Below are 46,063 nucleotides of genomic sequence, written 5' to 3' on the forward strand. Positions count from 1 at the left end.
TGTTTAGTTTTCAAAGAGCAAATTGTGTGCGCCGCTCAGAAGCGACTTTAATAATTTATCACATCACAGCGTTGAATGTCAACAGCTTTTTTGATTTATTTTTTCATATCAAAATGTTGTTAACCTGTTCGCGACTGTTTCTATATACTATCACCGGAAATGCCCAGAGTCAACAAGTTTAAACCTAGAAAAAGTTGGAAAAAATCCCTCTGTTCTTTTTCTTCTATATATTAAAACAGCCAGCCTCCATACAGGAGACCGGCTGTAATAAGTTCTTATTTAGAAATAGTAATGATATTCTCGTCTTTCACATCTACATTGCCCTTTTTATTAATAACAATGCTTTCCCCTTCAGAAAGGTTAGTGAAAACGATCGGAGTGATGATTGATGTCGCATTCTTTTTGATGTAATCAAGGTCAACCTTCAACAGTGGCTGCCCTTTTGTCACTGTATCATTTTCAGAAACAAGTGTTTCGAATCCTTGTCCCTTCAAGTTCACTGTATCGATACCAACATGGATGAGGATTTCCCGTCCGGAATCTGACAGAATACCGATTGCGTGCTTTGTCGGGAACAGGTTAACGATCTTACCATCTACCGGTGATACAATTGTACCTTCAGAAGGTACGATAGCAAAACCGTCTCCCATCATCTTGCCTGAGAACACTTGGTCAGGGACTTCAGTGATTGGAAGAATTTCACCTTTAATAGGAGAAACGAATACATCTGCATTAGCATCATGGTGCGTCTGCAATGCTTCAGGATTTACTTCTTCTATTTGTTGTTCAACTTCTGTAGCCTGGTTCGTTTCCACTGGACGTGGCCTTTTACCGTTCATGATATCTCTCATCTGACCTTTAATTGTCTCTGAACGAGGTCCAAAAATCGCCTGGATGTTGTTGCCGACTTCGAGCACTCCGGCTGCACCCAGCTTTTTCAAACGATCTTTATCAACGTTATTAATATCATTTACAGATACACGAAGTCGAGTGATACATGCATCAAGGTGGGAGATGTTTTCTTTTCCGCCCATTGCCTCAAGAACTTCATATGGCAGGTCGCCAGCTTGGCCTTTTGCTCCGCCTTCTTCCTGATCGTCTTCCGCTTCTTCACGGCCAGGAGTCATCAGGTTAAACTTGCGGATTGCAAAACGGAAACCAAAGTAGTAAATTACTGCGAAAACTAAACCTACAGGAATGACAATCCATGCATTTGTCTGTGGGTTGATCAGACCGAACAGGATGTAGTCAATTAGACCACCTGAGAAAGTCATACCGATTTTTACATTTAAAAGGTGCATAGTCATGAAAGATAGACCTGCAAAGATTGCGTGTACTCCGAATAGAACTGGAGCTACGAACAAGAATGAGAACTCTAGCGGTTCTGTAATCCCTGTTAAGAATGAAGTCAGTGCAGCAGATACCATCAAACCGCCGACTACTACCTTTCTTTCTGGACGTGCTTCGTGATAAATTGCCAAAGCTGCTGCAGGGAGACCAAACATCATGAATGGGAATTTACCAGTCATGAACGTACCCGCAGTCAGGTCTTGCACGTTGTCACCAATCTGAGCCATGAAGATACGCTGGTCACCGCGGACAACATCGCCAGCCAATGTAGTGTACTGACCGAACTCATACCAGAATGGTGAATAGAAGATGTGATGCAAGCCGAATGGAATCAATGAACGTTCAACTACACCAAAGATAAATGCTGATAGTGTCAAGTTAGCGTGAACCATGTTTTGAGAGAATGCATTCAGGCCGTTTTGGATCGGCGGCCAGATGACAAGCATTGCCAGACCAAGCAGGATGGCTGTTCCCGCTGTAATGATCGGAACGAAACGCTTTCCTGCGAAGAAGCCAAGATAAGATGGCAACTCAATTTCAAAGAACTTGTTGTAAAGCGCAGCGGCAATAATACCTACGATAATACCGCCGAACACACCCGTTTGCAGGGTTGGAATACCAAGAATGTTTTGGTAGTTAAGACCGTTAACATCCTCTGGCGTGATTTGCAAAACTGTACCCATCGTTACATTCATGATTAGGTACCCGATAATTGCTGCTAGACCGGCAACACCTTCACCGCCAGCCAAACCAACAGCTACACCGACCGCGAACAAGAGCGGCAGGTTTCCGAAGACAACGTCACCGGCTTTCTGCATGACTGCAGCCACCATATCGACGCCGCTGTTATCTAAAAATGGAGCAAGCTCCAGCAAAGCAGGGTTTCTAAGTGCTGCACCTAGAGCAAGCAAGATACCTGCAGCTGGCAAAAGCGCAACTGGAAGCATAAGCGCTTTACCTACTTTTTGAAGAACACCAAAAGCTTTCTTAAACATAGGAATACCTCCTGAAATTTTTTCTCCTAAAGCGGTTACAAACATCAAAAAAACAAATAAAAAAGGCATGAGAAAGATGTAGTGAAAGAAGCATACGGATATATTACCCATAAAACTCCATTTCAATTACATTCTTTACTCATGCCTGATCGAATCAGTAACACGTAAAAAATAATAACTTATTTAACTTTTTTCTGAAGCCTTTGCAAATGCATTGTCAGATAGACGGCTTCAGCATCGCATACTTGTTTTTTCAAGGTCTGCTGCATCACTTTAATGAGTTTCCACGAAAGATTGTAGCACACTGGGTATTCTTCTTTCAAGAGGTTTGCAAATTTTTCTGGTTCCTCTACTGTTTCGCCATTATTGACCCTTTCAATCGTGAAACGTATATGGCGTACAAGCCGGGTGTAGTCAATCCCCTCTTTGTCGATTTCGACTTCCAGGTTTTCTTCAATCATTTGTACCAATTTTGTCACAAGCTGCGAGTGTTTGTTCACTTCAGAAAGGTTGCGATTCATTACCGCACTGTGAATATGAAGGGCGATGAAGCCTATTTCACCTTCCGGAAATTCAATTCCTGATTTATCCTTAAGAAGCTGAACAACCTCTTGAGCGATCTGAAACTCAGTCGGGTACAGTGTTTTCGTTTCGACTAAAAATGGGTTCTTGAAATCCAGCCCATTTGCAATTCGGTTCGCAGCGAACATCAAGTGATCCGTCAATGCCACATGGATGTGCTCATTCAATTGGCTAGCTGCTCTCTTTTTAATCAACTCGATAGAAGAAATGATGGCCTCGTGAAGTTCGTTCTCCACGAAAGGCAATAACTTAATGTAATTCGCCCGTTCTTTTTCATCCTTGAGGACAAACATTTTTTCGGCCTGCCCCTCTTCTATCAAATCTCCCTTTTTCCGGTTGAAGCCTATGCCCTTGCCGATCAGGATGACTTCCCCGAAAGCAGGGTGGTCAGCTATCATGACATTATTGTTCAACCCTTTTTTCACTGCAATTTGGTCCATCATGCATCCCCGTTTCAGCTTGATCTATAGAAATATCGTATATAAGGGAGATTTATAAGTCAAACCGAACTGCTTTCCATCCCTTTCTCAATTTTTTGAAAAAAAAGAGCCAGCCGGGAGGGCTGACTCCATTTACTATTCTGTTAAAAATACGAAGTAAAGCACGAATATCACAAAGAAGAGATACATGATTGGATGAACTTCTTTTGATTTTCCTTTTACGATCATCGTGATTGGGTAAAAGATGAATCCTGCTGCAATCCCAGTTGCGATGCTGGATGATAGCGGCATTGCGATCATTGTAAGGAAGGATGGAACGGCGATTTCAAATCGGCCCCATTCAATTTTACCAAGAGAAGAAACCATCAGGACTCCAACGATAATCAATGCTGGCGCTGTTACAGCAGAGGTAACGACCGATAACAGCGGGAAAAAGAACAGTGATAACAGGAAGAATCCTGCTGTAACAAGTGAAGCGAATCCACTTCGGGCTCCTGAAGCAACACCAGCTGATGATTCGATATAGGATGTAGTTGTTGACGTACCAAATATTGAACCAACTAGTGATGCAATCGAATCAGCAAACAATGCACGGCCGGCGCGCGGAAGCTTGTTTTCCTTCATAAGTCCTGCCTGGTTGGCAACTGCCACAAGGGTACCTGCATTATCAAAGAAATCAACGAACAGGAATGTCAGGATGATCCCGAGCATGGTTGATGTATAGAAAGATGGATCGCCGAATGCTGTAAAAACTGCTCCAAATGTTGGCGCTACGCTTGGTACTGCACCAACTACTTTTTCAGGTGTATCAATGAGATTGAAAATCATTCCGACAATGACGGTAACGATAATTCCGAAGAATACTGCACCATGAATGCCTCTTGTCAGCATGATGACTGTAATCAATAAGCCAAAAAGCGCAAGCAAGGTATTGCCATTAGTCAAATCCCCCAGTCCAACAAGCGTTGCTGGATTATCGACAATGATCCCTGCATTTTTCAAACCGATGAATGTAATGAACAAACCGATACCCGCTCCGACTGCGTGTTTGAGTTCTACCGGGATGGCATTGATCAATTTTTCACGCCAGCCTGAAATCGTCAGCAGAAGGAAGAACACACTTGAGATGAAGACTGCTGCAAGTGCATGCTGCCACGGCGCTCCATGGCTTAGAACAACTGTGTAAGCGAAGAATGCGTTCAAGCCCATTCCCGGCGCAAGAGCGATCGGGTACTTACCGATAAGGCCCATGATGATGGAACCAACTGCTGCGGCGAGCGCTGTCGCAACGAAGACAGCACCAGTATCCATCCTCAACGACGCCGGCAGGTCCTGCACGTCTGCCAATGTAAGGATATTGGGATTCACGATAAGGATGTACGCCATTGCTAGGAATGTGGTCATCCCGCCAATGAATTCGCGGCGATAGTTCGTGCCAAGCTTCTCAAACTCAAAATACTTCTTCATTTTCATTTCCCCCTGAATAGTATTCAGGAAATAAGGCCAAAAAGAAAACGCCTCGGGTTACCGGGCGTTGACTAAAAAGGTTATATAAGAAAGTCTGGTGGCAATAGATTAATAGATTGCCAGCCATGGATTCTTCACCTCGTAGTCAAGCCATTTACGGTAGCTCGGTAGAAACTTTTGGGCCATATCCCCAAGATTATACGACGAATTATGACAAATTATTAAGTTCAGTATCATTCTAACAGGACTTTTGCCCCTAGTCAATAAAAAAACGAACATTTTTCATGTTCGTTTTTAAATCGTTCGTATTTTACTCCCATTCAATTGTTGCAGGCGGCTTGCTTGTGATGTCATAGACAACTCGGTTTACATGGTCTACTTCATTGACAATCCTTGTTGAGATGACCTCAAGAACGTCCCACGGAATCCTGGCCCAATCGGATGTCATTCCATCAATTGACGTTACCGCACGGATTCCGATTGTGTAATCATAAGTCCTTGCATCACCCATGACACCGACGCTGCGGATATCAGGAAGGACGGTGAAGTACTGCCAGATTTCACGATCAAGACCGGCTTTCTTTATTTCATCACGAAGGATTGCATCTGATTCCCGAACAATCTCTAGTTTCTCTTCCGATATCGCACCCAGGACACGGATGCCAAGTCCTGGGCCCGGGAATGGCTGGCGCCAGACGACTTCATCAGGCATGCCAAGCTCAGTGCCAAGTGCCCGGACTTCATCCTTGAATAATGTATTCAATGGCTCGATCAACTTAAACTGCATATCCTCAGGCAGCCCGCCGACATTATGGTGGGACTTGATTGTCTGTGCTGTTGCCGTGCCGCTTTCGATAATATCAGTATACAATGTTCCCTGTGCCAGGAACTCAATGCCCTCAAGCTTTTCCGCTTCATCATCAAAAACATAAATGAATTCATTTCCGATGATTTTCCGCTTCTGTTCAGGATCGGATACTCCCTCAAGTTTGCTGAGGAAACGATCCTTCGCGTCAACTTTAATCACATTCATATTGAAACCATCAGCTAGAGTTTTCATGACACCTTCCGCTTCATCTTTACGTAATAAACCATGATCAACGAAGATGCAAGTCAACTGGTCGCCAATCGCCTTGTGGATTAGCACTGCGACCACCGAGGAGTCTACTCCCCCGCTAAGCGCACAAAGGACTTTTTTGTCACCGACTTGCTGACGGATTTTCTCGATTTCGATTTCAATAAAGTTTTCCATCGACCAGTTGCCTTCGCATTCGCAAACTTTGAAGACGAAGTTTTTCAAAAGGTCATTTCCGTAAATAGAATGGCGTACTTCCGGATGGAATTGAACAGCATATAGTTTGCGGCTTTCATCACTCATTGCAGCGATTGGACAGGAAGGGTTGATGCCGTCCACGGTGAATCCCGGAGGTGACATCGTTACAAGGTCTCCATGGCTCATCCAGACAACCTGCTCACCCGGTGTTCCTTCAAATAAACTGTTCTGGTTATGCAGGGTCAGCAAAGCTTTTCCATATTCACGGTTCTTCGCCTTCTCGACCTTGCCGCCGAAATGCATTGTCATTAGCTGCATCCCGTAGCAAATCCCTAAAATCGGCAGTCCCAGCTCAAAAATCTCTTCATCGCAGTGGAAGGCTCCCTCATCATAGACAGAATTCGGGCCGCCAGAAAAGATGATGCCCTTTGGATTCATTTCCTTGATTTCAGCTGCTGTAATCGTGTGTGGATGTAATTCGCTGTACACGCCAAACTCCCTGATCCGTCTTGTAATCAGCTGGTTATACTGGCTGCCAAAGTCTAATACAATAATCTTTTCCTGGTCTTGCAGCTCGGTTTTCATAAATTCACCTCATTTTAAAATAGAACGCGGAACTGGAATCGTATGTATTTAATATGCCCATATCTGCGTTTTTGCCCATTAAAAAAGCCGGAATTCTGCCCCTCAAATAAAAGGAAAGCAGGATCCCGGCACGTTACGAACAAAAAAGAAGCCTGCCTTCATAGTCAAATCATTTCCGGTGATTTGGTAGATACTTTCGAACCATATTATCGAGGATATATGAAGGTTGATTCTATATATAGTTGCAAACATTGTATCAGTATAATATTTTAGCGGTCAAGCACTAACTTTCCGAATCATGAATTCCCAATACTTTTTCGCATTCTGCCACATTTCTTCATCCATATCGCCGCGGTATAAATACTCTTCATATTTTTCTGTGAGCCAGCGCATCTCGTTTGTCGAGAAGAATGAGTCCACATAATTGGCATAGTCGCGCAGGGTTTGGCCTTTTTCTCTTTTCAGCCCGTATCTTTCCAGCTGCATCAACAGGGCAAGATAGGCTTTCTCCATGTACTTATTTTGCTTTTTATACTTATAGAGAAGGATATACAGGACAGGAAGCCACCTTCCTCTCAATCTATACAAGATCGCGCCGAACACAGTCAATACGAGTAATGTCAGGAAAATCTTCTGCAGATTATCCTTCAGGAATGCTCCTGTGTTTTTCAGACCTTCAGAAAAAGAAACCTTTGGCTTGTCAACCTGTGCCTGCTCTTCTGGCAGTTCCGGCTTTTTAGGAGCAGCAGGTGTTGTATCTTCCTCTTCTTCCTGCCCCGTCTGGGTTTGTGAATCGTCTTTATTGTCATACTCAAATTGAACGTTGTTTGAAAAACCTTGCGTAGGTTCAAATGGAACCCAGCCGACTCCAGGGAAATATCCCTCTACCCAGGAGTGGGCATTGTTGTTTGTGACCTCATAAAGACGGCGTCCATTCCCAAGGGTATCGATATATTCACCTTCAGTGTAGCCCTTTACCCAGCGCGCCGGAATCCCAACCGAACGCATCATGACAACCATCGAAGTCGAGAAGTTATCACAATAGCCACGCTGAGTTTCGAACAGGAACTGGTCGACATAATCCTGGCCCTCTTCCGGGACAGCAACAAGTGTTTGATCATATACAAATTCATTTGAGCGGAAGTACTTCTCAATCGCCTGCGCTTTTTCAAGCCAGGTCACTTTGTCTTTCGTTATTTCCTCAGCAAGCTCTACTACCCGCTCCGGAAGCTCTTCTGGTACCTGTGTATATTTCGAGAGAAAGGAAGACTCTGCTTCCAGCTCGTCAGGTCCGGCCGCCTTAAGTTTTTCTACACTGTACACCGGGTGGGCAAAGGTAAGCGAGTATGGTCCAATTGAACCCTCTTGTCCATCAGCCATTGATGTGATTTTCTCTGTTGTTGGATCAAGACTGAATTGGAACGTGGAGTTCCCTGAAGATGCCTCCACTTGTGTCACCCCCAGCGGATAAACAAGGTGCGGATATCCGATCTTCGGAATGACCCTGCTCGAACGCTGTTCCGTTTTAACTTCCTCTTCAAAAGGCTGCATCGGAATGTTTTGCTCAGGTAAAAATTCTACCGGCATGGCTGTTCCTTTGTCTGCAATCCATCCTTTCCCCGTATAAACATCCTTCGTCTCAATCCGCCAATAATGACGGCCATCGGCTTCAGCGGTAAAAACGACCCTGTCGTCTCCGATGAACGGTCCTCCCAGAGCAGTATCATCCGTTCCGTAGCCGACTTTTTTTACGCCGCCTTTGCCCTCTCCGGAATCCGAATTGTACGAGGTAATGAACGGGACAGGATCCGGCCAGATCGGATCAGCCTTTGGAGCTGCATAGCCAATCCCCACACTCAAGATAATCATGGCGACAAGAGGTATCATCCATTTTTTCGCACTTTCGAGGCTCTTCTTCACTACTTCCTTATCGGCAATCCGGTAATAGGCCAGTATCCCCATCACAGCAAAACCAGCAATGACTGTCCTGACAATCGCCGCGTCCGCTTCATAAGGACTGAATGTATCGAGCACCGTTATATAAACCAGCGTCATGAAGAAAAACACGAAAATTTGTTTCCTGTTGATCAGCCAATATTGTATCAAGTATGCCATCAGCCAAAGCAGGGTAAAGAACAACAATGTCCGAAACACATTCGAAATTTCAGTCCATTCGGCATTTATGACAACCACTGAATTCACAATGATTTCATTGATGAGCTGTCCAAACCATTCCAGGCTGAAGAATGTTCCTTCATAATACATAAAGTGAATGGAATAAAGGATGATGATGACTTTTATAAGAGCAGACGGCAAAATTGGCATATTGAAGTAAGACATCATCAGTGAGACAAACACAAAACCAAGAAAAACACCTAAGTGGCCAGTATCTGTCAACTCTTCCAATGGCCGCAGCCACTCCCAAAGCAGTAAAAAGCTGAAAATATAAAGTAAAAAGAAAGTGAAGTCTTTTTTGGATTTATCGATCCTCAACCTCTATTCACCTCCGAGAAGGCTTCCGCGAACTGGCCGTCATGTACCATGACAAGCCGGATTCCCCTGGCATTTGCCGAGGCTCTTAAATTTTTCTCCGTTTTTGTCGGGGATTCCTGGCCATTTTTAATCAGGAAAATGCTCACCGATGCGTTTCTTTGATTATAGAAGGCAGCTTTTTCAATCAACTCTTTCGTCAATTGGGCGGTTATCAGCATAATTGAATTGTTCTGCTGCGCTAAAAAGCTCTCTGCCTCAAGAACCCGATCAAACGATACGGGGCTCCCATCCTGAATTTTAGCAAGGTGATGGAGAAGCTGTTGCTGGTGGGCTTCCCCGCCGCGTGCCGGAAACGCCTTGCGCTCAGCGCTTAATGTCAATAAGCCCACCTGTGCGCCTTTTCGTAAAATTGCCCTGATCACCGAAGCTGTGAAAGAAACGACGACTTCAAAACGAGATTCAGGGGCACAATCCATTAAAATGACCACATCATGTGACTGCCTTTGTTCGAATTCCTTCGTCATAATGTCATTCCGCCTTGCAGTCGCCTTCCAGTTGATCCACGAAAAGCGGTCTCCCGGCTGGTACTCCCTAACCCCAATCGCCATTGAGGTATCACGCTGGACACGCTCCTTCGAGGCGGTCATCCCCTGGTCAAAATGATGGGCAACCGGCCTATATACCATATCCTGATAAGCAGGATAAACCAGGATCTTATTTTCAACGGGCAATACCTTTTCTTTTTCAATTAATCCAAGCGGGTCTCCTGTTTTCAACTTGATGCCCATTAAGGTATGCTCACCTCGAGGAAGGTTTTCAATGGAATAGTCAAAACCGAATACCCTGTTGAATCCAGGAAACATCATCGTTTTCGCCTGTTGCAAATCCCTGTTTCCTGAAAGTGTATCACCGGCCTCTTCTTCCCCGATCGCATAAAACAGCGGGAATGCCACCTTCCTTTCAAGCACAATGCTAGCCTTGAACTTCTCGCCAGCGTTATATTCCTGTTTCGTAAACACCCTTTCCACCTTGATATCCTTGATGGAATAAAGAGCGAGACCTAGGGCGTAGAGAGCAAATGGCAAGAAGCTGTAAAACAGGAACCAGCTGACAAAACCTCCCTGGAACATCGCATAGGAAAAGGTGATCAAGATCAATAACAGTAAAACGATGAGCTTCCAAATTTCTTTGAACTTTTGGAAATATTTTTTCATATTACTTCACGAGCCTCTGGACCGGGACAGGCACTCTCGCCAACACTCTGTTGACGACATCCTCGGTTGTAATCCCCTCGAACCTGGCCTCTGATTTTAAAATGATCCTGTGGGCGAAAACAAATGGAGCAAGGTACTGAATATCATCCGGAATGACATAATCCCTTCCATAAATGAACGCATAAGCCTGGGCAGCCTTCATCAAAGCGATCGATCCACGAGGGCTGACACCGAGATATACACTCGAATGTCCGCGGGTCCGGTTAGCCAATTCCACAATATATCGCTTCAGTGTATCGTCTACTACCACTTCTTTGATACTCTGCTGCAGTTCGCGCAGATCTTCAAGTGATACAACAGGCTGTAAGTCTTCTATCGGAAGATTCCGCTGCGCACGGTTCAAAACTTCCATTTCTTCTTCCGGTGCAGGATATCCCATTTTCATTTTTAACAGGAAACGGTCTAGCTGTGCTTCCGGCAATGGATACGTACCTTCATAATCAATCGGATTCTGTGTCGCCATAACGAAAAACGGCTTACCGAGCAAGTGTGTCACACCATCTACCGTCACACTATGCTCTTCCATTCCTTCGAGCAGCGCAGACTGGGTCTTCGGAGAGGTTCTGTTGATTTCATCTGCAAGAATGATATTGCCCATGATGGGACCCGGCCTGAATTCAAACTCCATTTCCTTTGGATTGTAGATCGAAACCCCAGTCACATCAGATGGCAACAGATCTGGTGTAAACTGAATCCTCCTGAACTTGGCGCTTACAGACTTCGCCAGTGCCCGAACCATCATCGTCTTACCGACTCCTGGCACGTCCTCAAGCAGCACATGGCCGCCGGCAAGCAATGCAATCAAGCTTAGCTCCGCCACATTACGCTTACCCGTCATAACCTTATCAATATTTTCCAGAATTCTTTCAACTGTTGGATTCATCTGATTCCGCACCAAAATTTCCCCCTTAAAATCTATTTATCTACGTTAACCATTACTTTTTTTATTCCAATATGTCTATATTCGCTATTTTCTGTAAAAATCCTGTAATACTCAGCATGAAATATCACCACTTAGTGGTAGACGAAAGATTGCGGGGGAATGTTTCATGATAAGAATAAAAAACACAATCAACTCGAGCTGCTCAAAGCTAACGCTCCTCACAAGTATCAAGGAAGCAAACTCGAATATGAAAACCGGCTAGGCTCTGGAGCTGGAAATCATGAAATAAAAAAACGGCCTCATCCCAAGAAGCCACCATCAACTATTATATTAATTCTATTTAACTTGCAGCCTTCGGAATCGCACCCATGCCCTCAAGGATGATTTTCGCATCATTATTCAAATATGCTTCGATATCATTCCGTAAAAACAGCAGTGAGTGATCCCTGACGATAACCTTCAAGCCTCTCAAGTCAAATTTTGAGGCATAGCTATTGACTGTATTGATGACCGCCATATCTTTCCTTGTAAGCGGCAGATGCCCAGCTTCCATCCGTTTCGTCAAAAACTCAAGCAATTCCCTCGCATTTGATACTAAACGGCTGCGATTCTCGTTGATGACTTCGATGTTCTCTTCCATATACATTCTTGCGGCAGCAAAATCGAGCTCCTCGACACAATTGTTGATCCTGGCAATCAAGTCCAATACATGCATTACCTTCTCCTCCTGGTGTACAAACTCTGCTTATCTTCTATATCGGCTTGTAATCCTGCCACTCCATCATTTATGTATAAATTAGGGAATAAGGCATAGGGTTATAGATTGATTGTAGGTAGAACAGGCTATATTAGCAGTTGGCTGCATAAGGGCACATTCCATGGAGTAATGTACCCTCATACACCATATTCCAGTTACATAAGGGCTCATTTCTTGGTTAATTGAACCCTTATGCATGTTGTTCGGTACGGGTAGTTCCGTCAATCTTCCATTCATGAGCAGGAGCTGGTTTTCACCAGCTGCCGACTCCTTCTTTATCTATGAGTCTTACCATTCTCATCAACATAGACTGATTCAATGACGGTCCTTTCGAAAGGCTTACCTTTTGCGTCAACTCGAGTTATTTCTGTTGTTAGGTTGTATACACCTGGCTCGGTGAGGTCACCATCAAGCACCTTGCCTGTTTTCGAGCCTTTCCCTGCTTCTTTTAGCTTCTTTTGGCTATCTCGGTCATATTTAATCCACTTTGTTTTATAGGAAGCTTTCACATTTTGATTCTTATCCTTTTTCAGTTCAACATCAAGAGGACTGTCGATGCCGACCACTAGCAGGTAAGCCGCCGCTGGTCCTGTTACGTTCCACCTTCCAGCTGCTGGTTTTGCGATCTCAAACATATGGACCCAGGCTCCTTTAAAGAAGTCACCCTTATCCTGTTCGATTTTTGCCGCCTTATATTCCTGTCCATCTGGCCCCTTTAATTTTAGCGACGCCATTTTCTTTTCACTGAGGAATGCCATTTGGAAGCCTTCTGCTCCATCTTCAATCACGAAGCTTTCCTGGATTGCTTTTTTAGCTTTACCGCCTTTGACAATCTGATTTGTATCGGGTTCTGCCACGATGCTCTCCGCTGCTGAAAATGAACTTGCAGCTGCTGGCTGTTCTGACATTGTATATGGCTTGAATACTGAGAAAGTATGCGAGCCCTCGCGAATGGTCGTATGGTTCCAGGCACCTTCCCGGACGATTGTTCCGCCCGGCAAACGGGAGCTGTTGACTGTGACAACACCGTCATTGGAGCCATAGCTTCTTAGATACAGTCCGCCCCAATACAATGCACTGCCGAATGAGCCCCATTTATATCCGCCAAGTGTATAGTAGCGGTTCTTGGAAGAGTTCGAATGGCTATCTGTCATGCTGCGGAAATACCTCATATTTCCTGTTTGAAGCGAGCGTGTTGCATCATTATTGTTTCCAAGCAATGCTGCCAGCCACCAGGCTGAGCTGCTGTGCGCAAGATCCGAAAGTTGTGTGCCATGATGTGGCGATGAAAGAGTAATGACATTTGATACATACTGATGAGCGCCGTAATGGACAAGCGCTGTCTGGGTATCGACTCCGCCTTTGCTGTGCCCGACCACTACCAGTTTCTTGTTACCGAAATACTCATAAATTTGTTTTAGTTTTCCAGCCAGCATCGCACCGTTATCCCACATGTCCCTTTCTGGATACAGATCAATGAATGCTGTTTGATAACCATTAGCCAGCGCGGTTTGATACATATCATTGCCGTCCCACCAAACAGAAGCTGAACTGTTATACCCATGAATGAACACAATCGGTGCTTTGGCCGGATCAATTGTTGAAGGGTCAGTACCCAGGTACCATGTTCCCGGGACACCCGAAGTACCTCCACCCAAGTCGCCCGCTCTTACTCCAACAGGTACCATCAGCAATAAAACCATCAATAATGACATTATTCTCTTACTCCTTCTCAAACCCATACCCCTCCCTTTTTTTCGCACATCGTTAAAAAGTATTATGTTATTGTCCTAATTAGAAGGGTATTTCGGTTTATTTAGATTGGGAAAATAGTATTATCTGTTTTTCTGCATAAGAAGAGCCTGCCAAAAATCTGACAGGCCTCTCCCTATTACTCTCCTACAATCTTGGCGTCCTTGAGCAAGTCCTCAGTCAGCGTGATGCCTTCCTCTTTAGCTGCATTCTTATTAACGATTAGTTCCAGGTTTTCAGGAAATCCGACAGGTAATTCGCTCGGCTTTTTACCCTTAAGGATCTCTACCGCCATCTTACCAGTCGTGTAGCCCAAGTCGTGATAATCAAATCCATAGGAAGCAAACGTTCCGCGTTTTACCGAATCCCCATCACCGGAAAAGATTGGGATGTCGTTGTCATTTGCTACCGCGATGACAGATTCAAGAGCAGCGACAACAGTGTTATCCTTTGGTATATACAGTACGTCAACACGGCCAACCATCGATTCAGCCGCCTGCTTAACTTCTGAGCTTGTTGATATGGTTGTTTCCACCGCTTCTAGCCCTGCTTCCTTTATCGCTTCCTTTGCATTTTTAACATTTATGACAGAGTTTGGCTCACCATTGTTAAAAATGATTCCGACCTTTTTCGCATCAGGGACGAATTTTTTGATTGAAGCGATTGTATTCTTGATGGCATCTGGATGAGTATCAGATGTTCCAGTCGCATTTCCGCCGGGCTTTTCAAAACTTTGTACAAGTTCCGCAGAGACTGGATCGGTAATGGCAGAGAACAGAATTGGTATATCCTTCGTCGCCTGGACTGCCGCCTGCGCACTAGGTGTCGCAATCGCTAAAATAAGGTCATTCTTATCCGAAACCAGCTTTTGGGCAATCGAAGCATTGTTATTCATGTCCCCCTGGGCATTCTGGTAATCCAGCTTGAGATTCTTGCCTTCTTCATAGCCTGCATCCTTAAGGGCAGCAATAAAGCCCTCTCTTGTCGCATCCAGAGATGGGTGCTCAACAATCTGGGTGATTCCGATTTTAACCATCTTTTCTTTCTTGTCTCCGCTCGCCTGATTACTGCCGCCGCCGCACGCTGCAAGCATGAGCATCGCACCGCTTAATATAACTGCCAGACTCTTCTTCATCCTTTGACCTCCCAAAATTCACGAAAATTTCTATGCATCGTCTTGGTGAATGAAATAGTCGACTGTCTGTCCTCCTTATGTAATCGTTTTTATATTATTTTTAATATTCTGATATTAACACGTACTATTGTTTAGGACAATAGAAAATTTTTAATTTAAATATTATATATACAATAGTTTTATGTACCTTTGAAAAACTGAAAGGACCCTCATCAGTGAGAGTCCTTCCTATGCCAATTAATATGAAAGTTGCTTAAAATATAATTAAACTTTATACATATACAACGCGCCACTGTTTTTAAATAGGATTAGGATCTGGCTTATCCTCTTTTTTAAGGGTTTTCCCTTTTTCCTTTTTCGGCTTTTTTTCAAGAGCCTCTGTCCTAAAGTCTTTCAATATTGAGAAGGACATAGCAATCAATACAAAGGTCAATGGAAAGGCACTGACAATGATGGCTGTTTGCAAAGCACTAAGTCCACCAGAGAGCATAAGTACGACAGCAGAGGCTGATAGAAAAAGCCCCCAGATAATTTTCACGATATTTGGAGGATTCAAGTCTCCTTTCGCTGTTTGCATCCCTAAGACGAATGTAGCTGAGTCAGCCGAAGTAACAAAGAATGTTGTAATAAGAATTAATGTAATAATGACCAATGCACCGGAGAATGGTAAAAGGTCATATACGTAAAACAGGGCTGTTTCTAAGCTTTGACCGGATATGTTGGCACCTTCAAAGTATTCGAAGTAAATAGCCGTTCCTCCAAATACCGCAAACCAGAAGGCACAAACAAGTGTGGGAATGATGAGTACGGCAATCATGAACTCCCTCACCGTCCTTCCTTTGGAAACACGGGCAATGAATGTCCCTACAAAGGGTGCCCAGGCAATCCACCATGCCCAGTAAAAGATCGTCCAGTCTTTTATCCAGCCAGCTTGCTCTTCGTTAAATGGAGTCAATCTTAAACCCATGCTCGGAAGGTTTTGCACATAGCTCCCAAGCGTTGTCGTGAACAGGTCAAGGACAAAGCCTGTTGGACCTAAGATCAATAACCCAAAAAGCAAAAGGACAGCTAGAATCAAGTTCGCATTGCTTAAATACTTAATTCCCTTTTGCAGACCAGTGCTGGCAGATAGGAGAAAGAGAACAGTAACAATAGCTATGATAATAAGCTGAATCGTGAAGTTATTTGGTATTCCCGCAACATAGTTTAGACCTCCATTTATCTGTGCCGCTCCCAATCCTACAGATGCTGCTACACCAAAAATCGTTGCAAATACAGCGACTACATCTACGGTGGTTCCGATTATTCCTTTTGAGCGCTCCCCTATCAATGGCATGAGGGTAATACTCATCAGACCAGGTTTCTTTTTCCTGAATTTATAGTATGCCAGGACAAGTGCGATAACAGCGTAAATAGCCCAGGCATGAAAACCCCAATGCATGTAAGTGTATCTTAAAGCAATTTTCGCTGCCTCAGGTGTGCCCCCTTCACCAATCGGCGGATTTACAAAATGTGAAATAGGCTCCGAGACCCCAAAGAAAAGCAACCCGATACCCATGCCAGCACTGAACAACATTGCAAACCATGTTGCACGGCTGAAGTCAGGCTTGTCCTCATCTGCTCCTAACTTGATTTTTCCATACTTGCTAAAAATCAAAAATAACGCAAACAGGAGGAAGAAAGAAGCTGCTAGTTGATAAAACCATCCAAAAGTGTCTAAAAAGAATCCCTTGGCCTCATCCATTACTTCACCTAATTGAATTGGAGCTACCACACCCCAAATCACAAATCCACTCGCAATGACGAGAGAAATCCAGAATACCTTTGATACCTTGTTCACTTCAGCCACTCCCCATGATGAATTTCCATACAAGATACGGTTATCTTGCCCGAAATCAAGGCTTGCATTCGCGAATATCCCCATATCGGAGGGGCATTATTTTCCCAAAATTCTGTACAAGTGCCTATTATTATGTATTTATTAAGTTACCAATAAAGAGTATGATAGAAAGTAAAAAGGCTGTTTCGAAGTATACGAAAAGAGTCCTGAACAAAGAAAGAGGTAAGCAAATGAATGCAGCATACTCAACAACCAAAGAAACAACTAAAACAAAAGTTTTAGTCATCAATGCTCTTTTTATTGCATTGACCGTTGTAGCAACCATGTTCATCAATATCAGGCTCCCGATCATGGGGAATGGAGGCCTGATCCATATGGGCAATATCCCTTTATTTATTGCCGCTTTCGTCTACGGCAGGAAAACAGGTGCAATAGCAGGAGCGTTCGGAATGGGCTTGTTCGACATCATCTCTGGATGGGCATTGTGGGCGCCTTTCACTTTCGTGATCGTAGGCGCAATGGGCTATGTAGCTGGATTGATGGCTGAAAAAATGCCTGGCAAGAAAGTGTATGTGTACTCTCTTGCAGTGATCGTTGCCCTTGTCATTAAAATCGTAGGCTACTATTTTACCGAAGTGGTCCTATACGGAAACTGGATTCAGCCATTCGGTTCAATTCCAGGAAACGTCATGCAGGTCGTCATTGCCGGTCTGATTGTTATTCCACTTGTGGGACGAATCAAGAAGCTATTATAAATACACAACAAAAACCCCCTATGGAGTTTTACTTCAAAGGGGGTTTTATTATATCCATTGATACAGGCCTTTTCTTATTGATATTTTGTCGAACGCGTAATCATAAATTGTAGATATTTCTCGGGAAATTGTTGAATTTTGAAGGTGGGGTTCTATTTGAATTTTTTCTCCGGAGGCTATTTGAAAGGATTCTCGATTGCGTATCGTCAGGCGATATACAATTAATCCGCCTAAAACACGGCACATACACCCTTAGCAGTGCTCATATTCATATCGGCCAGCAAGGGTATATAAGCATACAAGATTTTGCATATACCTTATTTCCGGAATATCGCTGTTAGCCATCCCCATTTTCTATTCTTTATTTCCTCTTCAAGACGTTTGTTGAAATCACTCTGGGAGTTCCACTCATTCTTTTGCTCTTCCCGCATTTTCTGAATCTCTTTTTGCAGGAGCTCGCTTCTCTCTCTTTCCTGCTGCAGCAAGTCTTCGTAATGCTCATTTTGCTGTTCAAGCAATCTTTCAATTTTCGCATTGGTTCTTTGTGCTGAATTTCCGATACTGGAACTAATCACATGATGATCCTGCTGAAGCTGGGAAACACTTGTTTTCATATGGGCCATATCGTTTTTCAGCTGAATATTCATTTCACGCGCAGCTGCCAGTTCATTGACCACAAAAAGCAATACCTCTTTTAATTGGTCTGGGTCCTGCGGTAAATTGTTACCATATGTATCGTTGATTGCAATCTCTGTCCTGCCCGATTCATCCAGCCTCTCCTTTTGCTCAGCCACAAGATCTTTAGCTGTATCGTCCAATGGCTTGTCCGTATCGCGCAGCGCTATAAGCGCATTAATATCAGATTGGACAAAAATCCTCCGGTCTCCATCCTTCAAAAACTCATAGCCATTACGCTCCAGTATTTGGCCGTATTTTCGAACTGTAGGGGTTGCAATCCCAACAGCTTCCGCCACTTCTTTTGTTGAGAATGCCTGCTCGTTCGGTTGTATATCGTGTCGCATATCGCACCTCCAATAATTCAAATATGACGAATTTTATCTAAATTTGCAAGAGTCATACCGCCCAGATTAACATTCAGCCAGAAAAGTAAAACCATTCGTGACGTCTCACGAATGGTTTTAGCTTTTAAGGAGGGTCCATTCCAATTTCCGAATTCCCAAAAAACCCTTGCCCTATTCTTCGTTATCTTTATCCTTAACTCTTTTATAGTTGTATTTAGAACGATCAACCTCTTTAAAGTCTTTCGGTGCATAAAAGCGCAGCAAATCCCCGTTAACGACTTTATCTGAGTATGCCAGTTTTTGTTCCGCTGCTTCGTGTAATCTTTTTGCTTCTTCTAACTTGTCTTCTGCCAGTATCTCACCCGTATTTGAATCGTAATATTTGCCATCCGCAGAGGTGATGGTCGGACTGACAAAATCTCCGTTCCTAAATGGAACTAATTCATCATGCTTTTCGGACAAAATATCGGTACCAAAATGCACATATTCTTTCGTATTGATCCCCACTAAATGGAGAAGAGTCGGGAGAAGATCAATTTGACTGGCATATTCATGGTTCTCTCCGCCTTCCATTCCAGGCACACGAATGAATAATGGAGTGCGCTGCAATCCCGCACTTTCAAACGGTGTGATTTCTTTTCCAATTACATCCTTCATTGCCTCATTGTGATTATTGGAAATACCATAGTGGTCCCCATACATTATGATTATGGAATTATCGTATAACCCGGATTCCTTTAAATAGCCAAAGAATTGTTCAAGAGCTTCATCCGCATATCTCGCTGTCTGGAAGTAATTATCCACAATTTTGTTTCCAGTCGTGTGCTTTTCAAGGGTTGCTTCTTCTTCCTTTATATTAAACGGAAAATGGTGAGTAACCGTAATGAAATTTGCATAAAACGGCTGCGGCAATGACTCTAAATAAGGTTTGGATTGTTCAAAGAACGGTTTATCCATCAATCCATAATCCGCTAGATCGTCTGATTTCATATCATAATAACTGGAATCATAAAACCTATCATATCCCAGTGATTTATAGATTTCATCCCTGTTCCAAAAGCTGCCCGTATTCCCATGGAACACAGCAGATGTGTATCCCTGCTTCTGGCTTAGAATTGCAGGAGCAGCCTGATAGGTATTTAAACCTTTCGTTGTAAAAGCTGAACCTTGAGGCAATCCATACAGCGAATTCGCTACGAGGAATTCTGCATCAGCCGTTTTGCCTTGAGCGGTTTGATGAAAGAAATTATCAAAGTATAGTGTGTTTTTTTCATTCGTTAAGGAATTCAAGAACGGCGTGACTTCTTCACCGTGTAATTTATAATCAATCAGGAAATTTTGAATGGATTCCATGTGTACATAGATTATATTCTTCCCTTTACCGGCACCAAAGTATTTCGGGTTTGGCTCAGCATGATTGGACTTGGTGAAGTTGATGATCTCCGTGGAATCATTACTGTCTGCCAAAGCCCTTTGCGCATGGGCTTTAGTGCTTTGAACAGCATCATAAATCGTATAGTTATACATTCCTAAATATTTTACAATGTAATTGCGGTCAAATCCTCTTGTCAACAATTGAGGACGATCCATTTCTGCAATTGCCAGATTTATACCTGAAATGCTTAAAGCGGCCAGGAGCAGGACAGCTACTTTTCGTGGAGCGATCTTCTTAACTTCTACTCTCTTAATTTTGAATGTAAGCAATACCAGAATGACAATTACATCTGCAAAGAATAACACATCAGATGGTCTTAAAAGAGTTCCAACACTGCCGCTGACATCCCCAAAGTTTTGGGTCTGGGTTAAGGTGGGCAAAGTAATGAAATCATTGAAAAAGCGATAATATAAAGCATTCGCAAATAATAGAACTGACATGAATAAATCAATCACAATTAATGAGATATACTTTTTGCGCCCCTTGAATAAAAAAGCCAATCCTAAAAATAACAGCGATGAACCAAGTGGATTTAAGAAAAGCAAAATTTGCTGAATGTTACTTTCCACTCCCAAATTAAATTGAGTTAATTGAACAAAGTATGTTTTTAGCCAGAGGAAGACGACTGAAATTATGAAAAAGAAAACAAATTTATTAGTTATCTTATTATTTATTAGCCTATTCATTTCTACCCTTCTTTCTTCTTTAATGACAGCCACGTCATAAATTCAAGGTCTTATTAAAAGTGTAACTGATGGTCAATTAAAGATAAAAAGAGTGTAACACGGATTCAGCCAAAAAAGAACTGATTTGGTAACGGTGCTTGCCCACAAGATAAAACCGAAAAATTATAGAATTCCCTGTAAATCCTTTAAAAATTGAACTAATGCTTCTCCTGGTTCCTCATTTTGATAAACAATGGGGATGATTCCCCGCTCTTTCAACAGTCTTTCTTTTACAGGATTAGGATCAGCTAAAAAAATATATGAGTTGGGGCGCAGAGATTCATATCTCGATTTCTCCCATTGTTTTTGAAGTTTATATAGCATATACCTTATGTTAATATCCGACAAACTATATCCAATAAACAAAATGGATTTTCCTAATGAATCTGATCGAAGTTTGATATCTAAAGGTGATTCAAAATCCAGTCTATTAAAAAAGCTGGATTCGGTTAACACAATCGATGAATCGTGATCAAAATCCCCATGAAACTTGATGATTTGCGGTATATTTTCCTTAATCCTTGCAATGTCCACCATGTTGGTAATCTTTATATAATCCTTTTTATAATAATCGTATGCATATTCCAGCCATCTATCAAAGTTGGTCGTGTAGATAATAGGAAAGCCAATTTCTACAATGAGTTTATGAATTTCCGATTGCCCAATATCTATATTAGGATTATGCCACTTGCGATCCATCCAACTCCTAAGTTCACCTAAAGATCCCTTTTGATGAAAGTAATATTCAGCTAAGATCAAAAAATCATTATTTCCCCAGGCGTTAAGAACTTCAGGATCAAATCCGAGCTGGCTGGCCATTTCATCAATCAATTCTCCATATGTAGGCAACCCCAAGTTTTTAGAGATTCCGGAACCCACAAAGAGAATGACATTATTTTCTTTTAATAACTGACCTAATTCATTCAGCATCAACGCACCCCTTCATCAAACGCTGTTTTCGTAACGCTGTTTTCGTAAAGATTGTTGTTAAAATCCTAAAGCCGATTTTAACGTAATAAAAAGCCATTTTGCATGTCGGTACTAAGTTTGCATGCTCTTTTCTCATAAAAAGAGTCAACTTTACGAAAAAAATAGGTCTTGGAATCCTATTTTGTATTCAAAAGCAACAAAGTTTGAGAAAAGAGCCTTATCAAAAAAATTAAGCTAGTCTAAACTGGCGGCTGGAAATCCGACGAACCTTTATGACAGGATGTTGCTGGATAGTAAAGTAGTATAAGCAATAACCAGTTGGAAAAGGTACCAAAAAACACACCAATGCATTGTTTAGTGTGTTTTTTGCATTGTTCCTTTTACCTCTATGTGAATTGGATCTATCCGATCTAGCAGGAAAGAAGAAGGAGCGGTTCCGTATAATAGAAGTCTGTGCATCGGTCTTGTCATTCCGACATACAGCAGTTTAATATCAAGTTCTTTCTCAGAATAAGGTTCTTCAATAGATACCATTAACACTGCGTCAAACTCCAGTCCTTTTGACAGGTATGCAGGTACGATTGCAATTTGTCCTTTGATCATGTCTTCCTGTTCATTCAGCAGTTGAAATGGCAAATCGCTTTTTTCCATAATCTTTTTGATGTTCTTGCATTCACTTGCAGTTCGGCCAATAATCGCGATGGAATTTAGATTTTCTTCATATAAGGCTCGAATATCCTTTTCAATCACGCTTGCCAGCTCTTCCTGGCCCGTATGATCCACCTGATGGAAAACCGGCTTAGGTCCACTCCTTACCACCGGTTCTACCTGGGGAAGATCTTCATCCATGATGGCGAGAATATCGTTCGCCAGCTCCATAATTTCAACTGTCGTTCGATAGCTTTTTTGCAGCGTTAAGTAATTCGCTTCAGGGAAGATTTGCTCCGTCAACGGCTCCCAGCTCCTCGTGCCGCGATAGGCGTGGATTCCCTGGGCCAAATCGCCGACAATCGTAAAGAGATTCGTGTCAAACCCTTCTTTAAGAGCTGCAAATTGAAAGTAACTATAATCCTGAGCTTCATCAATAAAAACACTTTTCATCTTATGTTTCTCATCTATTCCAATCAACTTGGCTTTAAGGTAGAACAATGGAGCCAGGTCTTCAAGTTCATATGCTTTCTTATGAAAAATACTGCTCGAATAATTTGCGAGCTGTTTGACTTCCTCTGCAGACAGGTCTACTGAATAAGCAGCCAATAATTCCTCGGAAGTCATTAATTCCTTATACAAAGTATAAATATCTTTTTTCTCAAAGTAATTCATGTACGTTTTGACTGCGGTTTTGATCGAGGATTGGAGCTGTTCGTTCCTTTTCTCCTTTCCGTCCATCAAGGCAACTACTTTCTTTCTTCTCTTTTCATCATCCTTGATTCCGTATAACGCTTTTTCTAGAGCTTCCTCATATCTTTCTTCAAACCTTGTGAGAATCTCGGTTTTCTTTTTTTTCACATGATGGGTCAACAGCTGTTTAATTTTCTCCACCCGGCTATACACCGGCAGATAGCGATATTCCTTTATAAACAGCCTTCTTAGCTTCTGGGACTTCATCAATCGATATTTATCAACAAAGAAATCTTCAGTTGGCGCCAACTTCTTTTCTACATCATTTATATAAGCATCCAGGACAGCCTTGAATTCCAGGGATCCTTTATAGGTTGAAATTTTGCTAAGTCTTTCATCCTTTGTCTTTCCTTCCACCAAGGCAAGCAGCTTCTTCTCAGGCGGAATGACCTTAATCTTCTTGCCAAGAGCAGCTCGAATGTAATCAATATAGGTTGTCTGGTTGATCTTTCCAACACCCAGTTCAGGAAGTACATCAGATATATAGTCAATGAAAAGCCTGTTTGGCGCGAGAATCATCAGTTTTTCCGGCCTGAACCGCTCACCAAATGTATAAAGGAAGTACGAGATGCGATGAAGGGCGATGGTTGTTTTACCGCTTCCTGCTGCTCCCTGGACAATGATCGGGTGCTGAAGGGACGCACGGATGATTTCATTTTGTTCTTTTTGAATCGTCGTGACGATTTCCGTAAGTCTATTATCCGCTTTTCCTGCCAATGATTTCTGCAGCAAATCATCATGGGTCGTCAAGTCTATATCATGAAAAGCCTTCAGCTTTCCTTCCTCAATCTCATATTGCCGTTTTAAAGCTAGATAGCCCTCACGCTGCTCCCCATTCACCTCATAACTGACCTCACCCAAACGTCCATCGTAATAAACATTCGCGATCGGCGATCTCCAGTCCACAATGATGGGCATCTGGTTTTCCCGGTCATATAAAGAGGTTTTTCCAATATAAAGGATCTCCTCTGCTTTATCTTCCTGCTTTTTAAAATTGATTCTCGAGAAATAAGGTTTGTTCAAAATGCTTTCTAATCGCTCAAGCTCATTTCCAGCGAGCTCCAGGAACTTGGCATTCGTTAATATATTGATATAACTCAAACTGCTGTCGAGATAATCCAGGTCAACAAATGCCTGTTTTATATTTTCGGTAAAAGACTGCTTATTTTCTCTCGATGCCTCGAGTATTGTTTTTATATATAATTTCGTAAACTCCAGCCGTTCAACCTCTTTCTGATAATCAGCATGATCCAGAATTGAGGTTTTATTTTTTTCAGTCATCTGTGTTTATTACCTCCATTCAAAGTTATTTTATTGGTGATGTTTTTGATTTTATTCTGGGAGAAATAGAAGAAATTCGTGGGAAAAGGGGTAAAAACAACTCGACTATAACATAGACAGAATTGGCTGGCAAATTAAAAAAGAACGCTCAAAGCGTCCTTTCTCTTATTTTACGATCATAACCGGACAATTAGCCCTTTTAGCTACTTTATGGCTTACGCTGCCCAACATCAATTCTTGCAGTCCATTCAATCCTCTGCTGCCGATGACAACCAAATCAAACTTATTTTTGTTTGTGTAGTCCACCACCGCAGGACCAGGTTCACCATGAAGTATTTTTATTTCAAAATTCACTCCTGAAGTCCTTGCTTTCTGCTCAATCTCTTTTAATCGCTCTTTTCGTTTGTCATTGATATCAGCGGAGTTCCAATTGCTAAGGACATCCGACTTTGAACTGTCGCCATCTACTGAATAAACGATTTCGATTTTCGCATCATCTCCCTGGCACTTTGCGATCATGATGGCATGATCAGCCGCACGCTTTGAGTGTTCTGAACCGTCAGCAGCTAGAAGGATTTTTTGATACATTCCTATCACCTCTTTATTAATGTGAACCCAGTTTATTGGCCAGCTTCTCAGCCAATTCTGAGCTTTCCTGATTCATTCCGGTTACAAGGATCCTCTTGCCATTTTCCTCAAACTTGTAAACGATTTTATCGATTGCTGCTACTGCAGAATCGTCCCATAGATGCGATTTGCTTAAGTTCACTTCTACAAATTCTACATCCTCTTTATAGTCAAATTTCTTAATTAGTTCCGTTACTGAGGCAAAGAAAAGTTCTCCGCGCACTTTATAAATACGCGTGTTTTTATCAAGTGAGCTTTTCACTTCAACTTGAGAAATCTTTGATACAAAGAAAATTGCGCTTAATAGGATTCCGGTGAAAACACCAATAGCTAAATTATGGGTGAAAACAACAGTCAATACAGTTACAACCATAACAATTGCATCGGTTTTTGGCAATAGATGGAGAGTTTTTACCGAATTCCAGTCAAATGTGCTGATGGAAACCATAATCATGACTCCTGCCAGTGCAGCCATTGGAATTTGGGCCACAATATCGCCTAGCAGAACAATCAAGAGCATCAATACAACTCCTGATACCAAAGACGATAGTCGTTTACGCCCGCCTGATTTTATATTTATGACAGATTGGCCAATCATAGCACACCCAGCCATCCCGCCAAAAAACCCAGTTACGATGTTTGCGATCCCTTGTCCCCTGCTTTCAGTATCTTTATCGCTTTCCGAATCAGTCATATCGTCAACAATTGTCGCGGTCAATAGTGATTCTAAAAGGCCTACTAAAGCTAATGCCAATGAATAAGGCAGGATGATAAATATAGTTTCTAGTGATAAAGGGATTTCAGGGATCAAAAAGATGGGAAGTGTCCTGCTAAGTGTTCCCATATCTCCAACCGATCGAACATCGATTCCAATAATGATGACAATAGCTGTTACAATCACAATAGCGACCAGCGTAGAGGGAATCGCTTTCGTTATGTAAGGCAATAGATAGATAATCAATAACGTCAATCCCGCTAACATGTACACCATTACTGGTGCATCTACAAAGTTATCCAGCTGGGACATGAAAATTAAAATTGCTAGTGCATTAACGAAGCCCACCATGACAGAGCGAGGAATGAATTTCATATACCTTGAAAGTTTAAATACTCCAAACAAAATTTGCAGAACACCCGTTAAAATCGTCGCGGCCAAAAGATATTGAAGACCGTGCTCGGCTACAAGATCTATGAATAACAAGGCCATTGCTCCAGTTGCACCTGAAATCATCCCCGGCCTGCCACCTACAAACGCAATCAATACAGCGATGGTAAAGGAAGCATACAGTCCAACCATCGGATCAACACCCGCAATGATGGAGAAAGCAATTGCTTCAGGTATCAAGGCAATCGCGACAACGATTCCTGAAAGGATATCTCCTTTAACATTTCCAAACCAAGACTGCATGTAGCTTTGATTTTCCATATCGGCTCCTCCTTCTGTTTTATTATTTTGTCTATTAAACCAAAAACCATGAGGGTAAGGTAAAACATATTTTATTGCATTAACCCATTCACTCAAAATGGACAAATTAAACCCAAAATAAGAAAAGCGTAAGCGCCTTGGTCAGCCCGGACAAGCACTGGAGCTGGACACTTATCTAATTGTAAAAAATTTTATACTTTTTCTTATAAAATAAAAAACCCAAGTTTGTCATTTAGACAATCTTGGGTTTTGCTTTATTTTAGTGGCCGGAAAGTTTTGCTCCCGGTTTTCTGTGAACTGCCATTTTTTCAACTAGGTTCATACTTGCTTCATTTAAGCCAACCAGGCGAACGACCACGCCTGTAGCCCGTAACTTTAAGACAATCTTATCAATGGCCGCTACTGCTGAATCATCCCAAACATGAGCTTGGGTGAAATCAATTTCAACTTCTTTTACATCTTCAGTGAAATCGATGGCATCGATCAGCTCATCGACAGAAGCGAAGAAAACCTGCCCTTTGACTGTATAGATTTTCTTGTCGCCTTTCACCAAAGACTCCACATGGACTCTTGATATCTTTGCTACAAAGAAAATCGCACTAAGGATAATCCCTGCAAATACCCCTTTTGAAAGGTCATGAGTTGCAACAACAGTAACAACCGTTACAACCATTACAATTGAATCAGTAACCGGAGCTTTTGTGACACCTTTGATCGAACCCCAATCAAATGTACCGATCGCGACCATGAACATGACACCCACTAAAGCTGCCATTGGGATTTGAACAACGATTTTGCCTAGAACAATGATTAAGAACAATAAGACAACACCAGCAACTAAAGACGATAATCTTCCTTTACCGCCGGACTTGACATTGATAACCGATTGACCAATCATCGCACAACCAGCCATGCCTCCAAAGAATCCAGTGATGATGTTGGCAATACCCTGGCCGCGGCTTTCCTTGTTCTTATCACTTGCTGTATCAGTCATATCATCAACAATTGATGCTGTAAGCAGAGACTCTAGCAATCCAACAATTGAAAGGCCTAAAGCATACGGAAAAATAATGCTCAATGTTTCCATATTAAAAGGAACACTCGGCATGAAGAAGCTTGGCAATGCAGCAGTTAACTCGCCCATGTCTCCAACCGTTTTAACATCGCTCTTCGTAAAAATAGCAATTACCGTTATAACAATAATAGCAATCAGCGGAGATGGAACAGCCTTGGTCAATCTGGGTAAAAGATAAATAATTGCCAATGTACCTGCTACCAGGGCATACATTTGCCATCCCGCACCCGTAAACTGCTCTAATTGAGCCATAAAAATAAGGATCGCCAATGCGTTTACGAAGCCAATCATAACCGACCGCGGGATAAACTTCATAAACCTCGCCAATTTAAAAACACCAAAGAGAATTTGGATGATTCCTGTCAAAATGGTGGCAGCAAACAAATACTGTAACCCATGGTCAGCTACTAAAGTGACCATCAATAACGCCATTGCTCCCGTCGCACCAGATATCATACCAGGTCTGCCACCAATGAAGGCAATCACTACTGCAATGCTGAAAGAAGCATACAATCCCACCATCGGGTCAACTCCAGCTATTATGGAAAATGCAATCGCTTCGGGAATCAAGGCGAGAGCAACTACTATGCCCGCAAGGACCTCTCCCTTTATATTTCCCAACCATTGCTCTTTAATTGTATTAATACCCAAATAAACACTCCTTTTCATTTTGTTTTTTTAGTGACTTTGATCTCTCATCAAAGTCTGGGCCGTTGAAAACAAGGCAATAATAACACATCTGCAAAAAGTGGCAACCCCACATGTAAGCGGTTGACTAATTCGTTTTCTCTTAAATCCTTCTATTTACTACGTTTTTACTATGAAGACAGTGAAATATTTCTTTTTTTATTCACCTGTTTTAACAAGCAGGGCTCTGACTACAAATCAATTGAATACTTTGTTATACTTGGAGTGTCCGTCGGAATTTCAAAATGAGCAAGGGAGGAAAGAAGGAGAGATTAGATTTGTTAGAATATACTGGGGAGAGAGTCATCCCCGACCTAATGAAACCAGCCAATGCTTTATTACTTGAACACTTGGCACGTTATCAATTCAGTTCTTACCATATACGCGGGAGGGTCCTGGATATAGCTTGCGGTTCCGGCTATGGTTCGCAGATGCTCGCCAAGCTTTGCAAAAAACGAATCAATGAATTTATCGCAGTTGATTTTGATCCCGAAACAATTGAATATGCTCACAAACGGTATAACCATCCTCTGGTTGAATATCGCTGTGAAGATGCAACAGATCCCCTGCTTCCCCAAAAATTAGGCATGTTTGATGCCATCATTTCCTTTGAAACACTAGAACATCTAGAAGATGAAGAGCAATTTCTTGCCAATCTTTATAATATGTTAAAACCTGGTGGGACATTGGTCCTGTCAACACCATTCGGAAAAGGAAGAGGAAAACCATGCGGTTCGCCATTCCACGTTCATCAGTTGACCATTGACGAGTTTAATGGGCTATTTCCGGAGTACAAAGAAGTAAAGATGTACTACCAAAAAGGAGTATTAATCGAGCCTCCATATCCAGGTGTAAAACATCCGCTAGGAATAACAGTTTGTACTAAGTAGAAATTATCGAAAAAGAAGTACTCATTTTATCTACACCTTGCAGTAATACAAAATGAAGTCCCGTTGGAGCATAAGATCTATCCGCTTCATTTCGCCAAACATACACAGCAAACCTGGCTGGTGAAGATCAGTAATATGGACGAAGCAAACCAAAACAACATTATCTCTTGCTTATTTGATAAATTATTTGCCGACGAACAAATACGCAAAATGTTTATTCAGTAATCAATTCTAAGGAATTGGACTTCCGAATAGAAAATTAGTTTTAAGGAAGGAGGAGTTTATGGCTATCAAACTCATTTGTGAAGAATGTAATGGCGATGGAAAGATTCCTTTGATCAAGTTTCTTGGACTAAAGAAGAGATGCAAGATATGCTGTGGAGAGGGTAAGAAAATCCAACGTATTATTAGATACTGACTCTGTACCTGCATATCATTATCTACTTAAAGGGGTTGTGCTTTTGATTAAAGCTGACGAAACAATTTTTTACAATAATGCACCTTATAAGGTTTTATATGTCTATCCCACAGGTTACTGCGAGATCAAAAGAACGGACTCCGCCATCGTAGAATTTATTCATAGAAAAGATCTTAAAGCATGTCCTTTAATTCTCGAGTCACAGGATTAACAAGGAGGTGATTCCTAATGAATAAAGAATGCCCAAGTTGTTCCGGAAAAGGGTATCTTTTGGTTAAATTCCCAAATATCAAAGAAGCTTGCTTCCATTGCCAGGGAAACGGATTCATAAAGTCCGCTACTAGTAGTAAATAACATCTTTTTATATTCTAAACTTAGCACCACAGATAAACTTTTAGCATTTTCTGTTAGGAGTGACATTTTGAAAGAACAGTTAATTAGAGGAGTCAGTATGCATACCGCCGGGGATTCCTTACTTTTTTACATTCACTTTGACCACAAGACTATAGAGGTTACTGAAAAGGAATTCGAAAAGGCAATGGCTGATTTGAAATCGGGCAAAGAGCCTCTTACACTCATTAACCATGACTGATGCGCCGCTGATGTATTACTTGAGTAAATTACCTTTCTCTAAAACAAAAGAAATCGTATTTCAACTAACACTAGCTTTATCTTCAAAGTACTTAAAAGAAGTAATATTTTCATTTGATAAAGTGAAGATATTACTTTCAACTAGTACTTTAACTCCCTTGGTTATAAAAATGTACGGGATCCAGTCAACCAGCAGGTTAATTTACATTTGTCCTAGGACAAATATTATTAAGAAATGGTAGCACTGCCCCAGAACCTCAGATTCGAATCCTTATGTCCCTCCCTGTCCAAATATCTTACACGTTGCATGTAAAAAGTTCGGTATATCAAGGTTTTACAAAATTTGGGCTGTAACATTTATACCTTTTTTTACTTGATTGCGTTAGCAAAATGTTAGCATTTCAAACTGATAGTCTGTAATAGCTTATAACATACTCCATCATTCTTTTTCATGCCTTGGTCCATTAAATAAATTGGATATTGCTAGGCTTATTATTTTTCAGAAAAGTATTTAGCAAAAAGAGCCAAATTGAACAGTTGGTTGTCAGTCTTTTTTATATCGAGAAACATATACTCAGTAAGAATGACTTTAAACTAGGAGGATATAAATGACAAACAACGACCTGTTAAGCTTCTATGATCCCTATGTTTATCAGACATTAGCAACCATTGTTGGTAATATGGTTACTGTTCAAACCATAAGAGGCAGCGTTCGTGGCACTTTGAAAAATGTATTGCCAGATCACATTGTAGTCGAATCTAACGGAACTCCCTTTTTTATTCGTACCCAGCAAATCATTTGGGTTTTTCCTGGTTAACAAAAATGAAGTGGAGGGGAGATAATGTTTAAAAGAATTAATAAATTGGCTATTGAACTTCCTACACCTGCACACGGCGATATGAATGCTGCAGCAGCAGTACAAGAGCTCCTGGGTGGCAAGTTTGGGGAGATGTCTACCTTAAATAACTATATGTTTCAGTCTTTTAACTTCCGAAATAAAAAAAAGCTAAAGCCATTCTATGAGTTAGTGGCGAGCATTACAGCAGAAGAATTTGGTCATGTAGAACTTGTTTCTAATACGATTAATCTGTTATCTGTGGGTAATACTTTTCCAGGGAATCCGGATATCACTCCACTTCAGAATGGGCTGGATGCGAGAAACACCCACCATTTTATTTCTACAGCTCAAACGTCTATTCCAGGTGATTCAATGGGAAGACCTTGGACTGGTGATAATGTTTTTAATAGCGGTAATCTGGTTTTGGATTTAACACATAACTTTTTCCTCGAGATTGGTGCACGTACACATAAAATGAGAGTTTATGAGATGACTGATAATCCAGTTGCCAGAACCATGATTGGGTATTTGCTTGTTCGTGGAGGAACACATGTACTCGCCTATGCGAAAGCAATCGAAATTGCTACAGGGGTAGACTTGACGAAAATGCTTCCAGTTCCAAATCTTGATAACTCAAAATTTGATTATGCAAGACCATTCATAGAACAAGGCTTAAGCAATGTGCTATATACATGGAGCGAAACAGAATACAGGGATATCGGAATGATTTGGAAAGGAACAAATCCGGAAAATGGGCAACCGCTCGAAGTGAAAATTGGCACTCCTGAAGGCGGTCCAATCCCTGACTTAGAGGAACTGCCTGAAGAATTTGCCCCTGGGATCACTAGGGACGATTATGAATTAATCAAAAAACGTTTAATGGCCAAATTATAATGGATTCTTTACGGGAAAAATACAAGACCAGATTCTGCTATTGGAGAATCTGGTCTTTCCTTTTTGTTTAGCGTTTCAGAGTTGGATCATTTCCTTAGCGCTACCTGATGACCAAATGACGAAAATGTCTAGCGCCATCAAATTAAAAGGCTGTTTTCGTAACAATTGTTGTTAAAATCCTAAAGCCGATTTTAACGTAATATAAGGCCATTTTGCAGTTCGGAATAAAGTTTGCATGCTCTTTTCTCATAAAAGAGTCAACTTTACCAAGAAAACTAATCATAAAATCCTATTTTGTAGTCAAATAGCAACAAAGTTTGAGAAAAGAGCCAATTAAAAAGAAGCTCCCAAAAGTTTTAAAAAAGCCATTCTCCATGATCCTTTATTCCATAGAGAAGGCTTTTTTCACATAATGAGTTCTAAGGAATAGGAGCTATTTTGGACACGCTTTTACTCTAATTGCTTTGAACATTAAAAGGGGGAATAAATAAGGTATTCAAATAATGGCCACAGTTACTAAAGTTAGTGTACGTTTGAATAATGAAGACGGATCAAGCCTTCATCCTATAACCAATCCCAGTTCTATTCCAAGAAAAGCCAAAAAGATTCCGCCTCCATAGCTAAGCAAATTATATAGAATGAATTCTTTTTTTCTTTTGTCGATGCGGAGCTGTATCCCCTCCAATTTAAATGTAGAAAAAGTGGTGAAAGCCCCCATATATCCAGTACCGAGTAGCATAAAGAGATTTCCTTCAATCCCTAGACCTACAAGAAGCCCAAGAAGAAGAGACCCCACCAAGTTAATGACAAGGGTTGCAACAGGAACTCTCGATTCTATTCTTTTATTAATGATCTGACTGACCCCAAAACGGGACATCGCCCCGAAGAACCCGCCTATCCCCACCAAAAGAATATGTAAAGTACTCATCCAACCTCTTCTCCTTTCCTGATTTGAAATCCTAATCGGCTCATCCCTAAACCACCGGATATACTGGCTCCGATATACAAAATAGCCAGAGCCATCTTTCCGTGAAGAAGGAGCGTAACGGTTTCCACACTTAAAGTTGAAAAAGTGGTAAATGCTCCTACAAACCCTGTTCCTATTGCAGTTTTTATATGGGCTGGCAAGGAAAAACGTACTAACAGCCCCGTTGTCAGCCAAGCCAGGAGAAAACTACCTAGCAAATTAACCGTCAGTGTAGCAAATGGAAAAACCGCACTTTCATGAAAAAGCCAAACACCAATAATATAGCGCAAAGAGGCTCCTAAAAATCCTGCTGCTCCCACAAGTAAATAAACCATCTCCATCCCTCCATTTCACATAGTTTCCCCAAAAATTTAGAAAAGCGCAAGCGCCTTGATCAGCCCCGACAAGCGCTGGAGGGCCTGACAGTGAAGTCGTTCTTTGACTTCATTGGCAGGACCGAAGCGACTCGAGGGGCTAGGCGATGGAGCTGGACCATTCTCGAAGTAAAATTTATACTTTCTTATCTATTAAAAAGACTCCTGCCAGTTCATACATAACTGACAGGAGTCATTAGCCTTGAGGCAGTTAAAGGTGAACTCCATCACCTATTAAGATTAGGTCTCTCTAAAAACTATAATACATTTAAATAAGAAGGAAAAAAACTTTTTTTCTTGCTTTACCCAAGCCCGAGATGCCTCTCATACTCGGTAAGCACTTCCATGTAATTCGGAGTAGGCTGTATATCCGGCTTTTTTTTCCTCACTGCATAAAGCGCCTGATTACGGTTTAATTGAAAACGCTGCATATAGTAGGCCGCGATGACAAAGCCTAACCGCTGGTAACCAAAAGTATCATGAATAAGAATCCGATGCCTATTAACAACTAAATCGTTTATTTGACCCATCAGCCTTTCAATCCAATCGATGCTCGGAGCAACCTTGATCGTTAAAGGCGCCCAGATCATCATCCGCTGTGAAAAATCAAAAGGTGGTCGGTCAGGCTTCGTCCGCAGGTTTACAATTGAAGTAATATGATGATAGACAAAAGGCCAATCGCGAGAGGAAATCCTCCCTCCCACATACATCCTTCCTGGAATCATCTCTGTAAAGCTCAATATGACTCCCCCTCGCTTTCCCTCATTACTATATGCCATTTAGATTGCAGGGTTCATTTCACATACATAATTTAACAGACAATTGTGATACTAAAGAATAAAAGGGGGAATTTATGTGAAGATTACTGTTGGAAAATCCGCCATTGTTTTAGGTGTAGCTGCAGGATTAATGGGTCAAGTAAACTTTATTGAAGCAGCTCCTATTGAGTCTAAATTAATAGTTCAGAATCAGATTTCAGAGGATCAAGCGAAGGAAATTGCCCTTAAACAGGTAAAAGGGACTGTCACAAAAGTGGAGCTCGAAACCGAAAATGGTGTACTTGTTTATGAAGTGGATATCAAAGCACCGGATCAACTTTATGAAGTAACCATAGATGCAAAGAGTGGAAAAGTAATAAAGGTTGAAAAAGAGAATGATTAGTCTTTTAAAACCAAGAATTTCTGTTCAGTTTTAGGAAATGCCTGTCAATTTGACAGGTGTTTTTATCTTATACCGTTAAATAATCTTTGGAGTGGGTCCGATGTATAAAAAATTGGTTTTTTTCATGCTCTTTGCCTTATTAAGCTATAGTTATTCAGTGTATGCTTCACATACAGATACCAAGTATAAATGGAATGTTGGAGTAGATGTTCCTATTCGCTATACGTCAGCCTTTTCAACAGGAAAACATGGCGTTGTTATTGAAGGATTTCAAGGAAATGTAAAAAGAAATGGATCCATCCGCTATGAAATTGTTACAAGAGGATTTTGGAATGATGAATCCTTTGACAAAGCGGATGTGAAAAACGAAGGGAACTTTAAAATTAAACTAATGGCTCCTCCTGGAGACAATTATGTGATTAAAATCTATGGATTTGGAAGTATGGCAAATGGAAAGTTTGAAGTAATTCCCTACTAATTGGAAGACTACTTATGTAAATACTCATCAGAAATCAACGATTGCTGAATAAATCAGGGATAGTAAAAAGTATCCCCCCATTCCTTCATAAATAATGAAGAAAGGCCTCCCAACAGTTTAGTAAACTGATGAAAGACCTTCTCCTTTAGTCAACTTTTTTTGTCAAAGGTTGCCGTTTTTTTTTGTAAAACGGGACAAGTCCGAGGACAAGAAAAGCATATATTCTTTTTGACATTGGTATAACAAGGTTTTAAAACCTTAATTACATCATGCCGCCCATTCCGCCCATTCCACTCATGTCAGGCATTCCAGCGCCGCCTTCTTCTGGAATGTCAGCAACTACTGCTTCAGTAGTCAAGAACATTGCAGAAACGGATGCTGCGTTTTGAAGTGCATAACGAGTAACTTTAGTTGGGTCAACGATACCAGCTTCGATCATGTTTACCCACTCGCCAGTTGCAGCGTTGAAGCCTGTTCCGACTTCTTCGCGCTTCAGGCGCTCAACGATTACAGAACCTTCAAGGCCTGCGTTGTGAGCGATCTGGCGAACTGGTTCTTCCATTGCACGAAGGACGATGTTAATGCCAGTTGCTTCGTCGCCTTCAGCCTGGATTTCAGCCACTTTGTTGTATACGTTAAGAAGCGCTACGCCACCGCCTGATACGATACCTTCTTCAACTGCTGCGCGAGTTGAGTTAAGAGCATCTTCAATGCGAAGCTTGCGTTCTTTCAATTCAGTTTCAGTAGCAGCACCAACCTTGATGACTGCAACACCGCCAGCTAACTTAGCAAGGCGCTCTTGTAATTTTTCACGGTCAAATTCAGAAGTTGTTTCTTCCATTTGAACGCGGATCTGGTTTACGCGGCTTTCGATTGCAGCGCTGTCTCCAGCACCTTCAACGATTGTTGTGTTTTCTTTTGTAACAACAACTTTAGAAGCGCGTCCCAAAGATGTGATTGTAGCAGACTTAAGATCACGGCCAAGCTCTTCAGTGATCACTTCTCCGCCAGTCAGTGCAGCGATGTCTTCAAGCATAGCCTTACGGCGGTCACCAAAGCCAGGAGCCTTAACAGCTACTGCATTGAATGTTCCGCGAAGCTTGTTGACTACCAATGTAGCAAGTGCTTCACCTTCAACATCTTCAGCAACAAGCAATAATGGCTTGCCTTGCTGGACAACCTGCTCAAGAACAGGAAGGATTTCCTGGATGCTGCCAATTTTCTTGTCAGTGATCAGAATATATGGGTTTTCAAGCACAGCTTCCATCTTGTCAGAATCAGTTACCATGTAAGGAGATGCATATCCGCGGTCGAACTGCATACCTTCAACAACATCCAATTCTGTAGTGAAGCCTTTAGATTCTTCGATTGTGATAACGCCGTCGTTGCCAACGCGCTCCATTGCTTCTGCAATCAATTGGCCAACTTCTTCGTCAGCAGCAGAGATCGCCGCAACTTGTGCGATAGAAGCTTTGCTTTCGATTGGTTTTGAAATAGCTTTTAACTCTTCAACAGCCATAATAACAGCCTTTTCAATACCTTTGCGGATACCCATTGGATTAGCACCGGCAGTAACGTTCTTAAGACCTTCGCGGATCATCGCCTGTGCAAGAACTGTTGCAGTAGTCGTACCGTCACCAGCAACATCGTTCGTCTTGCTTGCTACTTCAGCAACAAGCTTAGCACCCATGTTTTCGAATGCATCTTCAAGCTCGATTTCTTTTGCGATCGTTACACCATCGTTCGTGATAAGTGGTGAACCGAATTTCTTCTCAAGAACCACGTTGCGTCCTTTTGGTCCAAGAGTTACTTTTACTGCGTTTGCAAGAGAATCAACCCCGCGAAGCATCGCGCGGCGTGCTTCTTCACTGAACTTAATTTCTTTAGCCATTGTAAAAAGACCTCCTCAGAATTTTAATTTATAGCGTTCTGTCTATAATCGCAGTGATTATTCCACTACTGCTAGAATGTCGTTTTCACGTAAGATCAGGTACTCAGTTCCCTGGTACTTCACTTCTGTGCCTGCGTATTTTGAGAAGATAATGCGGTTTCCGACTTCAACTTCAAGAGCAACACGCTCACCGTTTTCAAGAACACGGCCAGTTCCAACAGCTACGACTTTACCTTCTTGAGGTTTTTCTTTCGCTGTGTCGGGTAATACGATACCGCTTGCAGTTTTTTCTTCTGACTCAACAAGCTCGATAATAATGCGATCTCCTAGTGGCTTGATCAAGTGAAACAACCTCCTCAAATTATATGTAGATTATTTTTTATTAGCACTCGCCTCAATAGAGTGCTAACACAATTTATATAATAATGAATCTGTATTTTTTTTGCAAGTGTGAAGCTGAAATTTTTCATGAAATTTTATAATGATCCAGCTGCTGTCGAATGCTGGAGAAATCTCATGCTGACAGCTCATTTACTGATATTGTAAAGGACATGCTTCTTAAGCGGACTGCCCTGATCCACTCTCGGGTGATGAAATCTTTTAACAGGTGTCATACCGATTTTTCTCATGACATTAACAGAGGGTTTATTGATTTCAGCTGTAAAACTGACGACCTCGCTAAAGCCGTGCTCATTGAACCCATATTCCAGACAGGCCATGGCACCTTCTGTTGCATAACCTTGTCCCCAAGCATCTTTCTTCAGCCTCCAGCCAATTTCGATACAAGGGGTGAAATCTGCTTCAAATGTTGCCCTGTGAAACCCGATGAACCCGATGAACTCTTTCGTTCTCTTCTCTTCAACGGCATATAACCCAAAGCCGTATTCCTTGAACTCGGCAAGAATCGCCTGATAAAACGCCTCAGTTTCTGCGCAAGTTAAGACATCAGGAAAATAATTCATCACATCCTGGTCTGCATTCATTAGGCAAAACGGCTTTAAATCTGCGGCAGACCAGTCTCGCAAAAGCAGTCGTGACGTTTCCAAATAAATCATTTAGACCTCCAATACTTTTCAAATTGAATGGCACCTTAACAAGTATGCAATATTAGGGAAATAATAAATCCGAACGAGCAACTTTTTTTCCCTGGCCCTACAATTTGAACTTTCAAATCATTTATTAGTAGAATATAGAGAGTGTATCTATAAAGCAAAGCTGTCCACGTATTTTATTTTACAGGCCAGCATATTATTACGTAAAATTTCAGAACATACATTACTGCGTTATTAAGGAGTTTTTTCGATTGAAAAAGGAATACTGGTACGTCATTATCGCCTATATCGCCATGCAGCTTTCGAGCCTGATCGGCATCCCGATCGTTGCCTTTATCGGCGCTGCAATGGGAAAAAGCCTGAAGGAAATGGAGACACTTTCGATTCCATTCTGGCTCGTGATCAGCTTTTCACTCACACTTGTGATAGTGCTGCTGCTTCTCAGGAAAGAACGCAGGACAGAGACTGATCTGCGGGATGCTTCATCCCCGGCAAGCTCAGCCGCCTGGGCCTTTGCAGGTGTATTCCTTGCTCTGTTCGCACAATCAATCGCGGCTAGCATCGAAAACATGATTGGCATTGAAATGGGCTCGGAGAATACACAGGAAATCATCAAGCTGATTGAAATGTTTCCAGTTGTCATTTTGGTCAGTTCGATCATCGGCCCTATTTTAGAAGAAATCGTCTTCCGGAAAATCATTTTCGGCAGCCTGCACAAGAAAATGAATTTCTTCTTTTCAGCACTGATCAGCTCAGTCATTTTTGCACTTGCACATATGGAGCCGGAACACGTGATCCTATACTCAGCGATGGGCTTCACCTTTGCCTTCCTTTATGTAAAAACAAAGCGGATCATTGTGCCAATCATTGCCCACGTTACAATGAATACAATGGTTGTCCTGCTTCAATCCGTATTTAGGGAAGACATTGAGAGAATGATAAAAGAAGCAGAGAAAATTCAAAGCTTTATTGGGGGACTTTAAGTTATGAAGCAATCGCCTTTATTTTCAGGCATTGTCTATATCTTGTTAGGCAGCTTATTCACCTATTTCGCCATCCAGAATGTGAACGAGACAGGCTGGGGATTTTTCAGCTATTTGCTTGTAGCTCTCGCCACGTTCGACTTCGGGTCCGGCATCAGAATGATCATGTTCCACTTCAAATTGAAAAATATACAGAAAAAATAGCTCCTTCACAGCAAGGAGCTATTTTTTATTCGATTGATTCAGTTGTTTCAGTATCTGTTGGATAATGCTTTAAGAAATAAATCAATGACTGCAGCTCAACTGCCAAATCAATGTGATGGATCCTGATGGACGACGGCACATTCAGCCTCGCCGGCGTAAAATTCAGGATTCCCTTAATATTCGCCTGAACCAGTCGGTCTGTGATCGGCTGGGCCACAACAGCAGGTACCGTCAGGATTGCAACCTGAACTCCTTCTTCGACAACGATTCTATCAAGATCATCCATATGGTAGATCGGCACATCGCCAATTTTTGAACCTACCTTACCTGAGTCAACGTCAAAGGCAATCTCAATTCTTGTATTGTTGTTTTTAGAGAAATTATAATTCATTAATGCTGTTCCAAGATTACCAACACCAATCAGCGCGACCTTCGTCAACTCATCCTGGTCCAATGTCTTACGGAAAAATGTCAGCAGATAATTTACATTGTAGCCGTACCCCTTTTTCCCCAAGGCTCCAAAGTAAGAAAAATCTCTTCGAATTGTCGCTGAATCAACTTTTACCGCTTCACTTAACTCCGCAGATGACACCCTTTGCTTCCCTGAAGAATGCAAGTTCAATAAGAACCGGTAATACAGCGGCAAACGTTTTGCGGTTGCCTGCGGAATCTTCATAGCATCATTCGTCATTCTCCATCCTCCACCCTGTCCGTTATTTCTATCTCAACTTTTCTTCTCTCTTAAAATCGCCGTTCTTTCCGCCTGTTTTTTCGACAAGATACGTCTTGCCGATCACCATGCCCTTATCAACGGCCTTGCACATATCATAAACAGTCAGCGCACATGCTGAAGCTGCTGTTAACGCTTCCATTTCTACACCTGTATTTCCTTTTGTTTTTACAGCTGCAGCGATATTTAATATGTAGTCATTACCATTTTGCTCCCAATCGAACGAAAGGTCAATGCCTGTTAATGGAATGGGGTGGCACATCGGGATGATTTCAGATGTCTTTTTAGCCGCCATGATACCTGCTACCTGTGCGACTGCCAGTACATCCCCCTTTTTCATCTTATTTTCAGTGATTCTGCTATATATATCTTCGTTCACGGTTATGCTTGAATGGGCGACTGCCGTACGGACCGTCTCCGGCTTTTCGCTGACATCGACCATCTTCGCTCTGCCCTCTTCATTAAAATGCGTAAATTCTGCCATGTTAAAGCTCCTTTCTACCAAATAATACACTATTTTATAAAACTTGTGTGTGAACTTTGTTTCAATGTTCATACTACATAGGGAACTTTTACACCTTACCAGCAATAGCAGTTCGCACATATTGCCGTGCCTATATTATTGAGTTACACTATCTCTAAGGCAATAGAGGTGAAAAATAATGATTTTATTACAGGTTAATCAGCTATCAAAATATTTTGCAGCTGATCTTATTTTATCGAATATAAAGTTTGAAATACAGACCAATGACCGAGTAGCGCTTGTAGGCCGTAACGGGGCAGGAAAATCAACCCTGCTGAAAATCATCGCAGGGTACGAATCCCATGACGGTGGTGAGATCAGCCGCCCTAAGGGAACGACAATTGGCTATCTTGCGCAAAATACCGGGCTTGAATCCGAGAAAAGCATCTGGGATGAAATGCTAGGAGTTTTTGACCATCTGCACAGCATGGAAAAAGACTTGCGCCGGCTGGAAGAAAAAATGTCGGATCCTGTCATTCTGTCAAATGAGACTGAATACGAAAGAGTCATGAAAGAGTATGACCTTCTGCAGGTTCAGTTCAAGGAAAAAGGCGGCTACCAATATGAAGCCGATATCCGTTCCGTCCTGCACGGCCTGAACTTCCATTCTTTTGATTATTCCACAAAAATATCCACTTTAAGCGGGGGACAGAAAACTAGACTCGCATTGGCGAAGCTATTATTGACTCGCCCGGATATTTTAATTCTCGATGAACCGACGAACCACCTTGACATCGATACGCTATCCTGGCTTGAACAGTATTTACAGGGTTATGACGGCGCCATCCTGATTGTTTCACACGATCGTTACTTCCTGGATAAGGTCGTGAACCAGGTATACGAAATCTCCCGCCATCAGCTGACAAAGTTCCCTGGCAATTACAGCTCATATTTAGAGCAGAAAGCCGCGAATTACGAACGTGATCTGAAACTGTTTGAGAAGCAGCAGGATGAGATCAACAAGCTGCAGGATTTTATCCAGCGGAACCTGGCCAGGGCATCAACAACCAAACGTGCCCAGAGCCGCCGGAAGCAGCTTGAAAAAATAGACCGGTTGGACAGGCCTATGGGTGATGAAAAATCCGCAACGTTCAGCTTCCAGATTGAACGCCAGAGCGGAAATGATGTCCTCAAGGTGCATGCGCTTGCTGTCGGTTATCAGAATGAGGCCGTATCTGAAAATATCACGTTCAACCTTTCTCGTGGTGACAGTACAGCACTCGTTGGGCCAAACGGTGTCGGAAAATCGACTTTATTAAAAACAATCGTTGAAAAACTGCCTTCTATAACCGGAAATATTCAATACGGTTCAAATGTTTCAATCGGCTATTATGATCAGGAACAGGCAGAGCTCAGCTCGAATAAAAAAGTATTGAACGAACTCTGGGATGAATACCCTCTTAAATCGGAAAAGGATATCCGCACCGTGCTTGGGAATTTCTTATTTTCAGGTGACGATGTCCTAAAGATCGTTTCCACCCTGAGCGGCGGTGAAAAAGCGCGTCTGGCACTGGCCAAACTTATGCTGCAAAACTCTAACTTCTTAATTTTGGACGAGCCGACTAACCATCTCGACCTGGATAGCAAGGAAGTACTCGAGAATGCCCTGATTGATTATCCAGGCACCATACTGTTCGTTTCACACGACCGTTATTTTATCAACAGGATTGCCACTAAGGTCCTTGAGCTAGATCGTAATGGCTCAACTGAATACCTTGGCGAATACGATTATTACGTCGAGAAAAAGCTTGAGCATGAAGAGCTGAAGGCACTGGCCGAGCAGGCCGCCAAAGCTTCAGGAAGTGCTGTGGACAACTCAAAGCAGGACAAGACCTCCTACCAGCAGGACAAAGAAGCGAAAAAACTCGAACGCCAGCGGAAACGCCGCATGGAAGAAGTGGAAGCGAGGATTGAACAGCTGGAGTTAGAAGTAGCTGAATACGAAGAAATCCTTTGTGATCCCGAAGTCTTCCAGGATCATGAAAAAGCAGGAGAAATCAATAGTAAAATTGAAGCCGCCAAAGAGACACTCGATGAACTGATGGAAGAGTGGACAGAGCTGGCTTAGTGAGTGGAAAACCGGACATGAAGTTGTCCGGTTTTTTATTTTTATATATGCTACATAAACTCTTTAAAAACGCCAATGCTGATTTTCAAAAATATAATTGGTAAAAAACGAGTGGAATTTCCATTTCGCTATAAAAATGTGATTTTCGCTATATAATTGTTGTTTTCGCTATAAAACTTGGATTTTCGCTATATAATTTAGTTTTTCGCTATATAATTTAGTTTTTCGCTATAAAACTTGGATTTTTGCTATAAAAAAGTGATCTAACCCGGAGAGTGTTGTCTAATAAACGATCTTTCCCCTGTAAAAGGGGGAAAACCCTTCATTTTAGGAAAAAAATCTTTTAAAGTATGCGAATAATCCACAAAAAAAGTCCCGAGTTGAAAACCGGGACTTTTTGTTCACATAGTTATTCACATAGTAAAGACTGATTTATGGCTTATCCAGAGACTTTTCCACATTATCCACAAAAACAGCTTATTTTATCCACATTGTACACAGTTTTGTTCCCAAAACCTCAACATATCCACAGAAGAGTCTGACAACAAATTTTTTACGTCCGACTTTCGTTGTGGATAGTTATCTCCAGACCAGGATTTCCATTCAAGGTTAAATCGGCCCGTTGGCCTTTTTCATATAGTACACTGCCTGCAGCAGCAATCATGGCAGCATTGTCAGTGCACAAAGACAACGGAGGAATGACAATTTCCACATCTGAATCTGCAAATTCTGTGGATAATTTCTCCCTCAATCCTTTATTCGCAGCAACTCCTCCAGCAAGCAGTACTTGTTTTACACCGTATTCCTTCACAGCTCTTTGAGTTTTTGTGACAAGTACATCAATAACACTCTCCTGGAAGCTGGCTGCAAGCTCTTCAGGTACGATTTCCTCTCCGCGCTGCTGGGCGTTATGCACAACGTTGATCACAGCCGACTTCAACCCACTGAAGCTGAAATCATAGGAGCCTTCCTCAAGCCAAGCACGTGGCAGGTTGATTGTTGCCTTTCCTTCATGAGCCAGCCTGTCGATATGCGGTCCACCCGGATATGGAAGGTGCAACGTCCTCGCTACCTTGTCATAGGCTTCACCTGCTGCGTCATCCCTTGTCTCACCAATCACCTCGAAATGACCGTGTTCCTTCATATATACGAGTTCAGTATGCCCGCCGGATACGACAAGTGAAAGCAGCGGAAATTTCATCTCCGTTACAAGTCGGTTCGCATAGATATGCCCGGCAATATGATGGACACCTATAAGTGGGATATCATTCGCAAACGCCAATGCTTTGGCTGCGTTAACGCCAATCAATAATGCTCCAACCAGGCCTGGTCCTTCCGTTACCGCTATGGCATCAATATCCTTAATATCCACATTTGCCTGGGCTAATGCTTCATCCAACACAAGAGTGATCTGTTCAACATGATGCCTTGACGCAATCTCAGGAACAACTCCTCCGAAACGCTTATGGCTCTCAATCTGAGAGGCGACTACATTCGCTAGGATTTCCCGTCCATTTTTTACAATCGCTATAGCCGTCTCATCACAGCTTGTCTCTATTCCCATTATTAATTGATCTTTTGTCATTTTAAATTCACCCACATTACTAAAGCGTCTTCCATATTGTCTGTATAATATTGTTTCCTAATAGCTCCTTCTTCGAAGCCAAACTTGCGGTAAAGTTTTTGGGCCCTTTCATTACTGACTCTGACTTCGAGCGTCACCCTTAATGCACCCATTTCGCGAGCCAGCTCCATTACCTTGCCCATAAGCGCCTCACCCAGCTTCATTCCTCTGTATTCAGGAAGCAAGGCAATATTTGTGATATGCGCTTCATCAATGATGATCCACACTCCACAGTAACCAACGACCTTTTGATCCACTTCCACAATTAGATACTGAGCAAACTGATTCTTCGTCAATTCATTGAAAAAAGCTTCCCTGCTCCATGGAATGGTAAAGGAATTAACCTCAACCTCCATCACTTGATCGAGATCATCAACCGTCATATTCCGGAACGTTATCGTTTTATTCATTTTCTCTTCCCACTTATTTTTTAGTCTCTTGCGCTTTTAGCCAATTGGCCTCTGCTTCTGCCAGGCGGATATAGTTTGGAACGAATGTATGAAGGTCAACAGCCTCTTTATCCAGCCCCAATAACGCAAGCTCTGCAGGTCTGGGATTCAGTTCAGTGACAGCTGCAAAAACAGCCTTGTCACCAAGCTCTTCCTTAATGACATCTTCATGGAGTTTCAAATCATTGCTCGTGAACAGAATCCTGCTGCCCATTTCATTCAGAGTTTTTACCCAGTCGGCTGACAATACAAGCTGATCCTTTTTTACAATTTGCATCTTTTGATTCTCGAACTTATACAAACCTGTATAAATCTGTCCTCTCCTCGCATCAAAGAAAGGTGAAACATATCCGTCGAAATAGCGGCCTGACGATGCTGCAGCAACCTCAAGGCTCGATACGCCTGACAAAGGGATTTTCAATGTCCAGGCCATTGTTTTCGCGATCGTCACTCCGATCCGGACACCAGTATATGATCCAGGCCCTTCAGCCACGACAATCTTCGATAAATCACCTGGTTTTATATTGCACTCTTCCATCAATGTCTGGATCGCAGGCATGACGCGAACCGAATGATTCTTTTTTATATTGGATATATACTCGCCCAAAACTGTCTCACCATCAAGAAGACCAATACCTAAAACATAGTTGGACGTATCAATCGATAATACCTTCATTTAAAAAATCTCCTTACACAGTTCTTCATAACGATTGCCCTTTGGCTCAGCAACGATCCTTCTAGCACCATTATCATCTAGATATAATTGAAGGAGCAAAAGCTCTTTAGGCAATTGGGCTTTAATTAAGTGCGCCCATTCAACAACCGTCACACCAGTACCTTCAAAGTATTCTTCAAAACCAAGATCTTCAAACGCATCTTCAACACGATAGACATCCATATGATATAACGGAAGACGTCCCTGGTACTCCTTTATAATTGTAAAAGTTGGACTGTTTACATTTCTGGTGATTCCCAATCCTTCTGCAAGGCCTTTTGTAAAAGTCGTCTTTCCTGCACCTAAATCCCCTTCAAGGGCAATTACATCTCCCGCTTGAAGAAGATTCCCCAGCCTCTTCGCAAAATTCTTTGTCTCTTCCGGCTGCCTTGATATGAATTGATAACTCGCCATATATTTCCACCTAACCAACAGTCGATTTTATAATACAAAAATCCTTAGGATGTCTCCTAAGGATGAGGATACTATATGTAGTTTACACGATTTAAGCAGGACGGGCAAAAAAAGCAGCCAATTTTCGTTGTTTTTAAGCAATAAAAAAAACGAAACCGTGTTTCGTCCTGATAATCTATCAATTTATGAAAATGGCGGTCCCGACCGGGATCGAACCGGCGATCTCCTGCGTGACAGGCAGGCATGTTAACCGCTACACCACGGGACCAATATGTATAAAAAAGATGGATTATTGCGGGGGCAGGATTTGAACCTGCGACCTTCGGGTTATGAGCCCGACGAGCTACCGGACTGCTCCACCCCGCGTCGATAATAATAAAAACTAATCCATTAAGTTTTTCAAACAGCCCGGCGGCGTCCTACTCTCACAGGGGGAAACCCCCAACTACCATCGGCGCTGAGAAGCTTAACTTCCGTGTTCGGTATGGGAACGGGTGTGACCTTCTCGCCATCGCCACCAGACTATTTTTTAAAGACAATAATTATTGTATCATCTTTAAATTAATTTTGCAAGAGAAAAATTTCATTCCCTCAAAACTAGATAATGT

General features: G+C 42.0%; 43 protein-coding genes, 2 tRNA genes, 1 rRNA gene and 3 riboswitches. Of the genes, 13 read left to right on the forward strand and 33 right to left on the reverse strand.

Features of this window, described 5'->3' with window-relative positions; translation table 11 throughout:
* On the forward strand, nucleotides 1-182 hold a 182-nt coding region (locus J7E32_RS13495), incomplete at its 5' end, for a hypothetical protein (protein ID WP_214908135.1).
* A gap of 93 nt (nucleotides 183-275) precedes the next feature.
* Here J7E32_RS13495 and ptsG read toward each other — a convergent pair.
* The 11 genes from ptsG to J7E32_RS13550 all read right to left on the reverse strand — a co-directional run bounded on the left by ptsG (nucleotide 276) and on the right by J7E32_RS13550 (nucleotide 16,826).
* On the reverse strand, nucleotides 276-2,345 hold the full coding sequence (gene ptsG, locus J7E32_RS13500) for a glucose-specific PTS transporter subunit IIBC (protein ID WP_214908137.1): 2,070 nt from the start codon (nucleotides 2,343-2,345) through the stop codon (nucleotides 276-278).
* Between the two features lie 179 nt (nucleotides 2,346-2,524).
* A complete protein-coding gene (gene glcT, locus J7E32_RS13505; protein WP_286183225.1) occupies nucleotides 2,525-3,367 on the reverse strand; it encodes a glucose PTS transporter transcription antiterminator GlcT in 843 nt (280 codons plus the stop codon).
* A 135-nt stretch (nucleotides 3,368-3,502) separates the two neighbouring features.
* Entirely contained in the window at nucleotides 3,503-4,834 is a 1,332-nt protein-coding gene (locus J7E32_RS13510; RefSeq protein WP_214908141.1) for an NCS2 family permease, read from the reverse strand.
* A 122-nt stretch (nucleotides 4,835-4,956) separates the two neighbouring features.
* Nucleotides 4,957-5,058, reverse strand: a riboswitch (purine riboswitch).
* 86 nt (nucleotides 5,059-5,144) lie between these two features.
* The gene (guaA, locus tag J7E32_RS13515; protein ID WP_214908143.1) at nucleotides 5,145-6,692 is read right to left on the reverse strand and encodes a glutamine-hydrolyzing GMP synthase; all 1,548 of its coding nucleotides are present in this window, start codon (nucleotides 6,690-6,692) and stop codon (nucleotides 5,145-5,147) included.
* Nucleotides 6,693-6,833: 141 nt separating this feature from the next.
* Nucleotides 6,834-6,935, reverse strand: a riboswitch (purine riboswitch).
* Between the two features lie 33 nt (nucleotides 6,936-6,968).
* Nucleotides 6,969-9,185: a transglutaminase TgpA family protein gene (locus J7E32_RS13520; RefSeq protein ID WP_214908145.1), complete on the reverse strand. Its 2,217-nt coding sequence runs from the start codon at nucleotides 9,183-9,185 to the stop codon at nucleotides 6,969-6,971.
* Nucleotides 9,182-10,399, reverse strand: coding sequence for a DUF58 domain-containing protein (locus J7E32_RS13525; protein WP_214908147.1), 1,218 nt, complete (start codon nucleotides 10,397-10,399; stop codon nucleotides 9,182-9,184). Before J7E32_RS13525 ends, J7E32_RS13520 begins: the two co-directional genes overlap by 4 nt.
* 1 nt (nucleotide 10,400) lies before the next feature.
* The gene (locus J7E32_RS13530; protein WP_483297609.1) at nucleotides 10,401-11,342 is read right to left on the reverse strand and encodes an AAA family ATPase; all 942 of its coding nucleotides are present in this window, start codon (nucleotides 11,340-11,342) and stop codon (nucleotides 10,401-10,403) included.
* Between the two features lie 340 nt (nucleotides 11,343-11,682).
* Nucleotides 11,683-12,057 (reverse strand): hypothetical protein, encoded by a 375-nt coding sequence (locus tag J7E32_RS13535; RefSeq protein ID WP_214908151.1) that lies wholly within the window; start codon nucleotides 12,055-12,057, stop codon nucleotides 11,683-11,685.
* 317 nt (nucleotides 12,058-12,374) lie between these two features.
* The gene (locus J7E32_RS13540) at nucleotides 12,375-13,814 is read right to left on the reverse strand and encodes an esterase/lipase family protein (RefSeq protein WP_286183222.1); all 1,440 of its coding nucleotides are present in this window, start codon (nucleotides 13,812-13,814) and stop codon (nucleotides 12,375-12,377) included.
* Between the two features lie 176 nt (nucleotides 13,815-13,990).
* The gene (locus tag J7E32_RS13545) at nucleotides 13,991-14,986 is read right to left on the reverse strand and encodes an ABC transporter substrate-binding protein (RefSeq protein ID WP_214908155.1); all 996 of its coding nucleotides are present in this window, start codon (nucleotides 14,984-14,986) and stop codon (nucleotides 13,991-13,993) included.
* Nucleotides 14,987-15,284: 298 nt separating this feature from the next.
* Nucleotides 15,285-16,826 carry a glycine betaine uptake BCCT transporter gene (locus J7E32_RS13550; RefSeq protein ID WP_214908209.1) on the reverse strand — a complete coding sequence of 514 codons (1,542 nt, stop codon included), beginning with the start codon at nucleotides 16,824-16,826 and terminating at the stop codon, nucleotides 15,285-15,287.
* Nucleotides 16,827-17,056: 230 nt separating this feature from the next.
* Here J7E32_RS13550 and J7E32_RS13555 point away from each other — a divergent pair, with 230 nt between their 5' ends.
* On the forward strand, nucleotides 17,057-17,581 hold the full coding sequence (locus tag J7E32_RS13555; RefSeq protein ID WP_214908157.1) for an ECF transporter S component: 525 nt from the start codon (nucleotides 17,057-17,059) through the stop codon (nucleotides 17,579-17,581).
* Between the two features lie 317 nt (nucleotides 17,582-17,898).
* Here the strand turns inward: J7E32_RS13555 and J7E32_RS13560 are convergent, their stop codons facing one another.
* From J7E32_RS13560 to J7E32_RS13590, 7 genes are all read right to left on the reverse strand, one after another.
* The gene (locus J7E32_RS13560; RefSeq protein ID WP_214908160.1) at nucleotides 17,899-18,603 is read right to left on the reverse strand and encodes a hypothetical protein; all 705 of its coding nucleotides are present in this window, start codon (nucleotides 18,601-18,603) and stop codon (nucleotides 17,899-17,901) included.
* A 171-nt stretch (nucleotides 18,604-18,774) separates the two neighbouring features.
* The gene (gene ltaS / locus J7E32_RS13565) at nucleotides 18,775-20,724 is read right to left on the reverse strand and encodes a lipoteichoic acid synthase (protein WP_214908162.1); all 1,950 of its coding nucleotides are present in this window, start codon (nucleotides 20,722-20,724) and stop codon (nucleotides 18,775-18,777) included.
* A gap of 162 nt (nucleotides 20,725-20,886) precedes the next feature.
* Nucleotides 20,887-21,693 carry an SIR2 family protein gene (locus J7E32_RS13570; protein WP_214908164.1) on the reverse strand — a complete coding sequence of 269 codons (807 nt, stop codon included), beginning with the start codon at nucleotides 21,691-21,693 and terminating at the stop codon, nucleotides 20,887-20,889.
* Nucleotides 21,694-22,047: 354 nt separating this feature from the next.
* Nucleotides 22,048-24,375, reverse strand: a complete 2,328-nt coding sequence (gene helD / locus J7E32_RS13575) for an RNA polymerase recycling motor HelD (protein ID WP_214908166.1) — start codon at nucleotides 24,373-24,375, stop codon at nucleotides 22,048-22,050.
* Nucleotides 24,376-24,540: 165 nt separating this feature from the next.
* Nucleotides 24,541-24,963 carry a universal stress protein gene (locus J7E32_RS13580; protein ID WP_214908168.1) on the reverse strand — a complete coding sequence of 141 codons (423 nt, stop codon included), beginning with the start codon at nucleotides 24,961-24,963 and terminating at the stop codon, nucleotides 24,541-24,543.
* A gap of 16 nt (nucleotides 24,964-24,979) precedes the next feature.
* Complete coding sequence (locus tag J7E32_RS13585) at nucleotides 24,980-26,428, reverse strand: SulP family inorganic anion transporter (RefSeq protein ID WP_214908170.1); 1,449 nt, start codon at nucleotides 26,426-26,428, stop codon at nucleotides 24,980-24,982.
* A 259-nt stretch (nucleotides 26,429-26,687) separates the two neighbouring features.
* Nucleotides 26,688-28,154: a SulP family inorganic anion transporter gene (locus J7E32_RS13590; protein ID WP_214908172.1), complete on the reverse strand. Its 1,467-nt coding sequence runs from the start codon at nucleotides 28,152-28,154 to the stop codon at nucleotides 26,688-26,690.
* Between the two features lie 314 nt (nucleotides 28,155-28,468).
* On the opposite strand from J7E32_RS13590, the gene J7E32_RS13595 reads away from it, so the two are divergent.
* The 5 genes from J7E32_RS13595 (at nucleotide 28,469) to J7E32_RS13615 (ending at nucleotide 31,822) form a co-directional block, all read left to right on the forward strand.
* Complete coding sequence (locus J7E32_RS13595; protein ID WP_214908174.1) at nucleotides 28,469-29,080, forward strand: class I SAM-dependent methyltransferase; 612 nt, start codon at nucleotides 28,469-28,471, stop codon at nucleotides 29,078-29,080.
* Between the two features lie 63 nt (nucleotides 29,081-29,143).
* On the forward strand, nucleotides 29,144-29,305 hold the full coding sequence (locus J7E32_RS13600) for a hypothetical protein (RefSeq protein ID WP_214908176.1): 162 nt from the start codon (nucleotides 29,144-29,146) through the stop codon (nucleotides 29,303-29,305).
* A gap of 614 nt (nucleotides 29,306-29,919) precedes the next feature.
* Entirely contained in the window at nucleotides 29,920-30,090 is a 171-nt protein-coding gene (locus J7E32_RS13605) for a hypothetical protein (protein WP_214908177.1), read from the forward strand.
* A 607-nt stretch (nucleotides 30,091-30,697) separates the two neighbouring features.
* The gene (locus J7E32_RS13610) at nucleotides 30,698-30,907 is read left to right on the forward strand and encodes a YuzF family protein (RefSeq protein ID WP_214908179.1); all 210 of its coding nucleotides are present in this window, start codon (nucleotides 30,698-30,700) and stop codon (nucleotides 30,905-30,907) included.
* A 24-nt stretch (nucleotides 30,908-30,931) separates the two neighbouring features.
* A complete protein-coding gene (locus J7E32_RS13615; RefSeq protein WP_214908181.1) occupies nucleotides 30,932-31,822 on the forward strand; it encodes a manganese catalase family protein in 891 nt (296 codons plus the stop codon).
* A 559-nt stretch (nucleotides 31,823-32,381) separates the two neighbouring features.
* Here the strand turns inward: J7E32_RS13615 and crcB are convergent.
* A complete protein-coding gene (gene crcB, locus J7E32_RS13620; protein ID WP_214908183.1) occupies nucleotides 32,382-32,750 on the reverse strand; it encodes a fluoride efflux transporter CrcB in 369 nt (122 codons plus the stop codon).
* Nucleotides 32,747-33,124: a fluoride efflux transporter FluC gene (locus tag J7E32_RS13625; RefSeq protein WP_214908186.1), complete on the reverse strand. Its 378-nt coding sequence runs from the start codon at nucleotides 33,122-33,124 to the stop codon at nucleotides 32,747-32,749. The genes crcB and J7E32_RS13625 overlap by 4 nt, the downstream gene beginning before the upstream one ends.
* 90 nt (nucleotides 33,125-33,214) lie before the next feature.
* Between J7E32_RS13625 and J7E32_RS22950 the strand changes: the two genes are divergently transcribed.
* A complete protein-coding gene (locus J7E32_RS22950; protein WP_286183224.1) occupies nucleotides 33,215-33,346 on the forward strand; it encodes a hypothetical protein in 132 nt (43 codons plus the stop codon).
* Nucleotides 33,344-33,404: riboswitch (Fluoride riboswitch) on the reverse strand. Its footprint overlaps the gene before it by 3 nt.
* 61 nt (nucleotides 33,405-33,465) lie before the next feature.
* Here J7E32_RS22950 and J7E32_RS13630 read toward each other — a convergent pair.
* On the reverse strand, nucleotides 33,466-33,903 hold the full coding sequence (locus J7E32_RS13630; RefSeq protein ID WP_214908188.1) for a dual specificity protein phosphatase family protein: 438 nt from the start codon (nucleotides 33,901-33,903) through the stop codon (nucleotides 33,466-33,468).
* A gap of 115 nt (nucleotides 33,904-34,018) precedes the next feature.
* Here J7E32_RS13630 and J7E32_RS13635 point away from each other — a divergent pair, with 115 nt between their 5' ends.
* Entirely contained in the window at nucleotides 34,019-34,324 is a 306-nt protein-coding gene (locus J7E32_RS13635; RefSeq protein WP_353654050.1) for a PepSY domain-containing protein, read from the forward strand.
* Nucleotides 34,325-34,424: 100 nt separating this feature from the next.
* The gene (locus J7E32_RS13640; protein ID WP_214908190.1) at nucleotides 34,425-34,802 is read left to right on the forward strand and encodes a hypothetical protein; all 378 of its coding nucleotides are present in this window, start codon (nucleotides 34,425-34,427) and stop codon (nucleotides 34,800-34,802) included.
* 262 nt (nucleotides 34,803-35,064) lie between these two features.
* Here J7E32_RS13640 and groL read toward each other — a convergent pair whose 3' ends face one another.
* The 3 genes from groL to J7E32_RS13655 all read right to left on the reverse strand — a co-directional run bounded on the left by groL (nucleotide 35,065) and on the right by J7E32_RS13655 (nucleotide 37,748).
* Nucleotides 35,065-36,693, reverse strand: coding sequence for a chaperonin GroEL (gene groL / locus J7E32_RS13645; protein WP_214908192.1), 1,629 nt, complete (start codon nucleotides 36,691-36,693; stop codon nucleotides 35,065-35,067).
* A gap of 57 nt (nucleotides 36,694-36,750) precedes the next feature.
* Entirely contained in the window at nucleotides 36,751-37,035 is a 285-nt protein-coding gene (gene groES, locus J7E32_RS13650) for a co-chaperone GroES (protein ID WP_041967795.1), read from the reverse strand.
* A 185-nt stretch (nucleotides 37,036-37,220) separates the two neighbouring features.
* The gene (locus tag J7E32_RS13655) at nucleotides 37,221-37,748 is read right to left on the reverse strand and encodes a GNAT family N-acetyltransferase (RefSeq protein WP_214908195.1); all 528 of its coding nucleotides are present in this window, start codon (nucleotides 37,746-37,748) and stop codon (nucleotides 37,221-37,223) included.
* Between the two features lie 248 nt (nucleotides 37,749-37,996).
* On the opposite strand from J7E32_RS13655, the gene J7E32_RS13660 reads away from it, so the two are divergent.
* Together J7E32_RS13660 and J7E32_RS13665 are read left to right on the forward strand one after the other, a co-directional pair.
* Nucleotides 37,997-38,728 (forward strand): CPBP family intramembrane glutamic endopeptidase, encoded by a 732-nt coding sequence (locus tag J7E32_RS13660; RefSeq protein ID WP_214908196.1) that lies wholly within the window; start codon nucleotides 37,997-37,999, stop codon nucleotides 38,726-38,728.
* 3 nt (nucleotides 38,729-38,731) lie between these two features.
* Nucleotides 38,732-38,932, forward strand: coding sequence for a YdiK family protein (locus J7E32_RS13665; RefSeq protein WP_213372870.1), 201 nt, complete (start codon nucleotides 38,732-38,734; stop codon nucleotides 38,930-38,932).
* A gap of 25 nt (nucleotides 38,933-38,957) precedes the next feature.
* Here J7E32_RS13665 and J7E32_RS13670 read toward each other — a convergent pair whose 3' ends face one another.
* Nucleotides 38,958-39,623 carry a redox-sensing transcriptional repressor Rex gene (locus J7E32_RS13670; RefSeq protein ID WP_214908198.1) on the reverse strand — a complete coding sequence of 222 codons (666 nt, stop codon included), beginning with the start codon at nucleotides 39,621-39,623 and terminating at the stop codon, nucleotides 38,958-38,960.
* A 28-nt stretch (nucleotides 39,624-39,651) separates the two neighbouring features.
* Nucleotides 39,652-40,146, reverse strand: coding sequence for a cyclic pyranopterin monophosphate synthase MoaC (gene moaC / locus J7E32_RS13675; protein ID WP_041967791.1), 495 nt, complete (start codon nucleotides 40,144-40,146; stop codon nucleotides 39,652-39,654).
* A 178-nt stretch (nucleotides 40,147-40,324) separates the two neighbouring features.
* On the opposite strand from moaC, the gene J7E32_RS13680 reads away from it, so the two are divergent.
* Nucleotides 40,325-42,253 carry an ABC-F family ATP-binding cassette domain-containing protein gene (locus J7E32_RS13680; protein ID WP_214908200.1) on the forward strand — a complete coding sequence of 643 codons (1,929 nt, stop codon included), beginning with the start codon at nucleotides 40,325-40,327 and terminating at the stop codon, nucleotides 42,251-42,253.
* Between the two features lie 553 nt (nucleotides 42,254-42,806).
* Here the strand turns inward: J7E32_RS13680 and tsaD are convergent.
* The 7 genes from tsaD to rrf form a co-directional block, all read right to left on the reverse strand.
* Nucleotides 42,807-43,838 carry a tRNA (adenosine(37)-N6)-threonylcarbamoyltransferase complex transferase subunit TsaD gene (tsaD, locus tag J7E32_RS13685; RefSeq protein ID WP_214908202.1) on the reverse strand — a complete coding sequence of 344 codons (1,032 nt, stop codon included), beginning with the start codon at nucleotides 43,836-43,838 and terminating at the stop codon, nucleotides 42,807-42,809.
* Nucleotides 43,835-44,287: a ribosomal protein S18-alanine N-acetyltransferase gene (gene rimI, locus J7E32_RS13690; protein ID WP_214908205.1), complete on the reverse strand. Its 453-nt coding sequence runs from the start codon at nucleotides 44,285-44,287 to the stop codon at nucleotides 43,835-43,837. The genes tsaD and rimI overlap by 4 nt, the downstream gene beginning before the upstream one ends.
* A gap of 13 nt (nucleotides 44,288-44,300) precedes the next feature.
* Nucleotides 44,301-45,002, reverse strand: a complete 702-nt coding sequence (tsaB, locus tag J7E32_RS13695; protein WP_214908207.1) for a tRNA (adenosine(37)-N6)-threonylcarbamoyltransferase complex dimerization subunit type 1 TsaB — start codon at nucleotides 45,000-45,002, stop codon at nucleotides 44,301-44,303.
* Complete coding sequence (tsaE, locus tag J7E32_RS13700) at nucleotides 45,003-45,455, reverse strand: tRNA (adenosine(37)-N6)-threonylcarbamoyltransferase complex ATPase subunit type 1 TsaE (protein ID WP_214908208.1); 453 nt, start codon at nucleotides 45,453-45,455, stop codon at nucleotides 45,003-45,005.
* 192 nt (nucleotides 45,456-45,647) lie between these two features.
* Nucleotides 45,648-45,723 (reverse strand) — tRNA-Asp (locus J7E32_RS13705).
* Nucleotides 45,724-45,747: 24 nt separating this feature from the next.
* Nucleotides 45,748-45,821, reverse strand: a tRNA-Met gene (locus tag J7E32_RS13710).
* 40 nt (nucleotides 45,822-45,861) lie between these two features.
* Nucleotides 45,862-45,977 (reverse strand): 5S ribosomal RNA (gene rrf, locus J7E32_RS13715).
* Between the last annotated feature and the right edge of the window lie 86 nt (nucleotides 45,978-46,063).

Source organism: Bacillus sp. ISL-55, assembly GCF_018613155.1.
Taxonomy (GTDB): Bacteria; Bacillota; Bacilli; order Bacillales; family Cytobacillaceae; genus Mesobacillus.

Bases quoted from the DNA above. Each gene is read 5' to 3' on its own strand.
- ptsG (WP_214908137.1), bottom strand. From the start codon at position 2,345: ATGTTTAAGAAAGCTTTTGGTGTTCTTCAAAAAGTAGGTAAAGCGCTT.
- glcT (WP_286183225.1), bottom strand. From the start codon at position 3,367: ATGGACCAAATTGCAGTGAAAAAAGGGTTGAACAATAATGTCATGATA.
- J7E32_RS13510 (WP_214908141.1), bottom strand. From the start codon at position 4,834: ATGAAGAAGTATTTTGAGTTTGAGAAGCTTGGCACGAACTATCGCCGC.
- guaA (WP_214908143.1), bottom strand. From the start codon at position 6,692: ATGAAAACCGAGCTGCAAGACCAGGAAAAGATTATTGTATTAGACTTT.
- J7E32_RS13525 (WP_214908147.1), bottom strand. From the start codon at position 10,399: ATGAAAAAATATTTCCAAAAGTTCAAAGAAATTTGGAAGCTCATCGTT.
- J7E32_RS13530 (WP_483297609.1), bottom strand. From the start codon at position 11,342: ATGAATCCAACAGTTGAAAGAATTCTGGAAAATATTGATAAGGTTATG.
- J7E32_RS13535 (WP_214908151.1), bottom strand. From the start codon at position 12,057: ATGCATGTATTGGACTTGATTGCCAGGATCAACAATTGTGTCGAGGAG.
- J7E32_RS13540 (WP_286183222.1), bottom strand. From the start codon at position 13,814: ATGTCATTATTGATGGTTTTATTGCTGATGGTACCTGTTGGAGTAAGA.
- J7E32_RS13545 (WP_214908155.1), bottom strand. From the start codon at position 14,986: ATGAAGAAGAGTCTGGCAGTTATATTAAGCGGTGCGATGCTCATGCTT.
- J7E32_RS13555 (WP_214908157.1), top strand. From the start codon at position 17,057: ATGAATGCAGCATACTCAACAACCAAAGAAACAACTAAAACAAAAGTT.
- J7E32_RS13560 (WP_214908160.1), bottom strand. From the start codon at position 18,603: ATGCGACACGATATACAACCGAACGAGCAGGCATTCTCAACAAAAGAA.
- ltaS (WP_214908162.1), bottom strand. From the start codon at position 20,724: ATGAATAGGCTAATAAATAATAAGATAACTAATAAATTTGTTTTCTTT.
- J7E32_RS13570 (WP_214908164.1), bottom strand. From the start codon at position 21,693: ATGCTGAATGAATTAGGTCAGTTATTAAAAGAAAATAATGTCATTCTC.
- helD (WP_214908166.1), bottom strand. From the start codon at position 24,375: ATGACTGAAAAAAATAAAACCTCAATTCTGGATCATGCTGATTATCAG.
- J7E32_RS13580 (WP_214908168.1), bottom strand. From the start codon at position 24,963: ATGTATCAAAAAATCCTTCTAGCTGCTGACGGTTCAGAACACTCAAAG.
- J7E32_RS13585 (WP_214908170.1), bottom strand. From the start codon at position 26,428: ATGGAAAATCAAAGCTACATGCAGTCTTGGTTTGGAAATGTTAAAGGA.
- J7E32_RS13610 (WP_214908179.1), top strand. From the start codon at position 30,698: ATGACAAACAACGACCTGTTAAGCTTCTATGATCCCTATGTTTATCAG.
- J7E32_RS13615 (WP_214908181.1), top strand. From the start codon at position 30,932: ATGTTTAAAAGAATTAATAAATTGGCTATTGAACTTCCTACACCTGCA.
- crcB (WP_214908183.1), bottom strand. From the start codon at position 32,750: ATGAGTACTTTACATATTCTTTTGGTGGGGATAGGCGGGTTCTTCGGG.
- J7E32_RS13625 (WP_214908186.1), bottom strand. From the start codon at position 33,124: ATGGTTTATTTACTTGTGGGAGCAGCAGGATTTTTAGGAGCCTCTTTG.
- J7E32_RS13640 (WP_214908190.1), top strand. From the start codon at position 34,425: ATGTATAAAAAATTGGTTTTTTTCATGCTCTTTGCCTTATTAAGCTAT.
- groL (WP_214908192.1), bottom strand. From the start codon at position 36,693: ATGGCTAAAGAAATTAAGTTCAGTGAAGAAGCACGCCGCGCGATGCTT.
- J7E32_RS13655 (WP_214908195.1), bottom strand. From the start codon at position 37,748: ATGATTTATTTGGAAACGTCACGACTGCTTTTGCGAGACTGGTCTGCC.
- J7E32_RS13665 (WP_213372870.1), top strand. From the start codon at position 38,732: ATGAAGCAATCGCCTTTATTTTCAGGCATTGTCTATATCTTGTTAGGC.
- J7E32_RS13670 (WP_214908198.1), bottom strand. From the start codon at position 39,623: ATGACGAATGATGCTATGAAGATTCCGCAGGCAACCGCAAAACGTTTG.
- moaC (WP_041967791.1), bottom strand. From the start codon at position 40,146: ATGGCAGAATTTACGCATTTTAATGAAGAGGGCAGAGCGAAGATGGTC.
- J7E32_RS13680 (WP_214908200.1), top strand. From the start codon at position 40,325: ATGATTTTATTACAGGTTAATCAGCTATCAAAATATTTTGCAGCTGAT.
- tsaD (WP_214908202.1), bottom strand. From the start codon at position 43,838: ATGACAAAAGATCAATTAATAATGGGAATAGAGACAAGCTGTGATGAG.
- rimI (WP_214908205.1), bottom strand. From the start codon at position 44,287: ATGAATAAAACGATAACGTTCCGGAATATGACGGTTGATGATCTCGAT.
- tsaB (WP_214908207.1), bottom strand. From the start codon at position 45,002: ATGAAGGTATTATCGATTGATACGTCCAACTATGTTTTAGGTATTGGT.
- tsaE (WP_214908208.1), bottom strand. From the start codon at position 45,455: ATGGCGAGTTATCAATTCATATCAAGGCAGCCGGAAGAGACAAAGAAT.